At 68.5% G+C, this 54,498-nt stretch carries 57 protein-coding genes and 1 tRNA gene (1 of these 58 only partly in view); 26 read left to right on the forward strand and 32 right to left on the reverse strand.

Features of this window, described 5'->3' with window-relative positions:
* The first annotated feature begins 728 nt into the window (after window positions 1–728).
* On the forward strand, window positions 729–1,094 hold the full coding sequence (dksA, locus tag DM480_RS12485) for an RNA polymerase-binding protein DksA (protein WP_405053262.1): 366 nt from the start codon (window positions 729–731) through the stop codon (window positions 1,092–1,094).
* A 54-nt stretch (window positions 1,095–1,148) separates the two neighbouring features.
* Here dksA and DM480_RS12490 read toward each other — a convergent pair whose 3' ends face one another.
* On the reverse strand, window positions 1,149–1,304 hold the full coding sequence (locus DM480_RS12490; RefSeq protein ID WP_115379487.1) for a YdcH family protein: 156 nt from the start codon (window positions 1,302–1,304) through the stop codon (window positions 1,149–1,151).
* Window positions 1,305–1,512: 208 nt separating this feature from the next.
* Here DM480_RS12490 and DM480_RS12495 point away from each other — a divergent pair, with 208 nt between their 5' ends.
* Window positions 1,513–1,710 carry a YdcH family protein gene (locus DM480_RS12495; protein ID WP_115381283.1) on the forward strand — a complete coding sequence of 66 codons (198 nt, stop codon included), beginning with the start codon at window positions 1,513–1,515 and terminating at the stop codon, window positions 1,708–1,710.
* 96 nt (window positions 1,711–1,806) lie between these two features.
* Window positions 1,807–2,268, forward strand: a complete 462-nt coding sequence (locus DM480_RS12500) for a DUF1465 family protein (RefSeq protein ID WP_115379489.1) — start codon at window positions 1,807–1,809, stop codon at window positions 2,266–2,268.
* Window positions 2,269–2,281: 13 nt separating this feature from the next.
* Here DM480_RS12500 and DM480_RS12505 read toward each other — a convergent pair whose 3' ends face one another.
* Both DM480_RS12505 and DM480_RS12510 read right to left on the reverse strand, forming a co-directional pair.
* Window positions 2,282–3,571 (reverse strand): glycoside hydrolase family 130 protein, encoded by a 1,290-nt coding sequence (locus tag DM480_RS12505; protein ID WP_115379491.1) that lies wholly within the window; start codon window positions 3,569–3,571, stop codon window positions 2,282–2,284.
* 132 nt (window positions 3,572–3,703) lie between these two features.
* Window positions 3,704–4,672 carry an NAD(P)H-dependent flavin oxidoreductase gene (locus DM480_RS12510; RefSeq protein WP_115379493.1) on the reverse strand — a complete coding sequence of 323 codons (969 nt, stop codon included), beginning with the start codon at window positions 4,670–4,672 and terminating at the stop codon, window positions 3,704–3,706.
* A 150-nt stretch (window positions 4,673–4,822) separates the two neighbouring features.
* Between DM480_RS12510 and DM480_RS12515 the strand changes: the two genes are divergently transcribed.
* A complete protein-coding gene (locus DM480_RS12515) occupies window positions 4,823–7,405 on the forward strand; it encodes a M1 family metallopeptidase (RefSeq protein WP_115379495.1) in 2,583 nt (860 codons plus the stop codon).
* Between the two features lie 74 nt (window positions 7,406–7,479).
* On the opposite strand, the gene DM480_RS12520 is transcribed toward DM480_RS12515, so the two are convergent.
* Window positions 7,480–7,857 (reverse strand): hypothetical protein, encoded by a 378-nt coding sequence (locus tag DM480_RS12520; RefSeq protein ID WP_125471528.1) that lies wholly within the window; start codon window positions 7,855–7,857, stop codon window positions 7,480–7,482.
* Window positions 7,858–8,054: 197 nt separating this feature from the next.
* Between DM480_RS12520 and DM480_RS12525 the strand changes: the two genes are divergently transcribed.
* Entirely contained in the window at window positions 8,055–8,717 is a 663-nt protein-coding gene (locus tag DM480_RS12525; protein WP_198665825.1) for a class I SAM-dependent methyltransferase, read from the forward strand.
* Window positions 8,714–9,325, forward strand: a complete 612-nt coding sequence (locus DM480_RS12530; protein WP_115379501.1) for a hypothetical protein — start codon at window positions 8,714–8,716, stop codon at window positions 9,323–9,325. Before DM480_RS12525 ends, DM480_RS12530 begins: the two co-directional genes overlap by 4 nt.
* 53 nt (window positions 9,326–9,378) lie before the next feature.
* Here the strand turns inward: DM480_RS12530 and DM480_RS12535 are convergent, their stop codons facing one another.
* Entirely contained in the window at window positions 9,379–11,031 is a 1,653-nt protein-coding gene (locus DM480_RS12535; RefSeq protein WP_115379502.1) for an aminotransferase class III-fold pyridoxal phosphate-dependent enzyme, read from the reverse strand.
* Window positions 11,032–11,064: 33 nt separating this feature from the next.
* Between DM480_RS12535 and asd the strand changes: the two genes are divergently transcribed.
* A complete protein-coding gene (gene asd, locus DM480_RS12540; protein WP_232833993.1) occupies window positions 11,065–11,925 on the forward strand; it encodes an archaetidylserine decarboxylase in 861 nt (286 codons plus the stop codon).
* Window positions 11,926–12,004: 79 nt separating this feature from the next.
* On the opposite strand, the gene DM480_RS12545 is transcribed toward asd, so the two are convergent.
* A complete protein-coding gene (locus DM480_RS12545; protein ID WP_198665826.1) occupies window positions 12,005–13,324 on the reverse strand; it encodes a replication-associated recombination protein A in 1,320 nt (439 codons plus the stop codon).
* Window positions 13,325–13,481: 157 nt separating this feature from the next.
* Between DM480_RS12545 and DM480_RS12550 the strand changes: the two genes are divergently transcribed.
* A complete protein-coding gene (locus tag DM480_RS12550; protein ID WP_115381289.1) occupies window positions 13,482–14,120 on the forward strand; it encodes a PadR family transcriptional regulator in 639 nt (212 codons plus the stop codon).
* Entirely contained in the window at window positions 14,117–14,407 is a 291-nt protein-coding gene (locus DM480_RS12555; protein WP_115379504.1) for a DUF2218 domain-containing protein, read from the forward strand. Before DM480_RS12550 ends, DM480_RS12555 begins: the two co-directional genes overlap by 4 nt.
* A gap of 168 nt (window positions 14,408–14,575) precedes the next feature.
* On the opposite strand, the gene DM480_RS12560 is transcribed toward DM480_RS12555, so the two are convergent.
* Complete coding sequence (locus tag DM480_RS12560) at window positions 14,576–15,715, reverse strand: glycosyltransferase family 4 protein (RefSeq protein ID WP_198665827.1); 1,140 nt, start codon at window positions 15,713–15,715, stop codon at window positions 14,576–14,578.
* A 75-nt stretch (window positions 15,716–15,790) separates the two neighbouring features.
* Here DM480_RS12560 and DM480_RS12565 point away from each other — a divergent pair, with 75 nt between their 5' ends.
* The gene (locus tag DM480_RS12565; RefSeq protein ID WP_115379508.1) at window positions 15,791–16,495 is read left to right on the forward strand and encodes a glutathione S-transferase family protein; all 705 of its coding nucleotides are present in this window, start codon (window positions 15,791–15,793) and stop codon (window positions 16,493–16,495) included.
* Between the two features lie 4 nt (window positions 16,496–16,499).
* Here DM480_RS12565 and DM480_RS12570 read toward each other — a convergent pair whose 3' ends face one another.
* Window positions 16,500–16,874 carry a PAS domain-containing protein gene (locus tag DM480_RS12570; protein ID WP_232833994.1) on the reverse strand — a complete coding sequence of 125 codons (375 nt, stop codon included), beginning with the start codon at window positions 16,872–16,874 and terminating at the stop codon, window positions 16,500–16,502.
* Between the two features lie 146 nt (window positions 16,875–17,020).
* On the opposite strand from DM480_RS12570, the gene radA reads away from it, so the two are divergent.
* From radA to DM480_RS12595, 5 genes are all read left to right on the forward strand, one after another.
* Complete coding sequence (gene radA, locus DM480_RS12575) at window positions 17,021–18,391, forward strand: DNA repair protein RadA (RefSeq protein WP_115379512.1); 1,371 nt, start codon at window positions 17,021–17,023, stop codon at window positions 18,389–18,391.
* A 69-nt stretch (window positions 18,392–18,460) separates the two neighbouring features.
* Window positions 18,461–19,030, forward strand: coding sequence for a CvpA family protein (locus tag DM480_RS12580; protein ID WP_115379514.1), 570 nt, complete (start codon window positions 18,461–18,463; stop codon window positions 19,028–19,030).
* On the forward strand, window positions 19,027–19,464 hold the full coding sequence (locus DM480_RS12585; RefSeq protein ID WP_115379516.1) for an iron-sulfur cluster assembly scaffold protein: 438 nt from the start codon (window positions 19,027–19,029) through the stop codon (window positions 19,462–19,464). Before DM480_RS12580 ends, DM480_RS12585 begins: the two co-directional genes overlap by 4 nt.
* On the forward strand, window positions 19,457–21,214 hold the full coding sequence (locus DM480_RS12590; protein WP_115379518.1) for a cation:proton antiporter domain-containing protein: 1,758 nt from the start codon (window positions 19,457–19,459) through the stop codon (window positions 21,212–21,214). The genes DM480_RS12585 and DM480_RS12590 overlap by 8 nt, the downstream gene beginning before the upstream one ends.
* Window positions 21,214–21,540 (forward strand): DUF423 domain-containing protein, encoded by a 327-nt coding sequence (locus DM480_RS12595; protein WP_198665828.1) that lies wholly within the window; start codon window positions 21,214–21,216, stop codon window positions 21,538–21,540. The genes DM480_RS12590 and DM480_RS12595 overlap by 1 nt, the downstream gene beginning before the upstream one ends.
* Before the next feature lie 19 nt (window positions 21,541–21,559).
* Here the strand turns inward: DM480_RS12595 and DM480_RS12600 are convergent, their stop codons facing one another.
* Genes DM480_RS12600 through DM480_RS12610 form a run of 3 tightly spaced genes read right to left on the reverse strand, consistent with a single transcriptional unit; the run spans window position 21,560 to window position 23,369 of the window.
* Window positions 21,560–21,700, reverse strand: a complete 141-nt coding sequence (locus tag DM480_RS12600; RefSeq protein ID WP_115379520.1) for a DUF2256 domain-containing protein — start codon at window positions 21,698–21,700, stop codon at window positions 21,560–21,562.
* Window positions 21,700–22,803: a 3-dehydroquinate synthase gene (gene aroB / locus DM480_RS12605; protein WP_115379522.1), complete on the reverse strand. Its 1,104-nt coding sequence runs from the start codon at window positions 22,801–22,803 to the stop codon at window positions 21,700–21,702. Before aroB ends, DM480_RS12600 begins: the two co-directional genes overlap by 1 nt.
* Complete coding sequence (locus DM480_RS12610) at window positions 22,800–23,369, reverse strand: shikimate kinase (RefSeq protein ID WP_115379524.1); 570 nt, start codon at window positions 23,367–23,369, stop codon at window positions 22,800–22,802. Before DM480_RS12610 ends, aroB begins: the two co-directional genes overlap by 4 nt.
* 77 nt (window positions 23,370–23,446) lie before the next feature.
* Here DM480_RS12610 and DM480_RS18745 point away from each other — a divergent pair, with 77 nt between their 5' ends.
* The 4 genes from DM480_RS18745 (at window position 23,447) to DM480_RS12625 (ending at window position 27,281) form a co-directional block, all read left to right on the forward strand.
* Window positions 23,447–23,581 (forward strand): hypothetical protein, encoded by a 135-nt coding sequence (locus DM480_RS18745; protein ID WP_269801925.1) that lies wholly within the window; start codon window positions 23,447–23,449, stop codon window positions 23,579–23,581.
* Complete coding sequence (locus tag DM480_RS12615; protein ID WP_115379526.1) at window positions 23,565–25,382, forward strand: hypothetical protein; 1,818 nt, start codon at window positions 23,565–23,567, stop codon at window positions 25,380–25,382. Before DM480_RS18745 ends, DM480_RS12615 begins: the two co-directional genes overlap by 17 nt.
* 65 nt (window positions 25,383–25,447) lie before the next feature.
* Window positions 25,448–26,323, forward strand: coding sequence for a tyrosine-type recombinase/integrase (locus DM480_RS12620; protein ID WP_115381293.1), 876 nt, complete (start codon window positions 25,448–25,450; stop codon window positions 26,321–26,323).
* A gap of 10 nt (window positions 26,324–26,333) precedes the next feature.
* Window positions 26,334–27,281: an acetyl-CoA carboxylase carboxyltransferase subunit alpha gene (locus DM480_RS12625; protein WP_115379528.1), complete on the forward strand. Its 948-nt coding sequence runs from the start codon at window positions 26,334–26,336 to the stop codon at window positions 27,279–27,281.
* Window positions 27,282–27,368: 87 nt separating this feature from the next.
* On the opposite strand, the gene DM480_RS12630 is transcribed toward DM480_RS12625, so the two are convergent.
* Both DM480_RS12630 and DM480_RS12635 read right to left on the reverse strand, forming a co-directional pair.
* Complete coding sequence (locus tag DM480_RS12630) at window positions 27,369–27,536, reverse strand: Flp family type IVb pilin (protein ID WP_115381295.1); 168 nt, start codon at window positions 27,534–27,536, stop codon at window positions 27,369–27,371.
* Between the two features lie 119 nt (window positions 27,537–27,655).
* Complete coding sequence (locus DM480_RS12635) at window positions 27,656–27,856, reverse strand: Flp family type IVb pilin (protein ID WP_115381298.1); 201 nt, start codon at window positions 27,854–27,856, stop codon at window positions 27,656–27,658.
* Window positions 27,857–27,888: 32 nt separating this feature from the next.
* Here DM480_RS12635 and DM480_RS12640 point away from each other — a divergent pair, with 32 nt between their 5' ends.
* Window positions 27,889–28,335 (forward strand): (deoxy)nucleoside triphosphate pyrophosphohydrolase, encoded by a 447-nt coding sequence (locus DM480_RS12640; RefSeq protein WP_115379529.1) that lies wholly within the window; start codon window positions 27,889–27,891, stop codon window positions 28,333–28,335.
* 46 nt (window positions 28,336–28,381) lie between these two features.
* A tRNA-Cys gene (locus DM480_RS12645) sits at window positions 28,382–28,455 on the forward strand.
* Between the two features lie 18 nt (window positions 28,456–28,473).
* On the opposite strand, the gene DM480_RS12650 is transcribed toward DM480_RS12645, so the two are convergent.
* Window positions 28,474–28,815 carry a hypothetical protein gene (locus DM480_RS12650; protein ID WP_115379532.1) on the reverse strand — a complete coding sequence of 114 codons (342 nt, stop codon included), beginning with the start codon at window positions 28,813–28,815 and terminating at the stop codon, window positions 28,474–28,476.
* Between the two features lie 159 nt (window positions 28,816–28,974).
* Between DM480_RS12650 and DM480_RS12655 the strand changes: the two genes are divergently transcribed.
* The 3 genes from DM480_RS12655 to DM480_RS12665 are packed head-to-tail and all read left to right on the forward strand — an operon-like array spanning window position 28,975 to window position 31,780.
* The gene (locus DM480_RS12655; RefSeq protein ID WP_115379534.1) at window positions 28,975–29,640 is read left to right on the forward strand and encodes a protein-L-isoaspartate O-methyltransferase family protein; all 666 of its coding nucleotides are present in this window, start codon (window positions 28,975–28,977) and stop codon (window positions 29,638–29,640) included.
* A gap of 20 nt (window positions 29,641–29,660) precedes the next feature.
* Entirely contained in the window at window positions 29,661–31,172 is a 1,512-nt protein-coding gene (locus DM480_RS12660; RefSeq protein ID WP_115379536.1) for a TolC family outer membrane protein, read from the forward strand.
* Between the two features lie 32 nt (window positions 31,173–31,204).
* Complete coding sequence (locus tag DM480_RS12665) at window positions 31,205–31,780, forward strand: DUF2497 domain-containing protein (protein WP_198665829.1); 576 nt, start codon at window positions 31,205–31,207, stop codon at window positions 31,778–31,780.
* Window positions 31,781–31,921: 141 nt separating this feature from the next.
* On the opposite strand, the gene DM480_RS12670 is transcribed toward DM480_RS12665, so the two are convergent.
* The 17 genes from DM480_RS12670 to DM480_RS12745 form a co-directional block, all read right to left on the reverse strand.
* Complete coding sequence (locus DM480_RS12670; protein WP_115379538.1) at window positions 31,922–32,062, reverse strand: entericidin A/B family lipoprotein; 141 nt, start codon at window positions 32,060–32,062, stop codon at window positions 31,922–31,924.
* Window positions 32,063–32,126: 64 nt separating this feature from the next.
* On the reverse strand, window positions 32,127–33,008 hold the full coding sequence (locus DM480_RS12675) for a hypothetical protein (protein ID WP_115379540.1): 882 nt from the start codon (window positions 33,006–33,008) through the stop codon (window positions 32,127–32,129).
* Window positions 33,009–33,010: 2 nt separating this feature from the next.
* Complete coding sequence (locus DM480_RS12680) at window positions 33,011–33,205, reverse strand: hypothetical protein (protein ID WP_115379542.1); 195 nt, start codon at window positions 33,203–33,205, stop codon at window positions 33,011–33,013.
* A complete protein-coding gene (locus DM480_RS12685) occupies window positions 33,202–34,707 on the reverse strand; it encodes a PAS domain S-box protein (protein ID WP_115379544.1) in 1,506 nt (501 codons plus the stop codon). The genes DM480_RS12680 and DM480_RS12685 overlap by 4 nt, the downstream gene beginning before the upstream one ends.
* A gap of 8 nt (window positions 34,708–34,715) precedes the next feature.
* Window positions 34,716–35,168, reverse strand: coding sequence for a CsbD family protein (locus DM480_RS12690; RefSeq protein WP_115379546.1), 453 nt, complete (start codon window positions 35,166–35,168; stop codon window positions 34,716–34,718).
* A gap of 283 nt (window positions 35,169–35,451) precedes the next feature.
* Complete coding sequence (locus tag DM480_RS18115) at window positions 35,452–35,616, reverse strand: hypothetical protein (protein WP_157968795.1); 165 nt, start codon at window positions 35,614–35,616, stop codon at window positions 35,452–35,454.
* Window positions 35,617–35,681: 65 nt separating this feature from the next.
* Window positions 35,682–36,326, reverse strand: coding sequence for a cell wall hydrolase (locus tag DM480_RS18810; protein ID WP_310596159.1), 645 nt, complete (start codon window positions 36,324–36,326; stop codon window positions 35,682–35,684).
* 119 nt (window positions 36,327–36,445) lie between these two features.
* A complete protein-coding gene (locus tag DM480_RS12700) occupies window positions 36,446–37,297 on the reverse strand; it encodes an NAD(P)-dependent oxidoreductase (protein WP_115379548.1) in 852 nt (283 codons plus the stop codon).
* Window positions 37,298–37,328: 31 nt separating this feature from the next.
* Window positions 37,329–38,402, reverse strand: a complete 1,074-nt coding sequence (locus DM480_RS12705; RefSeq protein WP_115379550.1) for a DUF2332 domain-containing protein — start codon at window positions 38,400–38,402, stop codon at window positions 37,329–37,331.
* A 7-nt stretch (window positions 38,403–38,409) separates the two neighbouring features.
* The gene (locus tag DM480_RS12710; protein WP_115379552.1) at window positions 38,410–40,209 is read right to left on the reverse strand and encodes a methyl-accepting chemotaxis protein; all 1,800 of its coding nucleotides are present in this window, start codon (window positions 40,207–40,209) and stop codon (window positions 38,410–38,412) included.
* A gap of 37 nt (window positions 40,210–40,246) precedes the next feature.
* Window positions 40,247–43,042, reverse strand: coding sequence for a TonB-dependent receptor (locus tag DM480_RS12715; protein ID WP_115379554.1), 2,796 nt, complete (start codon window positions 43,040–43,042; stop codon window positions 40,247–40,249).
* Between the two features lie 128 nt (window positions 43,043–43,170).
* Window positions 43,171–44,511 carry a glycoside hydrolase family 27 protein gene (locus DM480_RS12720; protein WP_115379556.1) on the reverse strand — a complete coding sequence of 447 codons (1,341 nt, stop codon included), beginning with the start codon at window positions 44,509–44,511 and terminating at the stop codon, window positions 43,171–43,173.
* Window positions 44,511–46,868, reverse strand: a complete 2,358-nt coding sequence (locus tag DM480_RS12725) for a glycoside hydrolase family 127 protein (protein WP_115379558.1) — start codon at window positions 46,866–46,868, stop codon at window positions 44,511–44,513. Before DM480_RS12725 ends, DM480_RS12720 begins: the two co-directional genes overlap by 1 nt.
* Before the next feature lie 197 nt (window positions 46,869–47,065).
* Entirely contained in the window at window positions 47,066–49,429 is a 2,364-nt protein-coding gene (locus DM480_RS12730; protein ID WP_115379560.1) for a hypothetical protein, read from the reverse strand.
* A 71-nt stretch (window positions 49,430–49,500) separates the two neighbouring features.
* Window positions 49,501–49,854, reverse strand: a complete 354-nt coding sequence (locus DM480_RS12735; RefSeq protein ID WP_232833995.1) for a reverse transcriptase-like protein — start codon at window positions 49,852–49,854, stop codon at window positions 49,501–49,503.
* Window positions 49,851–50,390 (reverse strand): pseudouridine synthase, encoded by a 540-nt coding sequence (locus tag DM480_RS12740; protein WP_115379564.1) that lies wholly within the window; start codon window positions 50,388–50,390, stop codon window positions 49,851–49,853. The genes DM480_RS12735 and DM480_RS12740 overlap by 4 nt, the downstream gene beginning before the upstream one ends.
* Complete coding sequence (locus DM480_RS12745; protein WP_115379566.1) at window positions 50,387–52,000, reverse strand: NAD(P)/FAD-dependent oxidoreductase; 1,614 nt, start codon at window positions 51,998–52,000, stop codon at window positions 50,387–50,389. The genes DM480_RS12740 and DM480_RS12745 overlap by 4 nt, the downstream gene beginning before the upstream one ends.
* Before the next feature lie 85 nt (window positions 52,001–52,085).
* On the opposite strand from DM480_RS12745, the gene DM480_RS12750 reads away from it, so the two are divergent.
* Together DM480_RS12750 and DM480_RS12755 are read left to right on the forward strand one after the other, a co-directional pair.
* Complete coding sequence (locus tag DM480_RS12750) at window positions 52,086–52,334, forward strand: hypothetical protein (protein ID WP_115379568.1); 249 nt, start codon at window positions 52,086–52,088, stop codon at window positions 52,332–52,334.
* Window positions 52,335–52,567: 233 nt separating this feature from the next.
* Window positions 52,568–54,220, forward strand: a complete 1,653-nt coding sequence (locus tag DM480_RS12755) for a tyrosinase family protein (protein ID WP_115379570.1) — start codon at window positions 52,568–52,570, stop codon at window positions 54,218–54,220.
* A gap of 85 nt (window positions 54,221–54,305) precedes the next feature.
* Here the strand turns inward: DM480_RS12755 and DM480_RS17955 are convergent, their stop codons facing one another.
* Window positions 54,306–54,498 carry the 3' portion of a hypothetical protein gene (locus DM480_RS17955; protein ID WP_125471530.1) on the reverse strand. It continues 89 nt past the right edge of the window, so the window shows 193 of its 282 coding nt (coding positions 90–282); the start codon falls outside the window, past its right edge; its stop codon occupies window positions 54,306–54,308.

Here is a 54,498-nt window from a genome sequence, read left to right on the forward strand (position 1 = left end):
CCTGGCTCGCCACCGTCACCACTGCGGGTGCGCAACTGGTTGTCGTGCGGGTCACCACCCGGCGAATGCGCGCACGCGGGGCCACCGACGCCACTTCGCGATGGACGATGCGCTTTTTGACCTGCTTCACGAAGGCGGGACGGTTGGGGCGTTCCGCGACGTGTACCGCGCCACCCCCGATCAACGCCCCCCCGCACGCACAAGCGCACAGTTTCGCCAAGGCCATTCGCACGGACATAATATTCTCTTTCGCTTCCGACCTGCGCTGGCCGGTCTCCCGTCACGACGAGCGATCGCCGCTAGCTCATCAAGTGCAAATCAATGGTTTAAGTGCAAGGACATTAACCGCCTTTCGCGGCAATTTGCCCGGCAGAAACGGGCTGGGTACGGTTGGCACAGCGTTAATGTGCCAAGACGGAACATCCGGCGAGCCGCCATTGTCCATTTCGGGCCAGTCGAAGCACCGGCTCGACCTGCCAATCAACCGATCGATTCGTAAGAAAATTTCGCTTTACGGCAAAATTCAGCAACTCGGCTCGCTTGTCGTCACGGACGCGCGCGATTATAGGCCCGCTCATCCAAACTTGGGGGCGGTCCCTTGGCACATCAGGGGCCGGAGGGAGAGTGGTATGGTAGCGCAAGTGAACCGCGTACACGACGACACGACCAATCCTCTGCCGGCGAACGACGCCGAGGACGGTTATCGGCCAAGCGCCGACGAACCGTTCATGAGCCTGAAGCAGCAGGCCTATTTCCGCACGAAGCTGCTGCGCTGGAAGGAGGCGATCCTCAGCGACGCCGCCGGCACGCTCAACCAGCTACAGCTCGATTCGCTGCGCGAGGCGGATCTGACGGATCGCGCATCGAGTGAGACGGACTGGTCGATCGAACTGCGCACCCGCGACCGGCAGCGCAAGCTGATCGCCAAAATCGACGCCGCGCTGCGCCGCATCGAAGAGGGCGAATACGGCTATTGCGAGGTGACCGGAGAGCCGATCAGCCTCGGCCGGCTGGAAGCGCGCCCGATCGCGACGATGACGCTGGAGGCGCAGGAGCGCCACGAGCGGACCGAGAAGGTGTCGCGCGAGGATTGATTGAAGGCGGGTGGAAGGCCCCTCCCGCTTGCGAGAGGGGCCGCCTTTCGTCGCTCAGAGCCGGGCGATCTCTTCCTTGAGTCGCAGCTTTTGGCGCTTCAGGTCGGTGAGCGTGGCCGCGTCGGGCATCGGGCGATGGGTTTCGTCGGCGATGCGGCGATCGAGCGCGGCATGCTTGGTCTCCAGAGCCTGTTGATGCGCGGTGTGCATTTCGGTGTACCTCCTGATGCATGCGGTTGGGGGAACGAAGTAAACCACCAACGCGGCCGGTTGTCGTCCCCCAAATCGAAGCGACGCGACCGGACGACCGTTTGCATGCGACGACCCGCGTCTCGCCGTCGGCCCGCACGGTGCGCTTGTTGCGACCGCGCCGGTCGCCTAGACGTCTGGGCGGGAAACGGGCGGACCGGAGGGCATGATGGACGAGACGGAGATCGCCGCACGGCTCGACCGCCTGAGGATCGAGCATCGCGACCTCGACGTCGCGATCGAGGCGCTCGCGGCGACGACCAGGCCCGACCAGTTGCAGATCGCCCGCCTCAAGAAGCGCAAGTTGCGCCTGCGCGACGAGATTTCGATGCTGGAGGACGAGTTGATCCCCGACATCATCGCCTGACCGGCCACCATCTTCCATCCCAACCGCCCCGCTTCGAAACACGCAACCCAGAGACGCCGCTTTGCCCGGTTCGACGCTTGTGCCACGCAGAACGTCATGATCGCCGATCGTCCCGAATCACGCATCCATCGCCGCCTGATCGACTCGCTCTATACCGAGGCGATGCTGCTGGCCGACGAGGCGCGAGCGTATTTCGACGAGGTCGGCCGCAACGAACGCGATGCGCTCGATCCGCTGATCCGGGTCGGCTTTTCGTGCGAGTCGCTGAAGGTGACGACGCGGCTGATGCACGTCATCGCCTGGCTGTTGACGCAGCGCGCGGTCGATGCGGGTGAGCTCAAGGCGCGCGAGGCGCTCGATCCGACGCGGCGGCTTGGCGCGGCGCCGTCGTTCGACGCCGATCTGCTCGACGCCCTGCCACCGCGCGCGCGCGCGCTCGTCGCCTCGAGTGCGGACCTGCACCGCCGCGTCGGGTTGCTCGACGAGGCGCTGGACGGCGCGGCGGTCGCACCGAGCCCGGTCCATGGCTTGCACGACCGGATCGCCCAGGCGTTCTGATCGACCCCCCGCGTTATTGCGGCGCCATCACCGACAACAGATCGTCGACCTTGCCGACCGCGAAGGCGGTATGCTCGTCGCCGACCGCATAGGGCAAAAGGATGCTACGCCCGTGGAGCAGCGCGCCGCAACTGTACGTAACGTTGGGCACATAGCCGCCGCGCTGTTCCGCGCTGGGGAAGAGCAGCGGTGAGGGGGTGCGGGCCAGCACCTTCGACGGGTCCGCCTTGTCGAGCAGGCAGGCGCCGACGCAATAGCCGCGCACCATCCCGACGCCGTGCGTGAAGACCAGCCAGCCTTCGTCGATCTCGAGCGGCGATCCGCAATTGCCGATCTGCACGAACTCCCACGGGTAGCGCGGCGCCATGATCGGCGCGCCCGTCTCCCACGTATAGAGGTCGTCGGAGCGTAGCAGCCAGATCTGTTCGTTGTCCTGCCGCCCGAGCATCACGAACTGGCCGTCGATGCGGCGCGGGAACAGCGCCATACCTTTGTAGCCCGCCATCGCGCCGAGCAAGGGGCGCATCTCGTACGTCCGCTCGTCGATACCGCGCAGCAATTCGCAGCGCGTATCGCGCCCGTCGAACGCGGTGTAGGTGCCGAGCACGCTTTCGACCCCATCATGGTCGGTGAAATTGACCAGGCGCATGTCCTCGACACCCTGGCGCTGGCTCGGCAGCGTCGGGAAGATCACCGTTTCGGAAATGTCCCGGCTATCGGGTGAGTGCAGCTTTACCCAGCCGCCCTCATCGTCGCTTTCGATCTGCGGCGGCACGCCCTGGTCGCTCGCAGGGTCGATGACGAGGCCGCGGTCGCCATCCCAGGTGCCGGTGCGGAAAGTGACGGACGAGATATGTCCCTCGCCGATCCCGCGCAGCGACAGGACGAAGCGGACACTGCCGACATCACCGCGCTCGTCTGGCGCGCGGACGATGCTGGGGTTGAACAGCGCCGCCGATTCGAACGCATATTCCTGGCTGAAATAGGCACCCAGCAACAGCCGGTCGCGGACGTCGGACACCTCGCCGACGTCGAGCCGGTCCTTCATCTCCGCGTACCGGCGTAGGAAGGCGTCGTCGACGTTGCGATGCCGCTTGCGCATCGCCTCGTGCAGCAGGCCGAGCATGCGCGTGCGCATGTCCTCGTCGAGTGCCATCAGGCGCGAGGCCACTTGCTGGACGCGGGTCGGCCGATCCCCGGCGAAGGCATCGGGATAGCCGAAATCGAAGGGCCGGATCACCGTTCGCGACGGATCGGGCTGCAACAGGATATCGAGCGTGGTGAAGACGTCGGCTGCGTTCATCGACCTGGCGTTCCTTCGCATGCGCCGCGGCCCATCGCGGTGCGCATCGACAGCGCACAGCGCACAAGCGCGCCGGATTGATCCATGATGGTGTGGCCGGAAGGCTTTCGTCACCATCCGGCCATCGGCGCGTCAGGCGGGGTGCAGGCCCATGCGCGTGCGCGCCGCGCGATACTGCTCCGCCATCCGCGCGATCCGCGCCGCGGCGGGCTCGACGGCATCGACCGCGCCGATGCCCTGACCCGATCCCCAGATGTCGCGCCAAGCCTTGGCCTTCGACCCATTGCCGCCGCCGAAGTCCATCGTCTTCAGGTCGCCTTCGGGCAGATGGTCCGGGTCGAGCCCCGCCGCCTCGATCGAGGCGCGCAGGTAGTTGCCGTGCACGCCGGTGAACAGGTTCGAATAGACGATGTCCGCCGCGCGCCCCGCGACGATCGCATCCTTGTAGGCAGGCGCCGCATTCGCCTCCGCGGTCGCGATGAAGGGAGAGCCGATATAGGCGAGGTCGGCGCCCATCGCCTGCGCGGCGAGGATCGCGTCGCCCGTCGCGATCGAGCCCGACAGCGCGAGCGGGCCGTCGAACCACTGGCGGATTTCCTGAACGATCGCGAAGGGCGACAGCCGCCCGGCGTGCCCGCCAGCACCCGCGGCGACTGCGATCAGGCCGTCCGCCCCTTTTTCGATCGCCTTGCGCGCGAACCGGTCGTCGATGACGTCGTGCAGCGTGATGCCGCCCCAGCCGTGAACCGCAGTGTTGAGATCCTCGCGCGCGCCGAGCGAGGTAATGATGATCGGCACCTGCCATTTGGCGCAGGTCGCAAGGTCGGCCTCCAGCCGGTCGTTCGACTTGTGGACGATCTGGTTGACCGCGAACGGCGCGGCCGGGCTGTCAGGATGGTCGCGGTTGTGCGCCGCCAGTTCCTCGGTGATGCGATGCAGCCATTCGTCGAGCAGCGCCTGCGGCCGCGCGTTGAGCGCGGGGAACGAGCCGGCGATTCCCGCCTTGCACTGGGCGATGACCAGATCGGGGTTCGAGATGATGAACAGCGGCGACCCGATAACGGGCAGGCGCAGGCGATCGAACAGGGCGGGCAGGCTCATGGATCGGTTTTGTAGCGCAACGGATACCGCTGTCCAGCGGCGGCATGCACGCCTGCGACGCGGGGCCGTCGAGCGATGCTGGTGGCTTGCGAGGGCCCGTCAAAGGTGTAGGACGTCGACCATACACCATATCGGAGAGATGTCCGTCCCATGAGGCTCGCTTTTGCCACTGCGCTCGCGCTGACCGTGTCCACCCCCGCGCTCGCCGCAGGATCGCTGCCCAAGACGGTCGTGCCCGTGCTTTACGATATTGCGGTCTCTCCCGACGCGGAAAAGATGACCTTTTCCGGAACCGAGACGGTGGCGATCGACGTGAAGGCGCCGACGCGCACGATCGTGCTCAACGCCGCGGACCTCGCCATCGCCAACGCGACCTTCGACGGCAAGGCGGTGCCCTTCGCGCTCGACAAGGCGAAACAGGAACTGACGCTGACGCTGCCCGCCGCTGCGACGGCGGGCCGCCACAGCGTCGCCTTCGCCTGGACGGGCAAGATCAACCAGTCCGCCGCCGGCTTCTTCGCGATCGATTACACCAACCAGGACGGGTCGAAGGCGCGGATGCTCGCGACGCAGTTCGAGGCGCCCGACGCGCGGCGCTTCGCACCCATGTGGGACGAACCCGCGTTCAAGGCGAAGTTCCGACTGACGGCGACGGCGCCCAAGGGTCAGCTCGCCTTCTCGAACATGCCCGCGACGGACGTCGCGACGCAGGCGGACGGCAAGCAGCTGTACAGCTTCGCCGAAACGCCGGTGATGTCGAGCTATCTGCTGTTCCTCGGCATGGGCGACATGGAGCGCAAGACGGTCAAGGCCGGTAACGTCGAGATCGGCGTCATCACCCGCCGCGGCGTCGTCGACCAGGGCGGTTATGCGCTCGCCGAGGCGAAGCGGCTGCTGACCTATTACAACGACTATTTCGGTACGCCCTATCCCTTGCCCAAGATGGATATGATCGCCGGCCCGGGTTCCAGCCAATTCTTCGGCGCGATGGAGAATTGGGGGGCGATCTTCTACTTCGAACCCGAATTGCTGTTTGACCCGAAGCGCGCGACCGAAAGCGGCCGCCAGCGCATCTTCACCGTCGTCGCGCACGAAATGGCGCACCAGTGGTTCGGCGATCTCGTCACCATGGCGTGGTGGGACGACCTGTGGCTGAACGAGGGCTTCGCCTCGTGGATGGAGAACAAGTCCGCCGCCGACCTCAATCCGACGTGGCAGGCGACCGCCTCTGCCGTCGCGTTCGATCGCGAAGGCGCGATGGGCATCGACGCGACGTCCGCGACGCATCCGATCATCCGCAAGGTCGATACGGTCGACCAGATCGGCGAGGCGTTCGACGGGATCACCTATTCGAAGGGGCAGGCCGTGATCGGCATGCTCGAATCGACGCTGGGCCCCGACACGTTCCGCGCCGGCATCCGCCGCTACATGGCGAAATACAAATATTCGAACACGGTCACCGACCAATTGTGGAGCGAACTGTCCGACGCCGCCGGCAAGCCGGTCCAGCAGATCGCGCACGACTTCACGCTGCAGGGCGGCGTGCCGCTGGTGACGCTGTCCGGCGCGCGCTGCGCCGGCGGGACGATGCAGGCGACGCTGGCGCAGGGGCGGTTCGGCCTCGATGCCGCGTCGAAGACACCGCAGACGTGGCACGTGCCGCTGATCGTCGCCACCGTCGGCGGCGGCGAGACGCGCACGATCGTTTCCGGTGCGGCGACGCAGCTATCGGTCAAGGGCTGCGGCACGGTCGTCCTCAACCGCGGCAAGCAGAGCTACACCCGCGTGATGTACGACAGGGCCGGGCATGACGCGATCGTGCGCGACTATACGCGCCTGTCGCTCGACGATCGGCTCGGCACCCTGGGCGACGATTATGCGCTCGCCTCCGGCGGCTATCAGGACCTCGCCCGGTTCTTCGAAGTGATGGCGAAGGTCGGCGAGGGCGCCGATCCGCTGGAATGGCAGGTCGTCGCCGGCCGCCTCGGCGGACTGACCGGCATCTACGACAAAACGCCGCTGGAACAGTCGATGCGCGATCGCACCGTCCAGATCCTGGCGCCGGTGATGCAGCGGATCGGTTTCGCCGCCAAGCCGGGCGAATCGCCGCAGGTGTCGAACCTGCGCGAGACGTTGGTGGGGCGCCTCGGCTCGAACGGCGACCCGGAGGTTTTGGGGCAGGCGCGCCGTTACGTTGCTGCGCTGGCGACCGATCCGACCGCGATCCCGCCGGCGATCCGCCAGCCGATCCTGTCGACCTTCGCGATCAATGCGACGCCGGCGGAATGGGACCAGCTGCTCAGCCTCGCCAAGACGGAGAAGAACCCCGTCGCGAAGAACCGCTTCGTCTCTTTGCTCGGCGCGAGCCGCGACGATACGGTCGCGGCCAAGGCGCTCGAGCTGCTGCGCACCGACACGTTCACCGCGCCCCAGAAGGCGTCGCTGCTCCGATCGGTAGCGGGCTCGCACCCCGACATGGCGTTCGACTGGGCATTGGCCAACCGCGATCTCGTCAACGGCTTCGTCGAGGAAAGCCAGCGGTCGGGCTTCATCCCCAGCCTGGGCGGCGGATCGAACGATGCGGCGATGCCCGGCAAGATAAAGGCCTATGCCGAAAAGTACCTGCCCGAAGCCTCGCGCGGTACGGCGATGCGCACCTTGTCGCTGATGGCGGTGCGCAAGGACATGGCCGAGCGTCTGCGCCCGGCCGTGGCGCTGTGGTTGGGTAAGTAAGCGACGGTGCGTGCGGCGGTCCGGCGGGCTGCCGCATCTGCCCCGCTGCTAACCGCCGTCTTGGCCGCGTGCGGTTACCGTCCCGCCGGCAGGCCGGTGACGCGCGCGAGGCCGTCGTCGCCGAACGAGACGAGCCAGTTACTGCCGTTCTGGCAGGTCGCCGCCCAGGCGGGGCGACCGTTGACGCCGTCGGGCTGGCGGCGCGTGCCGACGACGCCCTGGCAGTCGTTGCCCGCATCGCGGATCGCGCGCAGGATGACGCCCTGGCGTTGCGGCTCGGTGAGCGCGACGACCTTGCTGGCAAAACCGTCCGGTTTCACCGATGCGGGCTTCGCGCTATTGCCGGGCGCGTCGCCGTTCGCGGCGGACCCGCATCCGGCGAGTGCGAGCAGTGCGGGTGTCAGCACCGCCATCACACGGGAAGTCGGTCGGCCCATCGATCGGATCGTCATCGCTCTGTCCCTTTCCTGAGGATGTTGCGCCAGCGTAACGCGCCGCCCTGCAAAGGGAGCCAGCGGAATTTCGTGACAGTCCGATGGCGCATTTATGAACCATCGTGTCGCACGATGGTCGCCAAACTGACACGCTCCGCTGTCACAGCCGGTCGCAAGATGTTGCGAACGTTTCGCGCGGGTAAGGGAGCATCTTCTTGGCAACACAGATGAACACGGCGGGCGTGGCGAAAGCCTATGACCGCTGGGCGCCGGTGTACGACCTCGTCTTCGGCCCCGTCTTCCGGCAGGGGCGCGCGGCCGCGATCCGCGCGGCGGAACGTGCGGGGGCACGGATCCTCGAGGTGGGCGTGGGCACGGGCATATCGCTGCCCGGCTATTCGAAGGGCAGCCGCATCGTCGGAGTCGATATCTCCGAGGACATGCTGGACAAGGCACGCGACCGCGTCCGCAAACTGGGCCTCGCCAATGTCGAGGCGATCGAGGTCGGCGACGCGGAGGCTTTGCGCTATCCCGACGACGCCTTCGATGCGGTCGTCGCGCAATACGTCGTTTCTGCGGTGCCCAATCCGGCAAAGGCGCTCGACGAATTCGCCCGCGTCTGCCGCCCCGGCGGCGAGATCATCGTCACGACGCGGGTCAGCGCCTCGGGCGGCATGCGCGGCAAGATCGAAAAGGGACTGATGCCGATCACCAGCCGGCTCGGCTTCCGCACCGATTTTCCTTTCTCGCTCTACGTCGACTGGGCGGAGGGGCGCAGCGACGTGTCGCTGATCGAGGCGCGGCCCATACCGCCGCTCGGCCATTTCTCGCTCGTTCGTATCGCCAAGCACGCTCCGACTCAGGATCACATGCAATGACCAGTTTTCGCGCGCAGCTCGCCGAACAGCGGTGGGACGACCATCGTTATTACCACCACAGCCTGGTCAACCAGAGCCTGCACTTCGTCAGCGCCTGCACCTTCCTGACCGCTTATGCGCTGCTCTTCGTCGATGCGGCGGTGGCGAGCCTGCTCGCCTGGGGCGTCGCGATGACCAGCCGCCAGGCGGGGCATTTCTTCTTCGAGCCCAAGGGCTACGACCACAAGAACCACGCGACGCACGAGCACAAAGAGGAGATCAAGGTCGGGTACAACCTTGCCCGCAAGGTCGTGCTGATGAGCCTGTGGGCGCTCGTCCCGGTCACTCTGTTCCTCGAGCCGACGCTGTTCGGCATGCTGCCCGCCCCCGCGGACGGGTGGCAGACGACGCTGCGTCGCGTCGGCACCGCGTGGCTGTTCCTGGGGGCGGGTGCGATCGTGTTCCGCTCGCTCCAGCTGTTCATCCAGCGTGACGTCGAGACGGGCCTGGTCTGGGCGACGAAGATCGTCACCGATCCGTTCAACGATTTCCGCATGTACAAGAGCGCACCGGGCCGCTTGCTGCGCGGTGAGCGCTTCGACGATCCGGACGCGGTCGCCCACGGCTGATCGCCGCCGGCAGGATGAGGGGGCGGTCGATGCGGCCGCCCCCTTTTCGCGTGTCAGTCGCGCCCCAGCCGCGCCGCGATCGTCTCGCGCAGAAGGCGGCGGCGCACCGCCTTGTTGGTGGCGCCCTCGGCATGCCAGAACCACCCGTCCGCCCGCATGGCGCGCACCGCGCCGACGAACCGTTCGACGATCTCAGCGAAGAGCGTGTCGTCGATGTCGAGGCTGAAGATCAGCCGCCCGGTGCCGACCCAGCTCAGCGCCAGATCCGCCTCGCGGAGGTAATATTGCAGCATCCAGTTGTAGGCGGACGGCGCATCGTAGAGCACGGTCCAGATCGTCTGGAGATTTGCGACGCGCACCGGCAGCGATTCCGCCGCCATTGCTGTGTTGAGCGCGGCGGCGCGGGCATCCCAGCGTGCATCGATCCCGTCGTACAGGGCCGCAGCCTCCGGCCCGTCGATATGACGCAGGAATGCGTTCATCGATCCCATCACATAGGGATGCGCGTTGAACGTGCCGCGCGCGAAGCAGATGTCGACCGGCCGATCGTCGCGCCAGCGCTTCATCAGGTCGGCGCGCCCGGCGAGCACGCCGACGGGCAGGCCGCCGCCCAATGTCTTGCCATAGGTGACGAGGTCGGGCGTCACGCCGAAATATTCGGCGGCCCCGCCCTTCGCCAGGCGAAATCCGACGAACACCTCGTCGAGGATCAGAACGATGCCGTTGGCGCGGCATACCTCGGCCAGTCGGCGCAGCCACGCGCCATACGCCTCGCGGTCGATCCCCGCCTTGCGCCCGCCATCGACCAGCTGGCCGTCGGACGGCGCGGCGCCGTTGGGGTGGAGCACCTGCAGCGGATTGACGAGCACGCAGGCGATGTCCTTGCGACTGGCGAGCACGCGGAGCGTCTGTTCGGACTGGTCGGCGAGCGTCAGCGTGCCGTCGGCGGGGACGGGATTGCCGATCCCCGGCTGCACGTCGCCCCACCAGCCGTGATACGCGCCGGCGAAGCGCACCAGCCGGCGGCGGCGCGTGTGATAGCGGGCGAGGCGCACCGCCTGCATCACCGCCTCAGTCCCCGACATATGGAACGACACCTCGTCCATGCCGGAAATCGCACGGATGCGCGCGACATTGTCGGCGACCACCGGATGGAGCGCGCCGAGCACCGGGCCGAGCGCCTCGACCATCGCCGCGCCTTCGCGGATCATGCGCTTGTACGCCTCATAGCCCAGCAGATTGACGCCGTACGATCCGGTCAGGTCGATCAGCCGGTTGCCGTCGAGGTCGTAGACGTTGGGCCCGTCGGACCTTTCGAGGAACGCGCCGGTGCCCAATGTCTCGCGGACGCGGCGGCCGAACTGGAACGGCACGCGATAGGCGCCGGTGAATTGCAGGTCGGACAGGCCGCCGCGCGTCTCGCGGGTCAGCGCCAGCGTCTTTGCAAAACGGGTCGCATAGACGGCGCCCAGCCGCTCGAACCCGGCCTGGCGCTGCGCCGTGATGTCCGCCGGAGCGTCGTCGGCACGGAAGAAGCGGTCGGGGCCATATTCGTAGAAGGGGATTTGCCCGGCGATACGCTTCGCCATGCGGACGTGGCCGCCCAGCGAGCGGTGCTTGGCGCGCGACAGGGCGAGGCGCTGGCGACCCTTGGCAGCGGCGAGGATGCCGGCGCCCGCGGCGATCGGATAGAGGAGGATGGACATGGTTGCGACTGAGCGCACGGGCATGACGCCCCGATGACAGCGCCCAAAGGATTGATGCGGCTGCTGTTGCAGGAGGACGTCAATTTCCTGCTGACAAACCGCATTCCGCGTCGGCTGGCGACCAGGGTGGTCGGCCGCATCGCGCGGATCGAGCATCCGCTGGTGGCGCGCCCCGCGCTAGCGCTGTGGCGCTTTTTCGGCGGCGTCGACCTGTCGGATGCGGCGACGACGCGCTTCCGGTCGCTGCGCGACGGGTTCACGCGTGCCCTGAGGCCGGGCGCCCGGACGTTCGACCCCGATCCGGCGGCGATCGCATCGCCCTGCGATGCGATCGTCGGCGCGCACGGGCGGATCGACGGCGACGCATTGTATCAGGTGAAGGGTTTCCCGTACCGCCTCGGCGACCTCGTCCCCGATCCCGCGCTGGTCGAACGGTTCCGCGACGGCAGCTTCGTGACGCTGCGGCTGACGGCGGGGATGTACCACCGCTTCCACGCGCCGCACGACCTGACCGTCGACGGTGTCACCTACCTGTCGGGCGACTGCTGGAACGTCAATCCGATCGCGCTGAAGCGCGTCGAGCGATTGTTCTGCCGCAACGAGCGCGCAGTGATCGAGGCGCGGCTCAAGGACGGCACGCCGATGCTGCTGGTGCCGGTCGCCGCGATCCTGGTGGCGAGCATCCGGTTGAGCTTCCTCGATACCCAACGCACGCTGCGCCAGTTCGGGTCGGCGCGGGTTGCGTGCGACGTCGCGCTGACGAAGGGCGAGGAGATGGGCTGGTTCGAGCACGGATCGACGATCGTGATGTTCGTGCCCAACGGCGTGCGGCTGAGCGATACGCTGGAGGAGGGCGCGGCGGTCCGGGCGGGGCAGGGGATCGCGTGCGTATGAGCCCTTTTTTAGGAAGGGGGAAGGGACTGTCATCAGCGGCGTTCCTCACCCCAAACCCCTCCCCTGAAGGGGAGGGGCTTTAACCCTGTCGTTCGCGGCGGAGCTGGTCCCAATAGTCCAATCGTTCCTGCAACCGCTTCTCGAAGCCGCGGCCGGTCGGTTCGTAGAAGCGCTGCGGCGGCAGCTCGTCGGGCCAGTAGTTCGCGCCCGAAAACGCCTCTGGCGCGTCGTGATCGTAGGCATAGTCCGCGCCATAGCCGATCTGCTTCATCAGCTTGGTCGGCGCATTGAGAATATTGTCGGGCGGCATCAGCGATCCGGTCTGCTTCGCCGTCCGCCACGCCGCCTTTTGCGCCATATAGGCGGCGTTCGATTTGGGGGCGGTGGCGAGGTAGAGGCACGCCTGCGCGATCGCGAGTTCTCCTTCCGGGGAGCCGAGGAAGTCGTACGTGTCCTTTGCCGCGATGCACTGGACGAGCGCCTGCGGGTCGGCGAGGCCGATGTCTTCCACCGCTGCGCGCGTCAGCCGGCGCAGCAGGTAGAGCGGCTCCTCGCCCGCAGTCAGCATGCGCGCTAGGTAATAGAGCGCAGCCTGCGGGTCCGACCCGCGGATCGATTTGTGCAGCGCGCTGATGAGGTTGTAATGGCCTTCGCGATCCTTGTCGTAGACCGCGACGCGGCGCTGGAGGAAGCCTGACAGGCCGGCGGGGTCGAGCGGTTCGGGCAGGTCGACCGAAAACAACGTCTCCGCCTGGTTGAGCAGGAAGCGGCCGTCGCCGTCCGCCTGCGCGACCATCGCCTCGCGCGCGGCGGGGGTGAGCGGCAGGGGCCGCCCCTCGGCCGCTTCGGCGCGGTCGAGCAGCTTGGTCAGCGCGGGCGCGCCCAGCCGGTGGAGGATCAGCACCTGCGCGCGGCTGAGCACCGCGGCGTTGAGTTCGAACGACGGATTCTCGGTCGTCGCGCCGACCAGCGTCACGGTGCCGTCCTCGACATAGGGCAGGAAGCCGTCCTGCTGCGCGCGATTGAAGCGGTGGATCTCGTCGACGAACAGGAGCGTGCGCTTACCGACCCGGGCATGCTCGCGCGCCTCGGCGAACGCCTTCTTGAGGTCGGCGACGCCGGAGAAGACCGCGCTGATCGGCACGAAGCGCAAGTCGACGGCGTCGGCAAGCAGGCGTGCGATCGTCGTCTTGCCGGTGCCCGGCGGTCCCCACAGGATCATCGACGACAGGCGCCCGGCCGCGACCATCCGGCCGATCGCGCCGTCCGGGCCGGTCAGATGCTCCTGCCCGACCACATCGGCGAGCGTGCGCGGGCGCAACCGGTCGGCGAGCGGCGCGTCGGGGCCGGGGGCGGGAGGGGGCGGCTCCGGTTCGAGCCCGGTCAGCAGGTCTGCCATCACTCGCAAGATAGGGTGGGCGAGGCGGCGCGTCATCGTGGAAGTTCGCAAAAGTCGCAGTGTTTTGGGGTCGGTTTTACATGAAGATATATCGCAAAGCATCTTGACTCTGATTCTCTGCGATATATCTTGATCGCATCATGATATGGAGTCGATGATGTTTGATCATAGGGAAGGCCGTCACGGACGGCATGGCGGTGAGGGTGCCTATGCCCGCAGTCGCGCCAACAATTTCGGTCCGCGCGGCGGTTGGGAGCAATGGGGCGAACGACTGGAGCAGCGCTTTGCCGAGGTGTTCGGGGAGAAGGGCGGTCATGGCGGCGGCGGCGGCCGACGGCGCATGTTCGACGGCAGCGAGCTGCGCCTTGTCCTCCTCAAGATGATCGCCGATGCCCCGCGCCATGGGTACGAGCTGATCAAGGCGATCGAGGAGATGACTGGCGGCGCCTATGCGCCGAGCCCTGGCGTCGTCTACCCCGCGCTGACGATGCTCAATGAAATGGAACTGATCGAGGAGCAGGCGAGCGAGGGGGCGCGCAAGCGGTTCGCGGTGACCCCCGCCGGCGAGGCGCATTTGGCCGAACATGCGGAGGCGGTGACGGCGCTGATCGCGCGGCTGACCGGGCTGGGCGCGGAGCGTAGCCGCGGCGATCATGCCCCGGTACGCCGCGCCATGCACAACCTGCGCCATGCGGTGCAGAACCGTGTTATGCGCGGCGACCTGGACGAGGACGCGCTGTACCGTATCGTCGCGCTGATCGACGAGGCGGCGCAGAAGGTGGAGCGGCTGAAGTGAGCGCGTCCGTCGCACGGGTGCCGACCCATTCGGCGAGCCGCTACCTCCAGCAACTCGCCAAGCATTGGAGCCACAAGATGGAGGTCGCCTTCACCGCGGAAGAAGGGACGATCGCCTTCCCCGACGGATCGCGGCTGGAGATGCGGGCGAGCGAGGAGACGCTCGACCTGCTGCTGACCGTGCCCGAGGGCGAGGATGCGTCGCGGATGCGCGAGGTGGTGGCGAGCCACCTCGACCGCTTCGCGTTTCGCGAAGCGCCGCTGACGTTCGACTGGCGCGAGGGGTAAAAGCTTTCCCCAGCACGCCTCAACCCGTCACCCCGGTCGTAGAACCGGGGTCCCGCTTCTCCTACGGTCCGCCGGAAAAGCAGGACCCCGGATCAAGTCCGGGGTGACGAGGGGACGGAAAATGAGGTTCGGGAACCCGACCCGCGCCTTTTATCACCCGCGCGGCTATCAGCCGCGCAGCTTCAGATAGGCGTCGAGCACCGCCTGGTTCGCGGTGTCCCAGCGGTAGCCCGCGGCGCTTTCGTGACCCGCCGCGCCCATCGTCGTGCGGAGGGCCGGATCAGCGGCGATGCGGGCGATCGCGTCGGCGTAGCCCGCGATGTCGGTCGGTTCGACCAGGAAGCCGGTGACGCCGTCCTGGACCAGGTCGACCGCGCCGGTCGCGCGTGCGGCAACGACGGGGACGCCCGCGGCCATCGCCTCCGTCGTGACGTTGCCGAACGTTTCGGTGATACTGGGGTTGAAGAAGACGTCCATCGACGCGACCGCGCGGCCGAGGTCGTCGCCCGACTGGAAGCCGGCGAACACCGCGCCCGGCGCGGCCTCTGCAAACCAATCCTCCGCCGGACCCTTGCCGATCACCAGCGCCTTGTGCGCGACACCGCGGCGGCGCAATTCGGCGAGCACGTCGGCGAAGACGTCGAGCCCCTTTTCCTTGACCAACCGGCCGAGGAAGCCGATCGCCAGTTCATTATCGGCGATGCCGAGCGACCGCCGCCAGTCGAGGCTGCGCCGGTCGGGCCGGAACCGGTCGTGGTCGATGCCGCGCGACCACAAGGTCATTGGCGTCGTCACGCCCCATTCCCGGAGCAGCGCGCCCATGCTCGGGCTGGGCGGCATGACGAGATCGACGCGATTGTAGAAGCGCGTCATCAGCGCCTTGATGAGCGGTTCGACGAAACCGATCCGGTAATAGCGGAAATAGGTTTCGAAGCGCGTGTGGAACGATGCGACGACAGGTATGCTGTGCCGCCGCGCCCAGGTGACCGCGCCGTGATTGAGGAATTCGGGGGCGGAGACGTGGACGATGTTGGGAGCGAATGCCTCCAGATCGCGGCGCGTCGCGGCGGGCAGGTAACGGCCGATGCGATATTCCCCGCGCCCGCCCGGCATCGGGATCGCGGGGACGGAGACGAGGTCGCCCGTCGGCGGAAAGGCGGGCGGGTCGATCGTCGGCGAATAGACGCGGACCGCCACGCCCGCGGCGAGCAAGTGGCCGACGAGCAGGTTCAACGCCTGGTTCGCGCCGTCGCGCGTGTAATTGTAGTTGCCGCTGAACAGGGCGACGCGAAGGTCGGAGGGGTGCATGATGCCGCACGCCATAGCGTTCGGATTGCGGCACGACTATGTCGGCGCCGACACCCGATTATCGAGGAGCTTGCCATGGCCGATCTGTCCGCCTTCCCGATCACCAAGCGCCGGCCGCCGCAGTTTCCCGACCGCATCCAGCTGTATTCGCTGCCGACGCCCAACGGCGTGAAGGTGTCGATCATGCTGGAGGAGACGGGCCTGTCGTACGAGCCGCACCTGATCGATTTCGCCAGCGAGGATCAAAAGACGCCCGAGTTCCTGGCGCTCAACCCGAACGGCAAGATCCCCGCGATCATCGATCCGGAAGGGCCGGGCGGCCAGCCGCTGGCGCTGTTCGAAAGCGGCGCGATCCTGCTGTATCTCGCCGAGAAGACGGGGCAACTGCTGGGGCAAGGCCCGGCAGACCGCTGGCGCGCGATCCAGTGGGTGATGTTCCAGATGGGCGGCGTCGGCCCAATGTTCGGCCAATTGGGCTTCTTCAACAAGTTCGCCGGCAAGGATTGGGAGGACAAGCGCCCTCGCGACCGATACCTAGCCGAAAGCCAGCGACTGCTGGGCGTGATGGATGCCGAACTGGCGGGCAAGACATGGTTCCTGGGCGACCATTATTCGATCGCGGACATCGCGATGCTCGGCTGGGTACGCAACCTCATCACCTTCTATGAGGCGCGCGAGTTGGTGCAGTTCGATCGGTTCGCCAATGTCGCGGCGTGGCTGGAGCGCGGGCTCGACCGGCCGGCGGTACAGCGCGGCCTCGCGATCCCTGCGCGCAGCTGAACGCTCAGCGGTAGAGGGCGCTGACGTCGAGCTTCAGCCCCTCGATCGCGACGATCGCGCCGTCGTGATAGTGCGGCGCCGCGATCAGCCGCATCCAGCGTGCGCCGCCGTTCGCGGGGCGCAACTCGACGTCCAGCGTGAAACCGCGGCGGTGTTTCAGCGCATGCGCGCGCAACCGCTCCATCGCGGCACGCGATCCTTCGGCGTACAGGCGCACCACCTCGTCGCGCGCGACGCGGGCGCCGCGCGGCAGGCCGAACAGATCGTAGACCCCATCCGACCAGATCAGCCGATCGCCAGGAAATTCGCATCGCCAGCGGCCGGGCATGCCGGGGGGGAGCGGCGGCAGATCGTCGATGCGCCCGAGGTCGAACCGCATCGACCGATCCTCGAGCGGCCAGCTGTGGTGAAGCGCGAGAGGTTCGGTCGGCAACATGCTCGGATCGGCCGTAACATACGTCCGATTAAAGAACCATATCGATATCGATGTTCCCTTATCGTTCCGTCTAGGCTAAAGGGCTTGGCATGGCCAAACCCCAGAAACGCTACGTCTGTCAGGCCTGCGGGTCGGTGTCGCACCGCTGGGCGGGGCAGTGCGGCGATTGTGCCGAGTGGAACACGCTTGTCGAGGAGGCGGGAGCGGTCGTGACGCCGTTCCAGGCGAAGCACAACCTGCAGACCGGGGGGCGGGCGGTGCAGCTGGTCGGGCTGGACGCGGAGATCGCGCTGCCCGACCGGATGGCGACGGGTATCGCCGAACTCGACCGTGCGCTGGGCGGCGGCTTCGTGGAAGGGTCCGCGACGCTGATCGGCGGGGATCCGGGTATCGGCAAGTCGACGTTGCTGCTGCAGGCGGCGGCGAAGCTGGCGAGCGCGGGTCGGGCCGTGGCCTATGTTTCCGGCGAGGAGGCGGCGGATCAGGTGCGGCTGCGCGCGCGCCGGTTGGGATTGGGCAACGCGCCGGTGCAGCTGGCGGCGGCTACGTCGACGCGCGATATCCTGACGACGCTGTCGCTGGGCGCGCCGCCCGCATTGCTGGTGATCGATTCGATCCAGACGATGCATTCCGACCTGATCGAGGGTGCACCCGGCACGGTCAGCCAGGTGCGCGCTTCCGCGCAGGAGCTGATCCGTTTCGCCAAGGAACGCGGCACCGCGCTGGTCCTCGTCGGCCATGTCACCAAGGACGGCAGCATCGCGGGGCCGCGCGTGCTGGAGCATATGGTCGACACCGTGCTCGCCTTCGAGGGCGAGCGCAGCCACCAGTACCGCATCCTGCGCGCGATCAAGAATCGGTTCGGCGGCACCGACGAGATCGGCGTCTTCTCGATGCAGAGCGAGGGGCTGAGCGAGGTCGCCAACCCCTCCGCCCTGTTCCTGACCAGCCGCGACGAGAGCGTGACGGGCGCCACCGTCTTTCCCGCGCTGGAGGGGACGCGGCCGGTGTTGGTCGAAATCCAGGCGCTGGTGGTGCGCCTCGCCAGCGGGGCGACGCCGCGGCGATCGGTGGTCGGCTGGGATTCGGGCCGGCTGGCGATGATCCTGGCGGTGCTGGAGGCGCGGTGCGGCCTGTTCTTCTCGTCGGCGGAAGTCTATCTCAACGTCGCGGGCGGGTACCGGGTGCAGGACCCGGCCGCGGACCTCGCCGTCGCCGCGGCCTTGGTGTCGGCGCTGTCGGAACGGCCCGTCGCAGTCGACGCGGTCGCGTTCGGCGAGATCGCGCTGTCGGGCGAAATCCGCCCCGTCGCGCACAGCGCCCTGCGCCTCAAGGAGGCGGGCAAGCTCGGTTTCGAGCGTGCGCTGGTCCCGACCGCGATGGCGAAGGAGGAAAGCCCGCTGCGCCTCACGGGCTTCCGCACGCTGGCGCAGTTCGTCGATCATATGCTGGGGCGGTAGCGTCTCCTCATCGGGGTAATGACGCCTTGCCCCTAGCCGCCGACGCCCGGCGTCCCTATCGAAGGAGCCATGGCCCTGACCGCTCTCGACATCATCGTCCTCCTGCTCGTGCTGGGCGCTGCGGCGATGGGGTTCGTGCGCGGGTTCGTGACCGAAGTGCTGTCGCTGTTCGCCTGGGTCGCGATCGTCGCGATGCTCAAGCTGTTCCACATCGCGCTCGCCGCGTCGCTGGCGCGGACGATCGGCACGCCGTCGGGTGCGGCGGTCGCCGCTTTCGCGATCATCGCGGGCGGTACCTATGTCGTCGGACGGCTGGTCGCGACCGCGATCGGGCGGCGGACGCGCACGTCGATCCTGGGGCCGGTCGACCGCGCGCTCGGCTTCGGCTTCGGCGCGCTCAAGGGGCTGATCCTCGCCAGCCTGGGGTTCCTGCTCGCCGCGCTGGTCGTCGACACCGCGCGCGGCGGCGCTGCCAACCGGCCCGAATGGATGGTGCGATCGCGCACCTATCCCCTGCTCAATGCGACGAGCGCGGGGATCGCCGATTTCGTCGATCGCCGTCGCCGCGGCTTGCCCGTCTTCGGATCGCGTGCAGCGATCGCCGATTCTGCCCCGACCAATGCGAGTGACGCGCCGTGAACGCCCCCCTCTACAATGCGGAGATCCTCCGCCTCGCCGCGTCGATCCCGCATCACGAACGGCTCGCGCACGCCGCCGCCAGCGCAGAGAAGCGCTCGCCCGTCTGCGGCAGCCGCGTGACGGTCGACGTCGGGATCGACGCCGATGGCCGGGTGAGCGAGGTAGGGCTGCTGGTACGCGCCTGCGCGCTGGGCCAGGCGTCCGCCGCGCTGCTCGCGACGCATATTCTCGGCAAAACGCCCGCGCAGCTTGCCGCGGCGCGCGATGCGCTGACCGCTTGGCTGACGCGGGAGGGCGATCTGCCCGACTGGCCCGGCCTCGCCGTGTTCGACCCCGCGCGCGACTATACCGCGCGCCATCCGTCGATCCGCCTCGCGTTCGAGGCAGCGGCGGATGCCGCGGCGCAGGCGGTGGAGGCCCGTTCGCATGCATGACGCCTCGCCCGTCTCGATGCTGCGCGACGGCATGGTGCTGCTCGGCGCGGGCCTCGCCTTCGTCCTGCTGTTCCGCCGGCTGGGCCTTGGCGCGACGCTGGGTTTCCTCGTCGCGGGCGCGGTGGTGGGGCCGCACGTGTTCGGTATCGTCGGCGACGCGGAATCGAAGATCGGCGTCGCCGAACTCGGCATCACGTTGCTGCTGTTCATCGTCGGGCTCGAGCTGAACCCATCGCGCCTGTGGCGGATGAAGAACGAGATTTTCGGCGTCGGCCTGCTTCAGGTCGTCGTCTGTGGCTTGGCGATCACGGCGATCGTCTGGCTTGCCGGCTTTTCGATCACCGCCGCGCTCGCGCTCGGCCTGCCGCTGGCGCTGTCGTCGACCGCGCAGGTGCTGCCGATGCTGCAATCGGCGGGGCGGCTGCGCACGCCGTTCGGCGAGCGCGCCTTTTCGATCCTGCTGTTCCAGGACCTGTCGATCGTTCCGCTCATCACGATCGTCGCGGCGATGAGCCGCAATCCGGCCGATGCGCATGCGCCGCCGGGCTGGCTGCTGGGCGTCTACACCGTGCTGGCGGTCTTCGGCCTGATCCTCGCGGGCCGATTCCTGTTGCGGCCGCTGTTCCGGCTGATCGGCAATCTGGGCGAGCGCGAGATGTTCGTCTTCGCCGCGCTGTTCACCGTCATCGCCAGCGCCGCGATCATGGAGGCATTGGGCCTGTCGACCGCGCTCGGCGCGTTCATCGCGGGCGTGATGCTGGCCGACAGTCCGTACCGGCACGAGCTGGAGGCGGACGTCGATCCGTTCCGCGCGGTGCTGCTCGGCCTGTTTTTCCTGGCGGTCGGCATGATGCTGAACCTGCCCGCGATCGTCGAGCGGCCCGCCTTCGTCGTGACGATGGCGCTGGCGCTGATCGCGACCAAGGCATCCGTCATCTTCCTCATCGGCCTTGCGTTCAAGATGACGTGGCGTGCGGCGCTCGCGCTCGGCCTGCTGCTCAGCCAGGGCGGCGAGTTTGGCTTCGTGCTGTTTGCGCAGGCGCAGGCCGGCCTGCTGATCGCGCCCGACGCCGCCAGCCTGTTCGGCGCGATCGTCACGCTGTCGATGGCGACGACGCCATTCCTGATGGGGATCACCAGACGGTTTCGCGAGGAGCCGATCGCCAAGGACCAGGAGCGCGACGGGCCGAAGGCGGACGGGGCCAATGCGATCATCGTCGGCTATGGCCGGTTCGGCCAGACGGTGGGGCAGATGCTGCTCGCCAGCGACATACCGGTGACGCTGATCGACACCGATATCGAGATGATCGACATCGCCGGCGAATTCGGTGCGAAGGTCTATTACGGCGACGGCACGCGCCTCGATCTGTTGCGCCAGGCGGGGGCGGCGGAGGCGGAGCTGATCCTGTTCTGCATGGACGGCGATCAATTGTCGCCCGACCAGCTGGAGGCGGTGCACGAAGCCTTTCCGCATGCGGAACTGTACGTGCGCGCTTACGACCGGCGCGCGCTGGTCAAGCTGAAGCAGGGGCCGGCGAAATACATCGTGCGCGAGGTACTGGAATCCGCGGTGAAGATGGCACGGCTCGCGCTCGACGGGCTGGGTGTGGCGGAGGCGGACATCGACCGCGCCGAGCAGATGTATCGCAGCCGCGACAAGGAACGGCTGCGCATTCAGATCGAAGCGGGCGACCTGCGCGCCGCGCGCGCGCTCGTCGCGGAACAGCAGCCCTGGGGGAACGACCGCTGATGCTCGGGATATTGGCCGCGCTGTCGGGCGCGATCGCGGTGGCAGCGGGGGCGTTCGGCGCGCATGGCGCGAGCGGCGCGGCGCAGGAATGGCTGAGGACCGGCGGCCATTACCAGCTGATCCACGCCGTCGCCGCGCTCGTCGCGCTGCGCATCGAGGCGCGCGGGGCCGCCTGGCTGTTCGTCGCGGGCGGAGCGATCTTTGCCGGCACGCTGTATCTGATGGCGCTCGGCGCGCCGCGCTGGCTGGGCGCGGTCACGCCGATCGGCGGCGCGTTGCTGATCGTCGGCTGGCTGTGGCTGGCGTGGTCGCTGCGCGCCGGGTGATGCCCGACGATCCTTCGGCCTACCGCTTCTTGCGACAGGCGTCCGAGCAGTAGACCACATTCTCCCAGTCGCGCGCCCATTTCTTGCGCCAGGTGAACGGGCGCCCGCACGCCGGGCATACCTTGGTCGGCAGATCGCGCTTGGCGACGCCGTTGGGCATCAGCGCGCCTGTGCGTCGAGGAACGCCTCGACCGCGGGGAGATCGACGGTCTTGTCGAGATAGGTCGCGCCGATCCCGCGGGCGAGCAGAAAGGGCAGGGTGCCCGCCGCCATTTTCTTGTCGTGCCGCATATGCGCGACCAACGTCGCACCGGACGCCGCGATCCCTGCCGCGGCGAGCCCGTCGGGCAGGCCGACGTCGCGGAAATGCGCGGCGACGCGTGCGGCGTCCGCGTTGCTGCATAAGCCCTGCGCCGCCGAAAAGCCGAAGGCAAGCGCACAGCCTGCCGCGACGCCCTCGCCATGCAACAGCCGCTGCGAATAGCCCGTCTCCGCCTCCAGCGCGTGGCCGAACGTGTGGCCGAGGTTGAGCAGCGCGCGCAGCCCGTTCGTCTCATGCTCATCCGCCGCGACGATCCGCGCCTTGGCCGCGACCGCATGCGCGATGGCGTGTTCGCGTGCCGCCGGCTCACCCGCGAGCAGCGCCGCGCCGTTCGCCTCGCACCAGGCGAAGAAATCGGCGTCGTCGATCAGGCCGTACTTGACGACCTCCGCATAGCCCGCGCGCGTCTCGCGCGGGGGCAGCGTGTCGAGCACTTGCGGGTCGATCAGCACCAGCGACGGCTGATGGAACGCGCCGATCAGGTTCTTGCCGGCGCGCGTGTTGATCGCGGTCTTGCCGCCGACCGAGCTGTCGACCTGCGCGAGCAGCGTCGTCGGCACCTGTACGAAGCCGCAGCCGCGCTTCAGGATCGCGCAGGCGAAGCCGACGAGGTCGCCGATCACCCCGCCGCCCAGCGCGACGACATGGTCGCCACGCTCGATGCCCATGTCGAGTAGCTGATCGCAGAGCGCCGACAGCTGCGCCCAGCTCTTCGTACCTTCCCCCGGAGGAAGGACGATCGCCTCGCTCGCGACACCGGCGGCGTCGAGCGACGCCTGCAGCGTCGCGAGGTGCATCGCGATATTGGCGTCGGTGACGATCGCCATCCGCCGCCCGCGCGCGAAGCGCGCGAGATGATCGCCCGCCCGCGTGAGCACGCCCGCCTCGATCACGATCGGATAACTGCGCGCGCCGAGCGCGACGGTGACGGTGCGGCTCATTGCGCGGCGCCCAGCGCCTTGAGGATCGCGACGACGGTCGCCTCGTGCGGGGCCTTGTGGCTGGTGATGTGGATATGCGCCTCGGCGTAGATAGGATTGCGGACGGCGGCGAGCTCGGTCAGCACCTGCAGCGGATCCTTGCCGCGCAGCAGCGGGCGGGTGTCGCGGCGACGGACGCGTTCGGCAAGGACGTGGGGATGCGCGTCGAGCCAGATCGCGGTCGCCTCCGCCAGGATCAGCGCGCGCGTTTCCGCGTTGATGAACGCGCCGCCGCCGGTCGCGATCACCTTGGGCTTGCCGTCCATCAGCCGGGCGATGACGCGGCGCTCCCCGTCGCGGAAATACTCCTCGCCGAAGCGCGCGAAGATTTCGGCGATCGTCATCCCCGCCGCCTCCTCGATCGCATGGTCGGCATCGACGAAGGGCAGCGACAGGCGGGCAGCGAGGCGGCGGCCGACGGTCGACTTGCCGACGCCCATCAGCCCGACGAGCACGATCGGGCGCGCCGCCGGCGCGGCGGATGCAGGGTCCGGCCCGGCAGTCTGGGGAACAGCGCTTTGCAACATGGTTTGCCGCGCTATACAGCGGGGGCGGACGGGGCAAAAGCTCCGTCCCCGCGTTTTTCCGTGAGCCAAGGTAGGTTATGTCCCGCTTCGCGATCTCCGTCATCGTGCTCCTCGTGGTTGTCGTCGGCGGGTTGTTCCTGCTCGCCGGGCGCGCTTCCGAGCGGCCCCAGACCCATGTCGAGAAGGCCGTGACGCTTGCCAATCTCAGCTAGGCTGCGCGTCGGCGTTGCGGTTGCCGCGCTCGGCGCGGTCGCGGCGTCCGCGTTCGGCCCGGCATCGGGCCAGGAGCGTCCCGAATCGATCTTGCCGCCCGGGTTCGGCGAGCCAGCCGCGCAGCCGAGCGCGACGCCGCGTCCGGCCGCGCCGGGCCGGGCGCCGCTGCCCGCCACGCCGGCGGCGACCGCCAGTGCGACGCCCGCGGCGACGATCCAGCCGCTGCCCCTGCCCAGTACGACGCCGTCGGCGACGCCCAGCGCGACGCCGACGGTCGATCCGGCGGTGCTCGCGCAATATGAGATGCCCGATTATGCGCGGCGATCGCTCGACATGGTCGGGCCGTCTGGCCCACGCGAGGGCGGCCTGGACGCCGATATCTTCGCCAAGGCGGACGGGCGCTTCGCCGAGGGGCTGATGCGCCGCATCGCCGCGCCGCTGCCCTCGCGCTGGATGTCGATCCTGCTGCGCCGGGCTTTGGTGTCGCGGGTGACGACGCCGGCGGGCGTCGACGGCGCGGATTTCGCCGCCGAGCGCGCGTGGTTGCTGCTGCGCATGGGCGAATCGGTCGGCGCGCGCGCGGTGACGCAGAGCGTCGACACCGAGGATTATACCCCCAAACTCTATCAGGTCGCGATGAGCGCCGCGCTGGCGACGGGCGATCCCGCCGGCCTGTGCCCGATCGCGGATGAGGGTGCGAAGCGCGCGCCCGCGCGCGGCTGGGTGCTCGCCCGCGCGATCTGCACCGCGCTGCGCGGGGAGGCGGCGCCCGCCAAGACGCAGATGGGCGCGATCCGGCGCCGCAACGTCGCGACGGGCATCGACCTGCAACTGACGCAGAAGGTCGTCGGCGCCGCGCCGGGCGGCGGCCAGGCGGTGACGATCGAATGGGCGGGCGTCGACCGGATCGACGACTGGCGCTTTGGCCTTGCCACAGCGACGGGCGTGACCATCCCCGATCCGCTGCTCGCCTCTGTAGGTCCCCAGGTGCGGTACTGGTACGCGTTGTCGCCCGGTATCGGGTTGGGCGATCGGGTCGCGGCGGCGGAGGCCGCGGCGGCGCAGGGCGTGCTGTCGTCGGCGGCGCTGGTCGACCTGTACGGCGCGGTCGACGCCGCGGACGACATGCCCGGCGTCGCGAGCGCGACGGCGAGCGATCTGCGCACGGCCTATGTCGGCGGCAGTTTCGATACCCGGCTGGCGGCGCTGCGGCAATTGTGGGGCGAGACGGCGGCGCAGACCCCCTATGCCCGGCTGGTGCTCACCGCGCGCGCGGCGGGGCGGATGCCGGCCCGTATAGGCGTCGCCGACGCGGACCGGATCGTCGCGTCGATGCTGACCGCCGGGCTCGACCGCGGCGCCGCGCGCTGGCGGATGGCGGTGCCGGAGGGCGGCGATGCCTGGGCGATGATCGCGCTGTCCGATCCCGATGCGACCGCGCGGCTGCCCTATGCGGCGCTGTCGCGCTATGCGGGATCGGGCGACGCGGCGCTCAAGCAGCGGCTGTTCTTCGCGGGACTCGCCGGCCTCGGCCGTCTGTCGCCGGAGGATGTCGAGCGGGCGGCGGAGTCGCTCGACGTGCGCATCGGTGCGACGACGGCGTGGACGCGTGCGATCGATCGCGCCGCGGCCGACGGCGATCAGGGCGACGTCATCCTGCTCGCCGCGATCGGCATGCAGACACCCCACTGGCGCGGCGTGCCGCCCGCCATGCTCTATCGCATCGTCGGCGCATTGCGCACGGTGGGTCTGGAGGGCGAGGCGCGGATGATCGCGGCGGAGGCGCTCGCGCGGGTGTGAGCGGGCGTGGGAACGGGACGGCGCGGGCCGGCAGCGACACCGCGCTGATCGACCGCTTTCTCGAGATGATGGCGGCCGAACAGGGGGCCGCCGCCAACACGCTCGCCGCCTATCGCAGCGATCTGGTGCTGGCCTCGCAGGCGCTGGATGGCGATCTCGCGCACGCCGATGCCGCGGCGATCGCGCGGCTGGCAGAGGGCTGGTCCAGCCTCGCCGGCGCGACGGTGGCGCGCAAGGCGGCGGCGCTGCGCCGCTTCTATGCCTTCCTGCACGCGGAAGGCGACATCGCCGTCGATCCCGCCGCCGCGCTGCCCCGCCCGGGCACCGCGCGGCGCCTGCCCAAGGTGCTCGGCCACGCCGATGTCGACCGGCTGTTCGCGGTGCTTGGCCAGCGGACCGCGATGCCGCAGCCGCTGCCGGGCGACCTGCGCCTCGCCGCGCTGATCGAGCTGCTTTACGGTTCGGGGCTGCGCGCGAGCGAACTCGTCGCGCTGCCGCGCGCGGCGGTCCATCCCGATCGCCCGTTCCTGATCCTGCGCGGCAAGGGCGGGCGCGAGCGGCTGGTGCCGATATCGGACCGCGCGCGCGCCGCGGTCGCGGCATGGCGCGTACATGTCGCGGCGGACCGCGCATGGCTGTTCCCGTCGGGCAAGGGGCATCTGTCGCGCATCCGCCTGTATCAACTGGTCAAGGCGCTCGCCGCCGACGCCGGCATCCCGCCCGACCGCGTCAGCCCGCACGTCCTGCGCCATGCCTTTGCGACGCATCTGCTCGCCGGCGGCGCCGACCTGCGCGCGTTGCAGGCGATGCTGGGCCATGCCGACATCGCGACGACCGAAATCTACACGCATGTCGACACCGGCCGGCTGGTCGATCTGGTCAACAGTCGCCACCCGCTCGCCGATGCGGGCCGCGTTGACGGGAAGGCGGCGCGCCCTTAACCCGCGCCGGATGCCGAGCTTCCTCGATTTCGAAAAGCCGATCGCCCAGCTGCAGGGGCAGATCGATGACCTGCGCGAAACCGCCGCCGACGGCGGGGTCGACATCGCCGCCGACGTCGCGCGCCTGCAGGCCAAGTCCGACAAGCTGCTGCGCGACACCTTCGCGAAGCTGACGCCGTGGCAGAAGACGCAGGTCGCCCGCCATCCGGAGCGCCCGCATTTCCGCGATTACGTCGCCGGGCTGTTCGACGAATTCGTGCCGCTCGCCGGCGACCGCGCCTTTGCCGACGACCAGGCGATCGTCGGCGGCTTTGCGACCTTTCGCGGCCGGCGCATCATGGCGATCGGGCATGAGAAGGGCTGGGATATCGCCAGCCGCCTTCGCCACAATTTCGGTTCCGCCAAGCCCGAGGGGTATCGCAAGGCGATTCGCCTTGTCGAGCTCGCCGACCGGTTCGGCCTGCCGGTCGTCACGCTGGTCGACACCGCCGGCGCCTTTCCCGGCGTTCAGGCCGAAGAGCGCGGCCAGGCCGAAGCGATCGCGCGCTCGACCGAAGCGTGCCTTGCCGCGGGCGTCCCCGTCGTCGCCGCGATCGTCGGCGAGGGTGGATCGGGCGGCGCGGTCGCGCTCGCCGCAGGCAATCGCGTGCTGATGTTCGAACATGCCGTCTATTCGGTGATCAGCCCCGAAGGCTGTGCGGCGATCCTGTGGCGCACGTCGGACAAGGCGCCCGACGCGGCGGAGGCGATGCGCATCACCGCGCAGGACTTGCGCGGCTTCGGTATCGTCGACACGATCGTGCCCGAGCCGCTGGGCGGCGCGCATCGCGATCCCGCCGCGGCGATCGCCGCGCTGGGCGATGCGCTGGCGCAGGCGCTCGACGGCCTTTCGCCGCTCGATGCGAAGGCGCTGCGCCGCGAGCGGCAGCAGAAGTTCCTGGCGATGGGGCGTCTCTGACCCCGCGCGCCGCGGGTTCGACCGACAGCAAAAGGGGCGGCGAACCGATGGTCCGCCGCCCCCTTTTCGTGTCGTCGGATCGTCGGCTTAGCTGACGGTCATGTTCGACGAGACGTTCTGGAAGGTCGTCGTGAGCTTGCCGCCCAGACCCTTCATCGCGGCGATCGCGGCCACGGCGATCAGCGCGGCGATCAGGCCGTATTCGATGGCGGTCGCGCCCTTGCTGTTCCTGAAGAATTTGCGAATCGCGAGCATTCCGGTCTCCATTGTCTAACGTCAGTCACCCGGCTGAACCGGTTTCGACCGGACCCAGCACATCTCCAGTAGCGGGTAACAGGTTGCGAAAGATTTAAGGGCGCGCCGCGGCACGCGGCTCAATTGGCGGCCTGCACCTTGCTGCTGACCGCGGACCACATATTGGTGTTGGTGTCGGCGACGCCCTTCAGCGCGACGATCATCGCGATGACGATGAGCGCGACGATGAGGCCGTATTCGACCGCCGTCGCGCCGCGCGCCTCGGTGAAGAGCGCGGCGACGGCGCGACGCAGGCGACGAAGGGCAGGGCGCACGATCATGCGCCCGTCCATAGGGGGTAAGGGTTTAACGAATGGCTGATGATGTCCATCCAACCACGCTGCCGCTGGTCGTCGTCGCGGCGGCGATGACCGATGCCGACGGCCGCGTGCTGCTGCAACGCCGGCCGGTGGGGAAGGCGATGGCCGGTTTATGGGAATTTCCGGGCGGCAAGGTCGAGCCGGGGGAGGCGCCCGACGCGGCGCTGGTGCGCGAGCTCGCCGAGGAACTGGCGGTCGACGTCGCGCCGGTGGACGTGCGGCCGATCACCTTCGCGCATGCGCCGCTGGCGACACGGCAGTTGCTGCTGCTGCTCTATCGCGTCGATCGCTGGGCCGGCATCCCGCAAGCGGTCGAATCGCCGGAGCTGCGCTGGGTAATGCCGGCCGAGATGGCGGCGATGCCGATGCCGCCCGCGGACGTGCCGCTCGTCGCCGCGCTCGTCGCGATGGCGGCGCAGGAATCGCACGCGGGTGGTTGACCGCGGCGTAAAAAGCCATCATCAGCCGCGGCTCCCGCGACATCGAGGCCCGATGGCGGAGTGGTGACGCAGAGGACTGCAAATCCTTGCACCCGGGTTCGATTCCCGGTCGGGCCTCCAGTCTCGCCCCTCTGATGGTCAGAGGGTGTCGTGTTTCACGCGGGCCGCGTCGCGCCGCATCAGCATCGGGCGCAGGCGTACCCCCAGGCAGATCACCGTCGGCCAGAACAGGGTGTTGACCACGTCCGACGTCGTGTCGGCCCAGCGCCACGAGCCGAAATGCAGCCGGTCCATGATCTCGTTGAACGCCTCGGCGAGGACGACGAAGGACAAGGGCACGAAACTGCCCAGCGAGCGGCGCGTGACGATGCGCGCGACCATCAGCACGGCAAGGCCGGCATGCAGGTGCAGGATCGTGTCGGGCAGGCCGGTGCCGTCGCCGATCCAGTCGATAAACCGGTGATAGGTCGCAGAGATCATCGGCAGGCCTTACGAGGCTGCGCGCACCATCGCAAATCGGGCGGCTCGTATCGGCGAAAGAGCAGTGCGGCGCTTGGCGCGACCGAGGGGTCGCGATACAAGCCCGATGGATCACGAAGTGTATTGCGTAGCTAAAACAGCTGTGCGAGAGGGGTAGACATGAACACGGGTTTCGACGCCACCAACGCTGAAACGATGCGGCACGCGATGGTCGCGAGCCAGCTGCGTACCAACGCGGTCAACGACCAACGCGTCATCGCCGCGATGATGAGCGTGCCGCGCGAAGCGTTCGTGCCGGCCGAATCGCGCGATCTTGCCTATCGCGACACCGCGCTCGCGGCGGGCAACGGCCGTGCGATCAACCTGCCGATGGTGACGGGGCGGCTGCTGACCGAGGCGTATCTGCGCGCCAGCGATCGTGTGCTGCTGATCGGTGCGGCGGGCGGCTATACCGCCGCGCTACTGGCCCAGATCGTCGCGCATGTCGTCGCGGTGGAGGAGGATGCGGCGCTCGTCGCGCTCGCGCGCGCGGCGCTGGCCGGCAACCCGAAGGTCGAGATCGTCAAGGGACCGCTCGCTGCGGGGCACGCTGCGGGCGCCCCCTATGACGTGCTGGTGATCGAGGGCGCGGTCGAGGAAATGCCCGATGCGCTCGTCGCGCAGGTCGCCTCCGGCGGGCGTGTCGTCACCGGCCTGGTCGATGGCGGCGTCGTGCGGCTCGCGACGGGCCGCAAGACGGATGGCGGCTTCGGGCTGAAGGCGGTGCTGGACAGCGACTGCGTCATCCTGCCGGGCTTCGCCAAGCCGAGGGGTTTCACGTTCTGATCATGGTCTGTGGGGGGGGAATGCGCGCGTTTCGTACGATATTGGCAACCGGCGTCGCGCTCGTCGCGATGCCCGCGGGTGCCGAAACCCTCCGCGAGGCGCTGGCAAAGGCCTATGCGAACAACCCCACGCTGACCGCGCAGCGCGCGGCGCAGCGCGCGACGGACGAGAATGTGCCGATCGCACGCGCCAGCGGCCTGCCCGGCCTGACCGCCAGCGGTTCGGCGACGGACAATGTCCTGCAGGCGAACAACAACTTCCTCAACCCCGAACGCGTCGCCAACGGCCAGCTGCAATTCTCGGTGCCGCTGTACCAGGGCGGCGGGGTGCGGAGCGCCGTCAAGGCGGCGGAGACGCGCGTCGAGGCGGGGCAGGCGACGCTGCGCGGTGTCGAGGCGAATACGTTCACCAGCGTCGTCGCCGCCTACATGAACGTGACGCGCGACGAGGCGATCGTCGGCCTCAACCAGCAGAACGTCCGCGTGCTCGAGGTCAACCTGAAGGCGAGCCGCGACCGGTTCCAGGTCGGCGACCTGACCCGCACCGACGTCGCCCAGTCCGAAGCGCGCCTCGCACTCGCCCGCGCGCAGCTGCAATCCGCCGAGGCGCAGCTCATCACCAGCCGCGAAAATTACGTCGCGGTCGTCGGGGCGCCGCCAGGGACGCTGGAGCCCGCGCCCGCGCTGCCCAACCTGCCGACGTCGCCCAAACAGGCGGTCGACGTCGCGCTCGACCGCAACCCGCAGCTGATCGCGGCGCGCAAGGCGGCGGATGCCACCCGCTACGACATCGGCGTCGCCCGCGCGACGCGGCTGCCGCGCGTCGCCGCGGTGACGACGGGAACCTATTTCAACTATCTGGGCTCGATCCCGACCGTGCTGAACGGTCAGCGTATTCCAGGTAGCGGCACGGCCGCGACCGCTGGACTGCAATTGTCGCTGCCGCTGTTCCAGGGCGGCCAGCCCGCCGCGCGCGTTCGCCAGGCGGAGGCGGGGCGCAGCCAGGCGATCGAGACGCTGACCGCGACCGAGCGCAACGTCGTTGCGACGACGCGATCCGCCTACGCGCAATGGCAGTCGTCCGAACAGGTGATCGTCAGCTCCGAAGCGGCGGTGAACGCCAACAAGCTGAGCCTCGAGGGCGTGCGGGCCGAGAACAGCGTCGGCACACGCACGATCCTGGACATCCTCAACGCCGAGCAGGAATTGCTCAACAGCCAGGTGACGTTGGTGAGCGCGCGACGCGACGCCTATGTCGCGGGGTTCGCGCTGCTGGCGGCGATGGGCAATGCGGAGGCGCGCGACCTGGGCCTCGACGGCGGGTCGCTGTACGATCCGACGGTCAACTACAAGCGCGTCCGCGGCCGGATCAATGATTTCGGTGGCGATGGCGAGCCCGCGCCCGTTGCGACGTCGACCGCGCAGACCCCCGCGCAGACCGCGGTGGTGACCCGCCCGCTCGATCCCGCGCTCGACACGCCGGTTGACAGGAGCCCCGCATTAACCACAGGTGCGCAGGCGCCGAGCCGCTGATGGTCGCGGGCATGCGCATGGGAACGGGAATCATGGGGGACATGAGCGTCGAGCCGTCGATGGAGGAAATCCTGTCCTCGATCAAACGGATCATCGCTGAAGAAGGCGAAGCGACGCAGGGCCGCGCCCGGCGCCCGCAACGCGCCGCGCCGCCGCCCGAGCCCGAGGACGATGTCGAGGAGGTGCTGGAACTGAGCGATCCGATGCCGCAGCCGCCCTCTGATCCCGCGCCGCAATCCGTTTACCAGCCAGAGGCGTCGCCGCCGCCGCGGATGCAGGCCGCGCCCCAGCCTGTCGCGCCGGCACAAGCGGCGGCGCCGCAGCCCAGGATGTCGCAACCGCAAATGCATCAGCCCGCCGCCGCCACAGCGCGCCCCGCGCCCGAACCGATCGTCTCGCAACAGGCGGTCGCCGCCAGCCTCGGGTCGCTGGAGACGCTGAGCAAGCTGATCGTCAAGCCGGCCCCAGACAGCGACGGGACGCTGGAGGGGCTTGTCCGCGAGATGCTGCGCCCGATGCTGCGCGACTGGCTGGACGCGAACCTGCCCGATATGGTCGAGACGCTGGTCGCGCGCGAGATCGCCAAGATCACCTCGCAGATGCGCTGATCCGCCGGCGATCCGGCGCGCTAGATTCTTACGCAAGCGCTGCGGATGCAGCCTAACCGAAAAACGCCGCCGGATCGCTCCGGCGGCGTTTCTTTTTATGAAAGAGGCGTCAGCGACGGGGTGCGATACCCGCCGCCCCGCTCACTTCTTGGTTTCGCCCGACGCGGTCGAGATGGCGGTGCCGGCGGACTTCAGGTCCTTGCCCGCGCCGTTCACGGTGTTGCACGCGGCCAGCGAGAGGAAGGCGGTGGCGGCGGCGATCAGTCCGATCTTGCGGATCATCACTCAGTCTCCTTGCGTGAAGCAATGTGCGGCGAGGCGAGATACGCCGCCCCGCCGCGGACACTCAGCGCAGGCGGCGGCGGGCAGCCGCCGATGCACCGAAAGCGGAAGCCGCTGCGCCGATCAGCAGCGCCAGCACGAGGACGAAGGACGTTCCGGCGGCGGCGCCGGCTGCCTTGTCGGCCGCGGCCTTCGCCGTGGCGACCGTCTGGTCCTTCGCCTTGATGAAGTCGGCCTTGGCGCGGGTCACCTGCGCCTGCGCCTGTTCGCGGCTGATCTTGCGCTGGGCGGCGACGACGTCGACGATGCGGCTTTCCGCACGCGCGCCATCGGCACCGCCGCGTGCCAGCGCGGGCAGCTGCTTGGCGATTTCGGTCTGCGCCTGTTCCGGCGTCATCTGGGCCGGGTCGGACGGCGCGTCGGACAGATAGGCGGCGGCCTCCTGGCGCACGTCATTCTTGTCGATGCCGGCGATCTGCGCGGCCTGCGGCGCGGCGGCGCCGACGGTCTGGCCGGCCGCACCCGCGACGGTGCCCACCGTGCGGAACGCGCCGCCGATGATCCCGCCCACCGCACTCGTCAGCAGGTAGATCGTGAGGATCAACGTCACGCCCCACACGACCAGGCCGTGGACGAGTGCGTCGAACCGCTCCGTCACGCCCGACACGCGCGCCGCGGCATAGCCGCCCGCGCCCAGCGCGATGACCGTCGTGATCAGCCAGTACAGACCCGCGCCGATGCCGAAGCCGGCTGCGCCCGGCGTCGTGCCCTCGACCGGATCGACCATCGACAGGCCGATGCCCGTACCCAGAATGCCGAGCACGACCTGCACGGCGACGGCGATCACCACCCCGGCAAAGATCGCGCCCCACGATACCCGGGTAATGCCCCGCGTCACCGCGGAAGCCTCAAGCGGCGTCAGGCCGGTCGTAACGTTGGTCGCCATATTCACTCCTGTTCTTCGTTATTCGATTGGGTGGATTTGGACGGAGGGGCGGATTTCGCCGCCTCCGCCTGTTCGATGCGCGCCTTGCGGATTTCCGCGTCGTCGCCCAGCAACTTACCGATCGCCTCGCGCGCGGCGCCCTTCGCCTGGCGCAGCTTCGCGTCGTCGGCGTCCGGGCGTTTCTTGTCTCGGGTCATCGTGACTCTCCTGCGCGCGCGACGGTGTCTGCGTCGAACCCGCGCGCGCGGGCCCAGGCCGCGGCGGCGGTACGGCGGTTGACGCCGATCTTGCCGTAAATGCGCGCGACATGATTGCGCACGGTGTTGCCCGACACGTCGAGCGTGCGCGCGATGCTCTTGTCGTCGAGCCCGCGGCAGATCAGCGCGAGCACTTCGCGCTCGCGAGCGGTAAGGTCGTCCAACCCTGCGCCCTGCGCCTCGTCACGCGGCGCGCGCAGCCGCGCGAGCTTGTCCATGATCGAGCGGCTGAACCAGCTCGTATCCTTCATCACCGCCTCGATCGCCTCGACCAGTTCGGTTTCGGTCGCCTTGCGCTGCGTGATGTCCTGGAACGCCCATAGCAGGCAGGTATCGCCACCCAGCATGAAGGTTTCGGTCGAAACCAGACAGTCGATCAGGTTTCCGTCGCGCGTGCGGATCCGCGCCTCGTGACCGCGCAGGTCACGGGTGCTTTCGACCGCGTCGTCGATCGCTGCGCTCGTGGCGGCATCGACCCATAGGCCTACGTCCTCCAGCGAGCGGCCGATGATTTCGGCCGAGGCGTATCCGGTCAGCTGGCCGAAGCTGCCGTTGATCTCGCAGAGCAGATGGCCGTCGCGCGCGCCGATCGCCATCGCCACCGGCGCCATCTGGAAGGTGCGGGTGAACCGTTCCTCGCTGTGGCGCAACGCGGCCTCCGCCTTGCGGCGTGGCTCGAGGTCGGCGAAGGTGAACAGCATGCACGGCTGGTCCGACAGGTCGATCGGCTGTCCCGCGACGATGACGAGCTTGGTCGTGCCGTCGGGCAGCGCCAGTTCCGCCTCCATCTGCGGGATCGTCCGCCCCTCGGCGAGGCGTTCCTTGGCGAGGTCGCGCTTCTCCGCCTCGCGCAGCACATCGACCTCGTAGACGGTCTTCGCCAGCACCTGGTCCTTGCTGAGCCCGGTCATTTCCAGAAAACCCTGGTTGACCTTGACGAAGCGCAGGTCGGACAGGCGGCAGATCACCGCCGGCGCGGGGTTGGCGTTGAACGATTGTTCGAACCGGTCCTCCGCCTCGAACCGCGCGGTCACGTCCTGAATGACGAGCACGACGCAGCTCGGCGCGTCCTCGTCGGCATCGTTGAGCACCAGGCTGCGCACCTGGTGCACCCAGCGCGGCGCATCCTCGCCCGCGACCGTCACTTCGACGACGACCTCGGAAAAGGAGTCGCCGGCGACGACGCGTTCGATCGGATAATCATCCGCCTCCAGCCGGTGGTTGTTGCGATACCGCAGCTGGAACCGCGCGCGATAATCATCCACGTCCGCACCCAGCTGCTCGAGGCGTTCGACGCCGTGCATGCGCAGTGCGGCATCGTTCGCCCAGAGCAGGCTCTGGTCCGGATCGACCAAGATTACGCCCTCGTCGAGACCCGCGATGATCTGGCGCAGGTGGCGCAGATCGACGGTCTCGCGCAAGGACTTGAGCGACGCGGCCATGGATGGACTTACGCCGAGCGGCCGTGGATCAGCCAACCGATGGCATAGCCGCCGATTGCGGCGCCCAGCGCCCAGATCAGCGCGTTGGTCGACATCGCCTGATTGGCAGATTTGGTGCCCCGGCGCGCCGCGTCGCCCGCCTGGCCGGCGAAGCGCTGCGCGGCGTCGGCGGCATGGCCCGCAGCCTCGCGCGTCTGATCGGCGGCGCGGTGCGCGGCGTCGCCGATCGCCTCGGCCGCATCGCCAAGCCGTTCCTTCGCATGATCCGCCAGGGCGGGGGCGGCGTCGATCGCGTCTTCGCCAATCGAGCGCGCGCGGCCGTACATATGCTCGGCACCGCCAGCGACCTGGTCGACGACGCCGGCGACCTGCCAGTCTCGGCTGCCGACGGCGTCGCCAACGGCCTTCTCCACCTTGCCGCCGACATAACGGGCACCGCCGTGCAGTTCGTTCTTGTTCATGACTTTGGTCCTTTTGCAGGGGACGGGAAAACGGGGCGCTGCGTTAATGCAGCACCGTCGATCATCACGGTGATGATCCGATCAGGCGTTGGGGTGTGGCGCCGCCGTGCAAAGGCACGCGCACAAAGGCGTCTGGTCCGTGCGACCCGCCTTTCTCGATCGTGCATTGGCTGACAGGAATTGCATCGACACCCTTCGGGCTGCCGAACGCGTCTTTGCGTCCGGTACGGCCGTATCAACGGGCGGGGCGGATAGTCGTTCCTGGTATTTTTGCGGGGGTGCTTTAGTCGTCTTCTACCACGGCATCGGCGGCACGACGCGCATAAGCGTCGGCGAACCGTTGGTGAAGCGCCCGCGTGGCGGGGTCATCGCACGCCTCCGCGCGGTCCGCATGGGTCGTGCTGCGCATCAGCAGATAGGCGTGATCGTCCTTGGTCATTACGTCCATCGCCGGTCTCCTGCCGCCGCTCTACCGAGCCGGGCCATGCAGGGATATGGCGCAAAAGCACCAGCTTACTGGTAGTTTCCGTAGTAAGTCGTGCCTCTAAAGACCGGGGCTGCGGAGTCGGCCTGATGCCCTTTACCGCGCACGTAGAACAGATGCGTGCCGACGCGGGCGATCTTGACCAGGGAGTCGCGCCAGTAGGGAACCATCCAGTCTGTGTGATAGTGGGTCGCGCGTCCGACCGGGGCAAAGACATGGCCGGACAGCGCGCGTCTCGCGGCGCGTCGCGCATCGCCCCAACCGGCGTGAATGGGGCGACGCAAGATCGATCCGTCGCAGGTAAAGGAGAATTGGCAGCCGGTCGTCCGCGTCGCGCCAGCGTAGACGACGCCGCAGATCGTCTTCGGAAAGCCGGGCACGCGGACGCGGTTCAGGATTACCTGGATCACCGCGCGCTGACCGCGGCGGTCGTCGCCCGCTTCATAGAGCGCGGCGGTGGCGAGACAGTCGACCGCCTGCGCCCGCGCCGCCGAACCGCCGTGAAAGCGATAGGGCAGCGCGGCAAGCCGCCGCCCGGCGTCGATCGGCACCGCGGCGTTCGATGCGCGCGCCTCAGCCATGGTCAACGGCGCCGCCGGCCTTGGCGGGCGGGCGGGCCAAGGGCCGATCATGCCAATGCCGATCGCAACGAGCGCAACGAGGCCGACGAGCAACAGCCATCGCTCCGCCGCGCCGTTGCTATGCGCCGCGCGCCGTCGGCGGGAAGGGGCCTGTCGTCGTCGGTGCTGCGCCACGGCCTGCGCTGTTACGGCGCAATCACGTCGCGGGGAAGTTACAGACCCGAAGCGCGGCGAACCGCAAGCGCGGCGCCCGCCCAGTCGATGTCGTTGCCCTCGACCGCGATCGTCGCGCGCAGATGGTCGCGCACGATCCCGAGCAACGGCATGGTGGCGCCATAGGTCGTCGCTGCGGTGTCGGCGAGCGTCATGTCCTTGAGCCCGAGCGGCGCGGCGAAGCCGGCGGGGCGGAAGCGATCCTCGACCAGCATCGCGCCATAATTCTGGTAGACGGGCGCGCCGAACAGGGTGCCGGTCAGCACCTCGAGCAGCAGATGCCGATCGACCCCACCCTTTTCGGCGAGCGTCATCGCCTCCGCCATTGCCTCGACCGCGGCCATGATCATGAAATTGCCGCTGAGCTTGACGAGGTTCGCCGCCGGGGGCGCATCGCCGACGCGGAAGGTGCGCTGGCCGATCGCCTCGAACGCGGGCGCGCACCGGTCGATCAGCGCCGCGTCGCCGGCCGCCACGACGAACAATTTGCCCGCCTGCGCCGCCGGCGGACGGCCGAAGACGGGCGCGGACAGATAATGGCCCGCGGCGGCGAGCCGTTCGGCGAGCGCGACGCCAATCGTGCTGTGGCCGACGTGGAGGGCGGGCGCGCGCTGAATGCCGCCGTCGCCGAACACCACCTGTTCGACCGCGGCATCGTCGGCGAGCATGCTCATCACCAGATCGCCCTGCGCCGCGTCGACGGGCCGATCCGCGCGGGCGGCGCCGGCGGCGACGAGATCGTCGTCTTTGCCCGGCGAGCGGTTCCACACCGTGACGTCGTGACCCGCCTCGACGAGCCGCGTCGCCATCGCATGGCCCATCTGCCCCAGTCCGAGAAATCCGATCTTCATGCGCTGTCCTCCTGCCGGAGGCGCGAACGCATTACCGCGTGTTGGTGTCCGCGCCGTGCCAGTCGATCCAGGCGCCATACGCGTGGCAGATCGCAAGATGGTGGACCCGCCCGTCCGGCCAGGCCGTGAGCGTCAGATGCACCGCGTCGCGCGCGGGCGTCCATTCGAACGCGATCCGCGCGAACGGGCGTGTCGCCGTCGCGTAGCGGCCGTGCGTCGCGATCAAATCCTCGACGATGCGCCGGTCGCCGGCCTCGAGATATTGCAACGCCATCGAATGGACGACGACGCGGCAAAGCCCGTCGCGCTGCGGCGCTGCAAGCTGGCCGGGCAGCCAGCCGGCGATGTCGCCGCGATCGACCGCGGGCGGGGCGGCGCGCGCGATCGCGAGGGCGCGGGCGAGTCGTTCGGCGCGATCGGGCTGGTCGGCCCAGACGTGCGCCATCAGCCGCTCGCACGCCGTATCGTCGCGGGCGTCGAGCGGGTGGAGATCGACGCCGCGCGCCGAGGCGATATCGACCGCGCGCGGCGCGACCGGCACGCCGCGCCAATCGGGTGCGATGCGCACGGGCGAGGCGGGATCGCCCGCCGCGACACCGCCAAGGTCGTAGGCATAACGGGCGAGGTTTAGGTTGAGCCCCGCGCTGCAGCCCAGTTCGCGCAGCTCGCACGGCATGTCATATTGGCCACGCAAGGTCATGAGCGCGGCCATGATCGCGGCGGCGCGGCCGACCTCGTTCGTCTGCGGCGTCTCGCGCATCCAGTCGGCGATGAAGGCATCCGTCGCGGCCAAAGCGTCGCCGATCACGCGATCGGCGTCGCCCCCCTGCGCCGCGTAGAAAGCGGTCAGCGCGGGCAACGTGCCGCGCAGCGCCAGCGCGTGCAGCGCTGCGTTGAGCCGCATCGCCAGCGCGTCCGACGCGGCGTCGCGCGGCCAGGCGGCGAACAGCGCGGCGGTGCGCGGCGCCCGGTGCAGCTGGCGCGCGGACGCTTCCAGCACGCGCGCGACGAAGGGCGAGCCCATCATGCGCACGGCCGCCGCCTGGCGGGTCAGCGGGCCGGGGGCGGTGTGGTCGTCGGGCATCCGCTCGGCCGATATCCTCATCGTCGGATCAGAAGGCGTCCCAGTCGCCGTTGGCGACCAGACGGCGCGGGGGCGCGGCGTGGTGACGCGGCACATGCGACGATGGCCGGACCGGGCGCGGGCCCGTGTGCGCCGACGTAGCGACGTCGAGGACGAAGGTCGCGACCGACGCGGCAAGCGCCTCCGCCTCGTCTACCAGGCGGCGCGCCGCGGCGGAGGTCTCCTCGACCATTGCGGCATTCTGCTGCGTCATCCCGTCCATCTCGCCGATCGCGACGTTGATCTGTCCAAGGCTCGTCGCCTGATGATCGGACGAACGCGCGATCGCGTCCACCGCGCCGCTGACCGCGGCGACGCGTTCGATGATCCGGGACAGCGCCTGTCCGGTCTGGTCGACCAGCGCGACGCCCGCCTTGACGTGCTTGGAGGCGGCGGTGACCCGCGTCTTGACCTCGGTCGCGGCATCGGCGGATCGCTGGGCGAGCGCGCGCACTTCGTTGGCGACGACGGCGAAGCCCTTGCCTGCCTCGCCGGCGCGTGCGGCCTCGACACCCGCGTTGAGCGCGAGGAGGTTGGTCTGAAAGGCGATGCCGTCGATCAGGCTGATGATCGCGGCGATCTCGTTGCTCGCCTGTTCGATGCCGTTCATCGCGCCGATCGCGTCGCGCACGATCGCGCCGCCGTGCTGCGCCTCGTCATGCGCCTGCGCCATCGCATTGCTCGCCTGGGTCGCCGCGCCCGCATCGCCGCGGATCGAGCGCGTCACTTCGTCGAGCGCCGCTGCCGACTGCTGCAGCGCAGAGGCCTGTTGCTCGGTCCGCTGCGCAAGGTCGCGCGCGGCGTCATTGATCTCGCCGGAGTTGAGCTTGATCGTGTCGACGCTGCCGCGCACGCCCCCCAGCACGCGCGACAGGCTCTGCGTCGCGCTGTTGAAATCGTCCGAAAGCGCGCCGAAGGCGGCCGGGACATCGGTGATCCGCGCGGTGAGGTCCGCATCGGACAATCGGTGCAGCGCCTGGCCGATCGCCGCCATCGCGGCGGCGCGGTCGGCATCGTCGGCGAGCTTCGCGGCGGCGGTGTCGCGGAACACCTCTACCGCGCGGCCCATGTCGCCCAGTTCGTCGGTGCGTGCCGCGGCCTCGACCGCGATGTCGTGACGTCCCGCCGCCAGGCTCGCCATCGCCTCGGTCAGGCGGGTGATCGGTCGCGCGATCTGGCGGCTGAGCAGCATCGACAGCGCGATCGCGACGCCGATCAGCGCGATCCCGCCGATCGCGAGCGCGGCGAGCGCGGCCATGATCGCCTGGTCCTGGCGTGCGGCGTTGCGCGCCATCCGTTCCGTTTCGATCGCGCGCAGCGCGCGCAGCGGCAGGGCGACCTTGCTGACCAGCACCGCCGCGCCCGCGCCGCGCACCGCCTCCTGCGCGGCGTCGCGCCGCCCGGCCTTGACCCAGCCGATCAGGCGATCGCCCCAATTGCGACGCCACGCATGCGTCTCGGTGACCGCCTCGTGCACCTGCGCCAGCTGTTGGGGGTCGGACAGCATCGCCTCCAACTCGCGTGCGGTCCGGTCGAACTCGGTCCGGCCTTCGTCATACGACTTGAGGTAGCTGGTGTCCCCCGTCACCAGGAAGCCGCGGAACTGGCTGTTCTGGCGCAGGATCGCGGTCTCCAGCGTGAGGGCCTTGGCGTAGATCGACTGGCTGACATTGTTCCGCTTCGTCGAGCTGTCGATCATCAGGATGGTGCCGAGCAGCACCAGCATGACAACCGCGGCCGACGCGATGACGACGACGAAGGACAGGCCTAATTTGCGCGGGATCTTCATGGGATCGGGCGTTTCCGTTCTGGGTGGTCGATCGGGATCAGAAGCGCGAGCGCAGCGTCACGCCATAGGTCCGCGGTTCGGCGAGGAACGAGGCGAAGAGCGCGTTGCCGGCCGCATAGGTAGGCGAACCGAAACGCTGGACCTGCGACAGGCTGCCCGCGCCCTGGAACGGTGCGGCAAAGGCGACCTGTTGGTAGTTGGTATCGAGAATATTCTGTCCCCAGAACTCGATCGCCCAATGCTGATCGCGGCCGCGGATACCGATGCGCGCATTGACGAGGACGTAGCCGTCCTGGATCTTCTCGGCGAACAGGTCGGAGCCGGTGTTGTAATCGCTGGTCATGCGGCCATCGACGTAGAACAGGGCGGTCAGACCGTTCGTGCCGACCCGCGGCGTGAACGTCGCCGAGGACGTCACCGTGTGACGCGGCGCGTTCGACATCTGGCTGCCCGGCAGCAGAAAGAGCGCGTTGTTGAGCGCCTCCCCCGAATCGCTGCCGACCAGATTGTTACGATATTGCGTGTGGGCGTAGGTGTAGCCGAGATTGAAGGCGAGATCGGGGGTCGGATAGGCACCCGCCTCCAGCTCGAACCCCTGCGTGACGACGCCCGCCTTGACCTTGCCCGTGCAGGCGCCGGTGGAGGCGGAATCGTCCTGGTCCGCGCCGTTCAGCGACGTGCTGCACGATCCGATGTTCTGGACGATATAGTTGGTGCCGTTGAACGTGTTGAGCTGGAAGTTCTTGAACGCCGAACGGAAGGCGGCGAGGTTCGCGGTGAATTTCGGCGTCGCATATTTCACGCCGACCTCGAACGCCTGCACCGTTTCCGGGTCGAAGCGCAGGTTGCTGGCGCTCGACGCGGTCGGCGTCGCGAACACGGTCGCCGACAGATCGGACCGGTCGAGGTTATAGCCGCCCGCTTTATACCCGCGCGCGTAGGAGGCGTAGAGCAACGTGCTGGGCACGGGCTTCCACGACAGCACCGACGTGCCGGTGAACTGGCCCTCGCGGATCGAGTCCTTGATCGGGACGCCGGTCAGCGCGGACGTCGAATTGCCCGTGCAGGTCAGCGTGATGATCCCGCCGATCAGCGGCTTGAGCGCCGCGGGCACCGCCGCGCTGGCGAGCAGCGGGCTGAGCGCGGCCTGCTGCGCCGGGCAGACGGTATTGTTGTTGTTGAAGCTGGCGTTCAACGACTTGTGCTCGTTGGTGTAGCGCAGGCCGCCGGTGATGCTCAGCGTATCCGTGATGCGGAAGATGTTGTGCGTGAAAAAGGCGTAGTTTTCGCTCGTCTGGTCGTAGGTGTCGCGGATCGAGCCGACGGTGTTGACCGTGCTCAGCCGGTCGATGCCCGGCAAGAGGAACGCCGCCGCAGCGCCGAGCCCCGCGCCGACCGCCTGTCGGCCGGTCGCCCCGCCCAGCGCGGCGAGCGGGGTGGTGCCGAGACAGCCCGGCTTGGTCGGATCACGCAGCGCGGCGAGCGGGTTGATCGTGGCGACGATGCGGCACGCCGCGAAGGCGCCATATTGCGATCCGAACTTCAGGTTGTCGGCGACGATCAGGTCCTCGTGCGCGTAATAGCCGCCGATCAGCCAGTCGAGTTTGTTATTGAACAGACCGCCGCTGAGCCGCGTTTCCTGCGTGAAGGTGTGGAACTGGCGATAGGCATTGCCGTCGTCGGGGCGATAGCCGATGTCGACGTTGCTATAATCGATGTCCGCCGCGCCGCCCGACTTGTATTCGCGATAGGCGGTGATCGAGATGAGCTGCGTCTGGCCGATGTTCCAGCCGATGCGTGCCGAGCCGCCGTAATCCTTCGTCACGTTGGCATAGGCGCGGCCCGGCGTGTTGGCGATCTGGCGGTTGTACGGATTGCCGTCGCTCGGCAGCACGCCGCCCAGGCTCTGCAGGATCTGGACGATGCGGTTGCCGTTCGGGTTGATCGTGAAGTCGCCGGGGACGCCGGGCGTCGGGTCGAGCTTCTCGCGCGTGTCGATATAGACCGCGCCGCAGCACTTTTCGTTGCGCCAGGTGTAATCGCCGATCAGGCGGACCGAGAAGGTCGACGACGGCTTGAAGAACAGCTGGCCGCGGACGAAGTATCGGTTGCGGTCGTTATAGTCGGTGTTGTTGACGACATCGTGGTAGAAGCCGTCACGCTTGCCGAACACGCCGTCGAGGCGAAAGGCGAGCGTGTCCTTGATGATCGGTCCGGTCAGTGCACCCGCCAGACGGACGGCGTTGTAATTGCCGTAGCTCGCCTCGCCATAGCCGCCGAAGTCGAACGAGGGATATTTGGTGTAGATGCTGATCGCGCCCGCCGACGAATTGCGCCCCGACAGCGTGCCCTGCGGCCCGCGCAGCACCTCGATCCGGTCGACCTCGCCCAGATCGTTGAGGCCCGAGCCCGTGCGGCTGCGATAGACGCCGTCGATGAACACCGCGACTGAGCTTTCGAGGCCAGGGTTGTCGCCGACCGTGCCGATGCCGCGCAGCCGCGCCGTGGCATTGGCTTCCGATCCGGTCGACGAGACGATCAGCGACGGCGCGAGCTGCGCCATCTGGCGGATGTCGGTCGCGCCCGAATTCTGCAGCGCGGCGGTGCCATAGGCGCTGACCGCGATCGGCACGTTCGACAGGCGTTCGGAACGGCGCGTCGCGGTGACGATGATGTCGGACGTGTTCTTCGACGGCGCGTCCGCGCTCGCCTTGTCGGCATTCTTGTCCGCTTCCTTGCCCGACGGCAACGTGCCGCGCAGCCCCTGCGCGCCCGCCGGTGCAACGATTGCCGCGCATGCCGTTGCGGCCAGCAGATACCCCCAATTACGCATCGATGTCGTCCCACCCCTGGTTGGCTATGTGTCGGGGTCGGGATGTGCGGCGCAAATGCTCAAGGACGCGTTAACCGCGCGACGGAAAGGTCGGTTATCGAGCTTTTAGCCGAATCGGGTCGGCGTCCTCAGCGGGGCGACAGGCGGTAGAGGCCCGCGCCGTGCGGCGCGATGCGACGGGCGAACCGGCCGCCCGTTGCACCGTCGTCGCGTCGCGCCCAAAGGTCGCGGACCCCGGCGCCCCGAAGGCCGACCATCGCCAGAGGCAGGACGACATCGCGCGCCTCCTTGCCGATGTTGAACAGCGCCAGATAGGTATCGCCGTTTACCGCCTTCGCCGACCAGATCCGCGTCGAATCGGCAACGAAATGCGGGCGGTTTTCGCGAGACGCCTGGTTGACCGCGATCACTTCGGGGTTGGTGAGCAGTGCGATCGTCGCATCGTCGAGATGCCGCAGATCGCCGCCCATGATCAGCGGCGAGCGGGCGATCGACCACAGGGTCATCAGCGTGCGCTGTTCGTCAGGGGTGAAGCGCGTGTCGCGCGCGCCCATCGCGAGTCGCCCCAGCGGCAGCATGTCCGCATCCGGCCAGCGGCCGTCGCCCATATAGGGGTTCCAGTTCTCCAGCCGGACGAACTGCGCCTCTAGCAACGCCCAGTCGTCCCAGAAATCGTCGGAGATGCGCCAAATATGCGCGTGGCGGCGGGCGTGGTCGCCGCGCACCACCGGCGTCTCGCCGGGCGACATGCTGAGGAGCATCGGCCGGCCGCAGCGTGCGATCGCGCGGGCGATCCCCTCGATCTCCGGCGCATGCGTGTCATAGGGGCGGCTGAGGTCGTCGACCTTGACGAAATCGACGCCCCAGCGCGCATATTCGGCGAAGACGCCGTCGTAATAGGCCTGCGCGCCTGGCTTGGTCATGTCGACGCCGTACATGTCGACGTTCCACGAGCAGGTGCTCGACGTGTCGGCGATGTCGCGCGCGCGATAGGGCGTGCCGAAGACGGGCAGGTTGGCTTTCACCGCGGCGCGAGGAATGCCGCGCATGCGATGGATGCCGAAACGCAGGCCTATCGCGTGGACGTCGCGCGCGATGCGGGTGAAGCCGGTGCCGTCGGTGGCGGACGGGAAGCGCACCGGGTCGGGCTGGAACCGGCCGAAGCCGTCCATCACCGGCACGATGTCGTCGTTATACTGGTAACCCCTGGCGCGCGGATCATACCATTGGTGGTCGATCGTGAAGATGTCGTAGCCCGCCGGGCGGAGCACGCGCGCCATGATCGCCGCGGTCTCGCGCGCCTCAGCCTCCGTGATCGTCACCGCGAAGCTGTTCCAACTGTTCCATCCCATCGGCGGTGTCGGCGCGAGTGCCGGGCCAGCGGCAGCCGACGCGCCGCCCGCGACGGCGGAAATTGCGGGAAGGGCGGCCGCGGCGCCCAGCACCGTACGGCGCGATGGCGGGGTCATCAGGCGTGTTCCTTCGACGGGGCCGCATCGTCTGCGGTCAGCATACGGATTTCGTAGACGACGGCGTCGCCGCGCGTCGCGGTGAGGTCGATCGTGGCGCGCGCCTTGCCCTGTTCGCCGACGGGCGGCAGCGGGTGGTCGATCGCGACGAAGCGGTCGACCGGCGGACCGGCATAGCTCACGCTGCCGATCGGCGTGCCGTCCGCGCTGATCGACACGGCGCGATCGGTGTCGCGCCCCCAGACCAGCAGCCGGACCATTGCGGTGCCGGGGCGACGCGCGAGCGACAGCGACAGCGTGTCGCCCGCCCGGATGTGGCGGGCAGAGCGGCCGTTCCAGTTCACGGCCTCGCTGCTGCCGGGCGCGACGTCATGGTCGCGTTCGGGCTGCATCTCGCCGAGGTACAGTGTGTCGACGGTGCGGCGCGCCAGCATCTGTCGTTCCGCCTGCTCGCGCACATAGCCTGCGCGCGCCGTCGTCCAGGCGGCGGCGGTGAAGGTGGGCAGGTAGACTGCAGCGCGCCGATTCCATTGCGAATAGAACGGCCGGAACGCCAGCTGTTCGCCCAGCGCGCCGCGCGCGGTGAAGCCGTGCGGCGTGCCGTTACGGGTCAGTGCCGCGGTCGCCGGTCCATCCGACAGCAGCGCCGGCCCCAGCCCGTCGAAGGGCGCCGATTGCGGCGCCAGGTCTGCCGCGAGCACCAGGGGGCCGTTGACGAAGGCGACGATCGACGGATCGTCCGGCGTCGCTTCGGCGGTCAGGCGCATCGGCAATGTCAGGCGGACGGTGTCGCCCGCCCGCCAGCGCCGCGCGATCACGGCATAACCGTTGCGCATCGTCGCGACTGCGGGCGTACCGTTGACCGTCAGCGTCGGCCCCTGCGCCCATTCCGGCAAGCGCAGCGCGATCGCGGTCGCGCGCATCGGCGCGCGGCGGATGGTCAGCGTCGCCTCACCGATGTGCGGCATGCCGGTGTCGAGCCGCGCCGCGATACCCCGTTCGGGCCAGTCGAGCTCGCTCGGGATATAGAGGTTAAGGTACAGCGTCGCCGCATCCGCCCACCAGATGGAATCGGCGTGCTTGGCGTGGCTTTCCATGCCGGATCCGACGCAGCACCAGAAGCTGTCCTCCGCGCTGGAATAGACGCGCCGCGCCCCGGCGGCGAGCGGCATGAAATAGACGAAGCGGCCGGTGTCGGGGTTCTGATGCGCGAGGATGTGGTTGAGCTGGACCCGTTCGTAATAATCGAACCAGCGCGCATCCGTGTCCCAACTGTACAGATGCCGCGTCAGCTTGAGCATATTGTAGCTGTTGCACGCTTCGCACGTCGCATCGGTGATATGCGGGGACAGTTGGTCCCGCGGGCCGAAATGCTCGCGATCGGAGTTGCCGCCGATGACGTAGCTGTGATGCCGGGTCACCGCCGCGTGGAAGAAGCGCGCCGCGGCCGCCTGGCGCGGAGCATCGGTCAGTTCGTACAGGCGCGCAAGGCCGATCACCTTGGGAATCTGCGTGTTGGCATGCAGCCCGGCGAGCTGGTCGCGGCCATCGGCGAGCGGGTCGAGCACGGCCTTGTGTCTGATCTTCTCCGCGAGACGCAGCCAGCGGGCATCGCCGGTCAGCGCATAGGTTTCGGCATAGCTTTCGTTGAGACCGCCGTGTTCGGCGCGCAGCACCTGCTGCATCTGCGCGTCGCTGAGCGGTTCGAGGACGCCGGCCAGATAGGTCGCCAGCCCGATGAGCACCGGCATCGCACGCGGATTGCCCGCGAGCCGGTGCGCGTCGAGCAGCCCGGCATGCACCTTGTGCCAGGTATACAGCGGCACCCACCCGTCGTTGAGGTCGAAGCCCTGCGTGCGGATGTCGCCGCGGCGGATCTCCTCGAAGATGATCTTGCCGTCGATCGAGCGGCCGTCGCGGTCCACTGTGGTCCCGCCGCAATATCCGTCGCCATGCGCGGCCTGAATCCGCGCCATCTCGGCGAGCGCATGGTCGAGCGTTGCCGCGACCGCCGCGTCGCCCGTATTGGCGATCGTCAGCGCGCAGGCGGAGAGCCAGTGGCCCAGGCTGTGCCCGGCGATCCCCTGCGCCTCCCACCCGCCATAGCGTGGCTTGGGCGGGGTCAGCCCGGCCGAGACGTAGAAATTGTGCAGCAGGCGTTCGGGAGCGAGCGCGAGCAGGTAACGACGGTTGGCGGCGAAGGCGTCGGCGAAGGGCGAGGGAGTGAGACGGACGTGGCGGGCCGGTACCGGTTCGACCCGGCGCGTGTTCGGCGCAGGCCATGCCGCCAGTACGGGCGTGCCGATCGTGGCCAGGCCGGCCCCGGCAAGGAGCCTTCGACGCGTCCACGCCAACATGCGACCTCTCCTCACTCGGGCCGCCCGCGCCGGACGATCCGTTCCGAGCTACCGCGCCTATTATGTCAGACTATAGTTACGTTATCAGCGCGTCAACGGGGGGGGGAGCGGATGAAAGGGCGCACGGGACCGGGTGTCATCACCATAAATCAGACAAGACCCTAAGGCTTGCTGCCAGTGCGCATTTCGTCCCGATTTCACGGTATAGTTGTCGCGACCACCGTCTCCGGCGCGTCGCGCAGTCGCAGGTAGAGGATATGCCCCGACGGGCGCGGCAGCGGGATCGCATCGCCGACGAAGCCGGGCGGCAGGGCGATCGCCTTCATAAGGTCGGGCGTGTCGCCGAGCGCAGCGATCAGGAACAGGTCGCGCCCGGCAAGCGTGCAGTCGCCGTTCGCCGCGGGACAATTGAGGCGGGTGAGGACGGGCAGGCGCACGGTGCGCGCCAGCGGCTGCCAGTCGCCGATGGCCTCGCCCGCGCGGACGCGATAGCGCAGTGCGCCCGTGGTGGCGGGCCCCAGCAGGTCGCGCGGCACGAAACGCGCGACGAGGATATCGCCCTCGACGCGCTGCAACGCGCCCGACGCGGCGGTCAGCGTGGCGGTCGCATCGTCGGATGCGATCTCGACCGCGTCGACGGGTGCCGCCCCGCCGGCGATCCGGAACGACACCGCCAGCGTCCCGTCGACCGGGACCAACGCCGGCGGCAACGTCATCGCCAGTGCGCCCTGCGGCGCGGCGAGGGTCGCGGCACGATGGACGATCGTCGCGACCGGGCGGGGCGGGGCGATCGTGACGGCGACGCTCGCCTTGCGCCCGTCGCGCAGGTGGACGATCGCGCTCGGCGTATCGCCGGCGACCGCGGGCGTGTCGCTCGCCAGGGTCAGCCGGTCGCCTTTGTCGCCGCGCGTCAGCGCACCGGCGGTGAAACGCTGGCCGCCGAGATCGAGCCCGACGACCTGGTCCAGCCGCGCGCCCCCGAGCACGCCGTCACGGTCACCGGCGTGGATCGTGAAGCGATCGAGCCGGCTCGCCTCGCCGCGTGCGGTCAGCGCGACATCGGTGGTGGTGGTGGCGCCGTAGCGGCTTACCGCCAGCGTGATCGCGCCGGGCTTGACGCCCGCCAGGGGCAGATCGGTTTCGATCCGGTCGGGCGCAGCGACCTTCCACGTCAGCGCCCGCGTCTCGCCGCCAGGCAGGGTCATCGTGAGGCCGGACACGCAGGCGGGCGCGGTGCCGACCAGTGCCAGCGGCTGATCGCGGCCGACGACGACCGCGGCATCGGGCGTCGGGGTCCAGCGGCCGTCGCCGTCGACTTGCACCGGCAGGCGCGGGCCGGTGAACGGGTCGAACCCCCAGTTTCCTTGCAGCACCGCCTGCCGGATCGCACCCACCGCGGGCATGGGCGTTCCGGGGGCAAGGCGCACGCCGCCATGCTCGGCATCGGACACGATCGGCAGGTCGGCGCTGCGCCCGCTCTCACCGACGACATGCAGGCGAAGGTCGCGCGCATAGTCGGTGGCGAACAGCAATGAGGCATCGTCGACGGGCAGCACTGCATCGGCGCGCGCGAGACAGACGGGAGCAGGGGATGCCGCGCGCCACACCGGCGCGGGCGCCGCGCCGATCGGCGGCAGCGGCGCGACCAGCACCGATCGGGGATTCTGGAACGACGGCGCGCTGTTGAGCAGCAGATGCGTGCGGTCGCCGCGGCCCAGCGCCATCGTCGGCAGATATTGATATTGCGCGCTGCGAAACGCGCCGAACAGCTTCGCGACGTCGCGGATGAGGCCGATATACGGGCTGTAATAGCCCGCGCCGCCCTCCGGCGTCGCCGCGACCTGATAGGCGAGGTCGACCGGCGCGCCGGTCAGCGTATCGGTCAGCGTCGCGCCGCGCTGCGCGTTGAGCACCAGGTCGTCGCGATTCTGCGTCAGGCATTCCGCCTGCTGGTCGCGCGGGCGCGCCAGACAATCCGCGTTGAACTTGATGCGCAGCATGCTGGCCAGCGTCGGCGCCGCCTTGCCCAGCCGGTCCGGGTCGCTGTCGCCGATCCGGCCGATCGCGGTGACGAACGTATCCAGTCGTGCGCGGTCGAGCGATGCCTGATACAGGTCCTGCGCCGCGCGCACGAACACGCCGGGCCGCCCGCGCACAGCGCCCCGCACCGCGTCGAAACCGCCGCCGGCTTCGGGCGCGAGCAGCAGCACCGCCTGACGCGCGCCCTCCGGCACCGCGATGTCGAGCGTGTCTTTCTTCCGCTTCCAGCTTTCGACCGCGTAGAACCAGTCCTTGGGTGGCGGATTGGTCGCGCCGCGCAGGAAGGCGATCATCAGCACGTAATGCGCCGCCTGGTCCGCGGGCAGCATCGCGCGGGCGACGAGCCGGTCGCCGGGTTGCAGCGAGGGCACCGCCGACAGCGGCAGCGCGCGGTCGCCGCGATGGACGACGACCGAGACGTCGGGGCCGGCGAGGTCGAAGCCGTTGCCCTGCGCCGGGAGGTCGGCGGGTGCGGCGAACAGGGCGACGGCGGCAAGGACGCGAACGATCGGGCGGGCCATGGTCGCGTCTTTACCCGCCGAACCGGGGCAGGGCCATGGCGGGATCATGACAAAACGGTCGCGCGGGAGGCTCAGCGCGCGTGCAGTCGGGCGAGCGCGATGCCGGCGAGATTCTGTGTCCGCTTGACGTAGCGGATGCGCCAGCGGCCACCCATGCCGTGCAGCGCGTCGCGATGCGCCCGGTACGCGGGCGGGCAGCGGACCTTGCCCGTCGCCTGCGCGATCACCGCGGCGGCGTCGCCGAGCAGCACGGCATCGTCCCAACCCTCCGCCTGCGCCAGCGTCGCGGCGGCGATGAGCGCGCGCCATTCCGCTTCCATGCTGGTGCCCGGCCCCAGCGCGCGGCAGATGTGGCTCTTCCCCGCCGCGACGACCGCGGTCTCCATGCCCGCGGGGCGCAAGCCGCCGTCGAAGAACAGCTTCACGCGATCCGCCATGCGCCCGGCGCAAGACCGTCGAGCGTCCAGTCGCCGACCTGCCAGCGGATCAGCCGCAGTGTCGGGTGGCCGACCGCCGCGGTCATCCGCCGCACCTGCCGGTTGCGGCCTTCGCGGATGGTCAGGCGCAGCCAGCGGTCGGGAATGCTCGCGCGATAACGGATCGGCGGATCGCGCGGCCACAGGGCCGGATCGTCGATCTGCGTCACGTCGGCGGGACGCGTCGGCCCGTCCTTCAGCATCACGCCGTGTCGCAGCGCGGCGAGCGCCGCTTCGTCGGGCTCCCCCTCCACCTGCACCAGATAGGTCTTGGACAGCTTGAACTTCGGATCGGCGATCCGCGCCTGCAGCCGTCCGTCGTCGGTCAGCAGCAGCAATCCCTCGCTGTCGCGGTCGAGCCGCCCGGCGGGATAGACGTTGGGCACCGCGACGTAATCGGACAAGGTCGCGCGCGTCGTCGGCGATCCGCGATCGGTGAACTGGCTGAGCACGTCATAGGGCTTGTTGAACAGGACGAGCGTCATGCCGCCATGCTCGCGGCGACCGCCTCCGCCACCTTGATCCCGTCGACCGCAGCGGACAGGATACCGCCGGCGTACCCAGCACCCTCGCCCGCGGGGAACAGGCCGATCGTGTTGAGGCTCTGGAAATCGTCGCCGCGCGTGAAGCGGACGGGCGAGGAGGTGCGCGTCTCCACCCCCGTCATCACCACGTCGGGATGGTCGTATCCGGCGATCTGGCGGCCGAACACCGGGATCGCCTCGCGCATCGCCTCGATCGCGAAATCGGGCAGGCATTGTGCAAGGTCGGTCGGCGTCACGCCGGGGCGATAAGAGGGGGTGACGCTGCCCAGCGCAGTCGACGGCCGCCCCGCCAGGAAGTCGCCGACGCGCTGCGCCGGCGCGCGATAGTCCGATCCGCCCGCGACGAACGCCCGCGCCTCCAGCTCGCGTTGCAGCGCGAGGCCCGCGAGCGGATCGCCCGGATAGTCGCGTGCTGGGTCTATCGCGACGACGAAGCCCGAATTGGCGTTGCGCTCGTTGCGCGAATATTGGCTCATGCCGTTGGTCGCGACGCGCCCTTCCTCCGATGTCGCGGCGACGACGGTGCCGCCGGGGCACATGCAGAAGCTGTAGACGGTGCGCCCGTTCGAACAGTGATGCGAGATGTGGTATTCCGCCGCGCCGAGGATGCGGTTGCCCGCGTCCTGGCCGAAGCGCGCGCGGTCGATCCAGCTTTGCGGATGTTCGATGCGCACGCCGATCGAAAAGGGCTTGGCCTCGACGAACACGCCCGCCGCCTGCAGCATTGCGAACGTGTCGCGCGCGCTGTGGCCGATCGCGAGGACGACATGGCTTGCCGCCAGATACGATCCGTCGTTGAGGTGCAGCCCGCGCAGCCGCCGTTCGCCGGTGGCATCCGTCGCGACGTCCAGCCCGTCGACGCGCGTCGAGAAGCGATATTCGCCGCCCAGAGCCTCGATGCTCGCGCGCAGGCTCTCGACCATCGTCACGAGGCGGAATGTGCCGATGTGCGGATGCGCCTCGGTCAGGATCTCTTCGGGCGCACCCGCCTTGACGAACTCGGTCAGCACCTTGCGATTGAGATGGCGGGGGTCCTTGATCCGGCTGTACAATTTGCCGTCCGAGAACGTGCCGGCGCCGCCTTCGCCATATTGGACGTTCGATTCGGGGTTGAGCACGCTCTTGCGCCACAGGCCCCAGGTGTCCTTCGTCCGCTCGCGCACCACCTTGCCGCGTTCCAGCACGATCGGACGATAGCCCGCCTGCGCCAGGATCAGCGCGGCGAACAGCCCGCACGGCCCCGCGCCGATCACCACCGGCCGCTCTGCATCCCCAGGCGGCGGGGCGGGGGGGCGATAGCGCGTGTCGGGCGTCACACCGACGTCGCGGTCGCGCCGGAACCGCGCGAGCACCGCGCCCTCGTTCTTTACCGCGACGTCGACCGAATAGACGAGCTGTATGTCCCCCTGGTCGCGCGCATCGTGCCCGCGCCGCGCGATCGTGAAGCGGATCAGCTCGCGCGGCGTGATGCGCAGCCGCTTGATGATCGCGGCGGGCAGGGCTTCGTCGGGGTGGTGCAGCGGCAGTTTGAGTTCGGTCACGCGGATCATGGCGTGCGCCTTACCGCGGGATGGCGCGGCATGCGATGGGGCAGGTGTGTGGGGTTAGCAGGGCGGAATCATGCTAAGCAGACCCGTGCAGTGGTTCCACAGCTTCGCCACCGAGGGTTTGGCCTTGCCGGCGTTCATGACGGGGTTCGGCTCGCTCGTGATCCTGCGGGCGTCGTCGACGCCTATGTTGACCGAAGATCAGATTGCCGCCGTTCCCAGATGGCTGCGATGGCTCGCTCGCAAAGATAGCGAAACGCTGCAACGCCGATCCGGATGGATGACGATCGCTTGCGCCGTCGTCGTGACTGTCCTGCGCGTGACGGCAGCGGGCTGATCCTGAAAATGGTGGAGTAGCGTCGCTGTTCGGCGAGGACAGGCGGATGGGCCTCTCGCGCGAGTGCGGGGATATAATCGCAATGGAATATGACACCTCCGCAATTCTTGATGCGCTCCGAATCAAGATGTTCGATCCCTGGACTTACAATATCGGAAATGAATGCGATTTCTGTGGCATGGCGCGGAATTTGACAGCATCAATGTTCGAAAGTCGTTCGGGGAACATTGATCATGTCCAAGGCTATGACACCGTCACGGCGCGATATTCTGGCCGGGGGAGCCACATTGATGGGCGCGGCCGTCTTGCCGCATTCTCTATCGTTGGCCAGCGCCGCCAAATCCAGCCGGTGGCGGCGCTACAATGTCACGAGCGTCGAGGGGCAGCAGATGCTCGCATCGTATGGCGTTGCGATCGCGGCGATGCTGAAACTGCCTCCCACCGATCCACGCAACTGGTATCGCATCGCCTTCACGCACTACCTCGATTGCCCGCACGGCAATTGGTGGCTTTATCCTTGGCATCGGGGTTATACGGGACTGGTCGAGCGGATCGTACGAGCGTTTTCGGGTAATCCGAACTTTGCCTTTCCTTACTGGGATTGGACCGCCGACCCGGTCCCGGCGGTACCGGCCGCGATGACCCGGGGCATTCTTACCCCGGCCAACCCCGCCTTCATCGGCGACCTGCAAACGTTCATCGACACCTTCACCGATCCGATCGCCAAGTCCGGTTATTTCACGAAGGGTTCAGCGCAGCACCAACAGCTGATCTATCGCGGCATTCCGGACACAAACGTATTGTGGGCCCAGCTGCGCGATCCGTCGATGACCTCCTTCTTTCCTAACGCAGCCGCGCCCGATGTCCGCAATCCGGTTGCGCAGTTGGACTGCCTGGCAAGCAAGGCCGTGTCCCGACAGACGATCGCCGCGGGCATGGCAGCCAGAGCCTATACGGCGGCACCGACGACGCCGATTTCCGGCAACTTCTTCTCCAGCCCGCGTGCGGCGCATCACAGCGATATGGCGGGCTTTGCGGTGATCGAGGGGCAGCCGCACAACAAGGTGCATAACAATGTGGGCGGCGTCGTTTACACCGACACGAAGGGTTCGTGCAGCATGACGTCAAATACCGGCGGTTTCATGCAGGCCAATCTTTCGCCGGTCGATCCTCTCTTCTTCCTTCATCACAGTAACCTCGACCGGCTGTGGACCGCCTGGACCGAGGGCCAGGTTTTAGCGAAGCTTCCGACGCTTCCGACAGGCAGCGATCTGGCGAGTTGGTCTGCCGAGCCGTTCCTCTTTTTCTGCGACGAAACCGGCAAGCCGCTTCCACAGGCCAAAGCGGGTGACTTTGCGACCATAGGCGCCTTTGACTACGACTATCAGCCCGGGACGACGGGCGTCACCACGATGGCACTGCGTGCGGCCGCTCCGCGGCGGACGATCCGGATCGTTGGTCAGGCGGCGCACGGCATGTTGAGCACGACGCAACGGGAGTTGGCCAACACCGTGCCCGTCGTCCCGGATCTCGTTACGCTGGCAAGCCCCGGCTATATCGAGACCGCGGTCGTGACCGTGACGCTTTCGCTTCCCCATGCTCCGCGCGGCCAAGCATTTCCGGTGATGGTTGATGCTGGTGACGGGCGTGGACCGATCGAGATTGGGCAAGTCGCCATGTTTGGGCATAGCATGGGGCATGGTCGCCTGACCTTTTCGTTGCCGTTTGGCTCGGCGCTCGGTCAATTGCGCACCCGCGGCAGCTTGAGTGCGAAACGGACGCTGCGCTTCAGCGCCATGGCCCCGGCGGGGACGTCGGACGCTCATTTGATGACGATGGCCCCGGCAGAGATCCCTGTTGAAGCCGTGGTCATTGATGGCGGCTAACCGCTTCCGTGCGTCGGCGAACCACAGGTCTGGTGTATTGTTCCGCAACAATCGTCGATCGGATTTAACAATCACGAGTGGGATTTCATTTCTGGTGCCGCAGATCTAAAGCTGCCTGTTCGCGGCAGCATTGAGCGAAAGGATCGGAGGAGAGGCGGCGTAGGAAATACCCGTCGGTCATTAGCTCGTTTGACTCATTTTGCAGAATGCCGTTTCCATCTGCAGTCCGAACGCCGATTGGTCTGGTCGAAATTGACAAAGCGCATGCTGCGTTGATC

The organism is Sphingomonas sp. FARSPH, assembly GCF_003355005.1.
In the GTDB taxonomy this organism is placed as follows: domain Bacteria; phylum Pseudomonadota; class Alphaproteobacteria; order Sphingomonadales; family Sphingomonadaceae; genus Sphingomonas.

What these genes read in the sequence shown, in the direction of transcription:
- dksA (WP_405053262.1), top strand. Translation starts at nt 729, where the DNA reads ATGAGCCTGAAGCAGCAGGCCTATTTCCGCACGAAGCTGCTGCGCTGG.
- DM480_RS12490 (WP_115379487.1), bottom strand. Translation starts at nt 1,304, where the DNA reads ATGCACACCGCGCATCAACAGGCTCTGGAGACCAAGCATGCCGCGCTC.
- DM480_RS12495 (WP_115381283.1), top strand. Translation starts at nt 1,513, where the DNA reads ATGGACGAGACGGAGATCGCCGCACGGCTCGACCGCCTGAGGATCGAG.
- DM480_RS12500 (WP_115379489.1), top strand. Translation starts at nt 1,807, where the DNA reads ATGATCGCCGATCGTCCCGAATCACGCATCCATCGCCGCCTGATCGAC.
- DM480_RS12505 (WP_115379491.1), bottom strand. Translation starts at nt 3,571, where the DNA reads ATGAACGCAGCCGACGTCTTCACCACGCTCGATATCCTGTTGCAGCCC.
- DM480_RS12510 (WP_115379493.1), bottom strand. Translation starts at nt 4,672, where the DNA reads ATGAGCCTGCCCGCCCTGTTCGATCGCCTGCGCCTGCCCGTTATCGGG.
- DM480_RS12515 (WP_115379495.1), top strand. Translation starts at nt 4,823, where the DNA reads ATGAGGCTCGCTTTTGCCACTGCGCTCGCGCTGACCGTGTCCACCCCC.
- DM480_RS12520 (WP_125471528.1), bottom strand. Translation starts at nt 7,857, where the DNA reads ATGACGATCCGATCGATGGGCCGACCGACTTCCCGTGTGATGGCGGTG.
- DM480_RS12530 (WP_115379501.1), top strand. Translation starts at nt 8,714, where the DNA reads ATGACCAGTTTTCGCGCGCAGCTCGCCGAACAGCGGTGGGACGACCAT.
- DM480_RS12535 (WP_115379502.1), bottom strand. Translation starts at nt 11,031, where the DNA reads ATGTCCATCCTCCTCTATCCGATCGCCGCGGGCGCCGGCATCCTCGCC.
- asd (WP_232833993.1), top strand. Translation starts at nt 11,065, where the DNA reads ATGACAGCGCCCAAAGGATTGATGCGGCTGCTGTTGCAGGAGGACGTC.
- DM480_RS12545 (WP_198665826.1), bottom strand. Translation starts at nt 13,324, where the DNA reads ATGGCAGACCTGCTGACCGGGCTCGAACCGGAGCCGCCCCCTCCCGCC.
- DM480_RS12550 (WP_115381289.1), top strand. Translation starts at nt 13,482, where the DNA reads ATGTTTGATCATAGGGAAGGCCGTCACGGACGGCATGGCGGTGAGGGT.
- DM480_RS12560 (WP_198665827.1), bottom strand. Translation starts at nt 15,715, where the DNA reads ATGCACCCCTCCGACCTTCGCGTCGCCCTGTTCAGCGGCAACTACAAT.
- DM480_RS12565 (WP_115379508.1), top strand. Translation starts at nt 15,791, where the DNA reads ATGGCCGATCTGTCCGCCTTCCCGATCACCAAGCGCCGGCCGCCGCAG.
- DM480_RS12570 (WP_232833994.1), bottom strand. Translation starts at nt 16,874, where the DNA reads ATGCGGTTCGACCTCGGGCGCATCGACGATCTGCCGCCGCTCCCCCCC.
- radA (WP_115379512.1), top strand. Translation starts at nt 17,021, where the DNA reads ATGGCCAAACCCCAGAAACGCTACGTCTGTCAGGCCTGCGGGTCGGTG.
- DM480_RS12580 (WP_115379514.1), top strand. Translation starts at nt 18,461, where the DNA reads ATGGCCCTGACCGCTCTCGACATCATCGTCCTCCTGCTCGTGCTGGGC.
- DM480_RS12590 (WP_115379518.1), top strand. Translation starts at nt 19,457, where the DNA reads ATGCATGACGCCTCGCCCGTCTCGATGCTGCGCGACGGCATGGTGCTG.
- DM480_RS12595 (WP_198665828.1), top strand. Translation starts at nt 21,214, where the DNA reads ATGCTCGGGATATTGGCCGCGCTGTCGGGCGCGATCGCGGTGGCAGCG.
- DM480_RS12600 (WP_115379520.1), bottom strand. Translation starts at nt 21,700, where the DNA reads ATGCCCAACGGCGTCGCCAAGCGCGATCTGCCGACCAAGGTATGCCCG.
- aroB (WP_115379522.1), bottom strand. Translation starts at nt 22,803, where the DNA reads ATGAGCCGCACCGTCACCGTCGCGCTCGGCGCGCGCAGTTATCCGATC.
- DM480_RS12610 (WP_115379524.1), bottom strand. Translation starts at nt 23,369, where the DNA reads ATGTTGCAAAGCGCTGTTCCCCAGACTGCCGGGCCGGACCCTGCATCC.
- DM480_RS18745 (WP_269801925.1), top strand. Translation starts at nt 23,447, where the DNA reads ATGTCCCGCTTCGCGATCTCCGTCATCGTGCTCCTCGTGGTTGTCGTC.
- DM480_RS12620 (WP_115381293.1), top strand. Translation starts at nt 25,448, where the DNA reads ATGATGGCGGCCGAACAGGGGGCCGCCGCCAACACGCTCGCCGCCTAT.
- DM480_RS12625 (WP_115379528.1), top strand. Translation starts at nt 26,334, where the DNA reads ATGCCGAGCTTCCTCGATTTCGAAAAGCCGATCGCCCAGCTGCAGGGG.
- DM480_RS12630 (WP_115381295.1), bottom strand. Translation starts at nt 27,536, where the DNA reads ATGCTCGCGATTCGCAAATTCTTCAGGAACAGCAAGGGCGCGACCGCC.
- DM480_RS12635 (WP_115381298.1), bottom strand. Translation starts at nt 27,856, where the DNA reads ATGATCGTGCGCCCTGCCCTTCGTCGCCTGCGTCGCGCCGTCGCCGCG.
- DM480_RS12640 (WP_115379529.1), top strand. Translation starts at nt 27,889, where the DNA reads ATGGCTGATGATGTCCATCCAACCACGCTGCCGCTGGTCGTCGTCGCG.
- DM480_RS12650 (WP_115379532.1), bottom strand. Translation starts at nt 28,815, where the DNA reads ATGATCTCTGCGACCTATCACCGGTTTATCGACTGGATCGGCGACGGC.
- DM480_RS12655 (WP_115379534.1), top strand. Translation starts at nt 28,975, where the DNA reads ATGAACACGGGTTTCGACGCCACCAACGCTGAAACGATGCGGCACGCG.
- DM480_RS12660 (WP_115379536.1), top strand. Translation starts at nt 29,661, where the DNA reads ATGCGCGCGTTTCGTACGATATTGGCAACCGGCGTCGCGCTCGTCGCG.
- DM480_RS12665 (WP_198665829.1), top strand. Translation starts at nt 31,205, where the DNA reads ATGGGGGACATGAGCGTCGAGCCGTCGATGGAGGAAATCCTGTCCTCG.
- DM480_RS12670 (WP_115379538.1), bottom strand. Translation starts at nt 32,062, where the DNA reads ATGATCCGCAAGATCGGACTGATCGCCGCCGCCACCGCCTTCCTCTCG.
- DM480_RS12675 (WP_115379540.1), bottom strand. Translation starts at nt 33,008, where the DNA reads ATGGCGACCAACGTTACGACCGGCCTGACGCCGCTTGAGGCTTCCGCG.
- DM480_RS12680 (WP_115379542.1), bottom strand. Translation starts at nt 33,205, where the DNA reads ATGACCCGAGACAAGAAACGCCCGGACGCCGACGACGCGAAGCTGCGC.
- DM480_RS12685 (WP_115379544.1), bottom strand. Translation starts at nt 34,707, where the DNA reads ATGGCCGCGTCGCTCAAGTCCTTGCGCGAGACCGTCGATCTGCGCCAC.
- DM480_RS12690 (WP_115379546.1), bottom strand. Translation starts at nt 35,168, where the DNA reads ATGAACAAGAACGAACTGCACGGCGGTGCCCGTTATGTCGGCGGCAAG.
- DM480_RS18115 (WP_157968795.1), bottom strand. Translation starts at nt 35,616, where the DNA reads ATGGACGTAATGACCAAGGACGATCACGCCTATCTGCTGATGCGCAGC.
- DM480_RS12700 (WP_115379548.1), bottom strand. Translation starts at nt 37,297, where the DNA reads ATGAAGATCGGATTTCTCGGACTGGGGCAGATGGGCCATGCGATGGCG.
- DM480_RS12705 (WP_115379550.1), bottom strand. Translation starts at nt 38,402, where the DNA reads ATGAGGATATCGGCCGAGCGGATGCCCGACGACCACACCGCCCCCGGC.
- DM480_RS12710 (WP_115379552.1), bottom strand. Translation starts at nt 40,209, where the DNA reads ATGAAGATCCCGCGCAAATTAGGCCTGTCCTTCGTCGTCGTCATCGCG.
- DM480_RS12715 (WP_115379554.1), bottom strand. Translation starts at nt 43,042, where the DNA reads ATGCGTAATTGGGGGTATCTGCTGGCCGCAACGGCATGCGCGGCAATC.
- DM480_RS12720 (WP_115379556.1), bottom strand. Translation starts at nt 44,511, where the DNA reads ATGACCCCGCCATCGCGCCGTACGGTGCTGGGCGCCGCGGCCGCCCTT.
- DM480_RS12725 (WP_115379558.1), bottom strand. Translation starts at nt 46,868, where the DNA reads ATGTTGGCGTGGACGCGTCGAAGGCTCCTTGCCGGGGCCGGCCTGGCC.
- DM480_RS12730 (WP_115379560.1), bottom strand. Translation starts at nt 49,429, where the DNA reads ATGGCCCGCCCGATCGTTCGCGTCCTTGCCGCCGTCGCCCTGTTCGCC.
- DM480_RS12740 (WP_115379564.1), bottom strand. Translation starts at nt 50,390, where the DNA reads ATGACGCTCGTCCTGTTCAACAAGCCCTATGACGTGCTCAGCCAGTTC.
- DM480_RS12745 (WP_115379566.1), bottom strand. Translation starts at nt 52,000, where the DNA reads ATGATCCGCGTGACCGAACTCAAACTGCCGCTGCACCACCCCGACGAA.
- DM480_RS12755 (WP_115379570.1), top strand. Translation starts at nt 52,568, where the DNA reads ATGTCCAAGGCTATGACACCGTCACGGCGCGATATTCTGGCCGGGGGA.